The 57,671-nt window shown below is 42.2% G+C and carries 54 protein-coding genes and 1 other annotated feature (2 of these 55 cut by a window edge); of the genes, 41 read left to right on the forward strand and 13 right to left on the reverse strand.

Features of this window, described 5'->3' with window-relative positions:
* The 7 genes from mgtA to A5882_RS12145 all read left to right on the forward strand — a co-directional run.
* Positions 1 to 94: the final stretch of a magnesium-translocating P-type ATPase gene (gene mgtA, locus A5882_RS12110; protein ID WP_005236382.1), read on the forward strand. Its footprint begins 2,498 nt before the window's first position; only the last 94 of its 2,592 coding nucleotides appear in the window; its start codon lies off the left edge, out of view; it ends in the stop codon at positions 92 to 94.
* A 434-nt stretch (positions 95 to 528) separates the two neighbouring features.
* Complete coding sequence (gene pdhA, locus A5882_RS12120) at positions 529 to 1,638, forward strand: pyruvate dehydrogenase (acetyl-transferring) E1 component subunit alpha (protein WP_005231936.1); 1,110 nt, start codon at positions 529 to 531, stop codon at positions 1,636 to 1,638.
* 2 nt (positions 1,639 to 1,640) lie between these two features.
* Positions 1,641 to 2,618: an alpha-ketoacid dehydrogenase subunit beta gene (locus tag A5882_RS12125; RefSeq protein WP_005230047.1), complete on the forward strand. Its 978-nt coding sequence runs from the start codon at positions 1,641 to 1,643 to the stop codon at positions 2,616 to 2,618.
* A gap of 25 nt (positions 2,619 to 2,643) precedes the next feature.
* The gene (locus tag A5882_RS12130; RefSeq protein ID WP_005236379.1) at positions 2,644 to 4,290 is read left to right on the forward strand and encodes a dihydrolipoyllysine-residue acetyltransferase; all 1,647 of its coding nucleotides are present in this window, start codon (positions 2,644 to 2,646) and stop codon (positions 4,288 to 4,290) included.
* 7 nt (positions 4,291 to 4,297) lie between these two features.
* On the forward strand, positions 4,298 to 5,704 hold the full coding sequence (gene lpdA / locus A5882_RS12135) for a dihydrolipoyl dehydrogenase (protein ID WP_005230052.1): 1,407 nt from the start codon (positions 4,298 to 4,300) through the stop codon (positions 5,702 to 5,704).
* Positions 5,705 to 5,814: 110 nt separating this feature from the next.
* Positions 5,815 to 6,068 (forward strand) — a binding site (T-box leader).
* A 50-nt stretch (positions 6,069 to 6,118) separates the two neighbouring features.
* Complete coding sequence (locus A5882_RS12140; protein WP_086372834.1) at positions 6,119 to 7,390, forward strand: O-acetylhomoserine aminocarboxypropyltransferase/cysteine synthase family protein; 1,272 nt, start codon at positions 6,119 to 6,121, stop codon at positions 7,388 to 7,390.
* 162 nt (positions 7,391 to 7,552) lie between these two features.
* On the forward strand, positions 7,553 to 8,752 hold the full coding sequence (locus A5882_RS12145) for an MFS transporter (RefSeq protein ID WP_086372835.1): 1,200 nt from the start codon (positions 7,553 to 7,555) through the stop codon (positions 8,750 to 8,752).
* A 72-nt stretch (positions 8,753 to 8,824) separates the two neighbouring features.
* Here the strand turns inward: A5882_RS12145 and A5882_RS12150 are convergent, their stop codons facing one another.
* Complete coding sequence (locus A5882_RS12150; protein ID WP_086372836.1) at positions 8,825 to 9,349, reverse strand: type 1 glutamine amidotransferase domain-containing protein; 525 nt, start codon at positions 9,347 to 9,349, stop codon at positions 8,825 to 8,827.
* Positions 9,350 to 9,537: 188 nt separating this feature from the next.
* Between A5882_RS12150 and A5882_RS12155 the strand changes: the two genes are divergently transcribed.
* The 19 genes from A5882_RS12155 (at position 9,538) to A5882_RS12250 (ending at position 28,552) form a co-directional block, all read left to right on the forward strand.
* On the forward strand, positions 9,538 to 10,443 hold the full coding sequence (locus tag A5882_RS12155) for a hypothetical protein (RefSeq protein WP_086372837.1): 906 nt from the start codon (positions 9,538 to 9,540) through the stop codon (positions 10,441 to 10,443).
* Between the two features lie 207 nt (positions 10,444 to 10,650).
* Positions 10,651 to 10,923 carry a UPF0223 family protein gene (locus A5882_RS12160; RefSeq protein ID WP_008381425.1) on the forward strand — a complete coding sequence of 91 codons (273 nt, stop codon included), beginning with the start codon at positions 10,651 to 10,653 and terminating at the stop codon, positions 10,921 to 10,923.
* 8 nt (positions 10,924 to 10,931) lie between these two features.
* On the forward strand, positions 10,932 to 11,699 hold the full coding sequence (locus A5882_RS12165; RefSeq protein WP_086372838.1) for an inositol monophosphatase family protein: 768 nt from the start codon (positions 10,932 to 10,934) through the stop codon (positions 11,697 to 11,699).
* 130 nt (positions 11,700 to 11,829) lie between these two features.
* Positions 11,830 to 13,659 (forward strand): translational GTPase TypA, encoded by a 1,830-nt coding sequence (gene typA / locus A5882_RS12175; RefSeq protein ID WP_005236363.1) that lies wholly within the window; start codon positions 11,830 to 11,832, stop codon positions 13,657 to 13,659.
* Between the two features lie 244 nt (positions 13,660 to 13,903).
* A complete protein-coding gene (gene rlmD / locus A5882_RS12180; RefSeq protein ID WP_008381419.1) occupies positions 13,904 to 15,271 on the forward strand; it encodes a 23S rRNA (uracil(1939)-C(5))-methyltransferase RlmD in 1,368 nt (455 codons plus the stop codon).
* A 423-nt stretch (positions 15,272 to 15,694) separates the two neighbouring features.
* Positions 15,695 to 17,356 (forward strand): phosphoenolpyruvate carboxykinase (ATP), encoded by a 1,662-nt coding sequence (locus A5882_RS12185; RefSeq protein ID WP_086372839.1) that lies wholly within the window; start codon positions 15,695 to 15,697, stop codon positions 17,354 to 17,356.
* 74 nt (positions 17,357 to 17,430) lie between these two features.
* A complete protein-coding gene (locus A5882_RS12190; RefSeq protein ID WP_008381416.1) occupies positions 17,431 to 17,859 on the forward strand; it encodes a VOC family protein in 429 nt (142 codons plus the stop codon).
* Positions 17,860 to 18,190: 331 nt separating this feature from the next.
* The gene (locus A5882_RS12195) at positions 18,191 to 19,021 is read left to right on the forward strand and encodes a prenyltransferase (protein ID WP_086317325.1); all 831 of its coding nucleotides are present in this window, start codon (positions 18,191 to 18,193) and stop codon (positions 19,019 to 19,021) included.
* 107 nt (positions 19,022 to 19,128) lie between these two features.
* Positions 19,129 to 19,821 (forward strand): response regulator transcription factor, encoded by a 693-nt coding sequence (locus A5882_RS12200; protein WP_061054029.1) that lies wholly within the window; start codon positions 19,129 to 19,131, stop codon positions 19,819 to 19,821.
* The gene (locus tag A5882_RS12205; RefSeq protein ID WP_061054030.1) at positions 19,814 to 20,797 is read left to right on the forward strand and encodes a sensor histidine kinase; all 984 of its coding nucleotides are present in this window, start codon (positions 19,814 to 19,816) and stop codon (positions 20,795 to 20,797) included. The genes A5882_RS12200 and A5882_RS12205 overlap by 8 nt, the downstream gene beginning before the upstream one ends.
* Before the next feature lie 93 nt (positions 20,798 to 20,890).
* Positions 20,891 to 21,649 carry an ABC transporter ATP-binding protein gene (locus A5882_RS12210; protein ID WP_005236354.1) on the forward strand — a complete coding sequence of 253 codons (759 nt, stop codon included), beginning with the start codon at positions 20,891 to 20,893 and terminating at the stop codon, positions 21,647 to 21,649.
* A 3-nt stretch (positions 21,650 to 21,652) separates the two neighbouring features.
* The gene (locus A5882_RS12215) at positions 21,653 to 23,626 is read left to right on the forward strand and encodes an ABC transporter permease (protein WP_086317329.1); all 1,974 of its coding nucleotides are present in this window, start codon (positions 21,653 to 21,655) and stop codon (positions 23,624 to 23,626) included.
* A gap of 302 nt (positions 23,627 to 23,928) precedes the next feature.
* On the forward strand, positions 23,929 to 24,612 hold the full coding sequence (locus tag A5882_RS12220) for a M23 family metallopeptidase (protein WP_086372840.1): 684 nt from the start codon (positions 23,929 to 23,931) through the stop codon (positions 24,610 to 24,612).
* A 142-nt stretch (positions 24,613 to 24,754) separates the two neighbouring features.
* Entirely contained in the window at positions 24,755 to 25,291 is a 537-nt protein-coding gene (locus A5882_RS12225) for a CDP-alcohol phosphatidyltransferase family protein (protein ID WP_086372841.1), read from the forward strand.
* Between the two features lie 140 nt (positions 25,292 to 25,431).
* The gene (locus tag A5882_RS12230; RefSeq protein WP_086372842.1) at positions 25,432 to 26,415 is read left to right on the forward strand and encodes a serine hydrolase; all 984 of its coding nucleotides are present in this window, start codon (positions 25,432 to 25,434) and stop codon (positions 26,413 to 26,415) included.
* Positions 26,416 to 26,701: 286 nt separating this feature from the next.
* A complete protein-coding gene (locus A5882_RS12235) occupies positions 26,702 to 27,049 on the forward strand; it encodes a hypothetical protein (RefSeq protein ID WP_008381402.1) in 348 nt (115 codons plus the stop codon).
* Positions 27,050 to 27,220: 171 nt separating this feature from the next.
* Positions 27,221 to 27,352 carry a hypothetical protein gene (locus tag A5882_RS20115; protein ID WP_008381400.1) on the forward strand — a complete coding sequence of 44 codons (132 nt, stop codon included), beginning with the start codon at positions 27,221 to 27,223 and terminating at the stop codon, positions 27,350 to 27,352.
* A gap of 231 nt (positions 27,353 to 27,583) precedes the next feature.
* Complete coding sequence (locus A5882_RS12245) at positions 27,584 to 28,048, forward strand: hypothetical protein (RefSeq protein ID WP_086372843.1); 465 nt, start codon at positions 27,584 to 27,586, stop codon at positions 28,046 to 28,048.
* A 42-nt stretch (positions 28,049 to 28,090) separates the two neighbouring features.
* The gene (locus A5882_RS12250; RefSeq protein ID WP_086372844.1) at positions 28,091 to 28,552 is read left to right on the forward strand and encodes a DUF3788 family protein; all 462 of its coding nucleotides are present in this window, start codon (positions 28,091 to 28,093) and stop codon (positions 28,550 to 28,552) included.
* Between the two features lie 296 nt (positions 28,553 to 28,848).
* Here A5882_RS12250 and A5882_RS12255 read toward each other — a convergent pair whose 3' ends face one another.
* Positions 28,849 to 29,739 (reverse strand): LysR family transcriptional regulator, encoded by an 891-nt coding sequence (locus A5882_RS12255; RefSeq protein WP_005236329.1) that lies wholly within the window; start codon positions 29,737 to 29,739, stop codon positions 28,849 to 28,851.
* Between the two features lie 341 nt (positions 29,740 to 30,080).
* Between A5882_RS12255 and A5882_RS12260 the strand changes: the two genes are divergently transcribed.
* The 3 genes from A5882_RS12260 to A5882_RS12270 all read left to right on the forward strand — a co-directional run bounded on the left by A5882_RS12260 (position 30,081) and on the right by A5882_RS12270 (position 32,278).
* Positions 30,081 to 31,052: an alpha/beta hydrolase gene (locus A5882_RS12260; RefSeq protein WP_202801589.1), complete on the forward strand. Its 972-nt coding sequence runs from the start codon at positions 30,081 to 30,083 to the stop codon at positions 31,050 to 31,052.
* A 124-nt stretch (positions 31,053 to 31,176) separates the two neighbouring features.
* Positions 31,177 to 31,686 (forward strand): cyclophilin-like fold protein, encoded by a 510-nt coding sequence (locus tag A5882_RS12265; protein ID WP_008381393.1) that lies wholly within the window; start codon positions 31,177 to 31,179, stop codon positions 31,684 to 31,686.
* Positions 31,687 to 31,708: 22 nt separating this feature from the next.
* Positions 31,709 to 32,278 (forward strand): sugar O-acetyltransferase, encoded by a 570-nt coding sequence (locus tag A5882_RS12270; protein WP_005236324.1) that lies wholly within the window; start codon positions 31,709 to 31,711, stop codon positions 32,276 to 32,278.
* A 78-nt stretch (positions 32,279 to 32,356) separates the two neighbouring features.
* Here the strand turns inward: A5882_RS12270 and A5882_RS12275 are convergent, their stop codons facing one another.
* A complete protein-coding gene (locus tag A5882_RS12275; protein ID WP_086372845.1) occupies positions 32,357 to 33,811 on the reverse strand; it encodes a flotillin family protein in 1,455 nt (484 codons plus the stop codon).
* Between the two features lie 25 nt (positions 33,812 to 33,836).
* The gene (locus A5882_RS12280; protein ID WP_016620851.1) at positions 33,837 to 34,382 is read right to left on the reverse strand and encodes an NfeD family protein; all 546 of its coding nucleotides are present in this window, start codon (positions 34,380 to 34,382) and stop codon (positions 33,837 to 33,839) included.
* A gap of 411 nt (positions 34,383 to 34,793) precedes the next feature.
* Between A5882_RS12280 and A5882_RS20120 the strand changes: the two genes are divergently transcribed.
* Entirely contained in the window at positions 34,794 to 34,922 is a 129-nt protein-coding gene (locus tag A5882_RS20120) for a hypothetical protein (protein ID WP_005236316.1), read from the forward strand.
* Between the two features lie 77 nt (positions 34,923 to 34,999).
* Here A5882_RS20120 and spxB read toward each other — a convergent pair whose 3' ends face one another.
* The 3 genes from spxB to A5882_RS12300 form a co-directional block, all read right to left on the reverse strand.
* Positions 35,000 to 36,733 carry a pyruvate oxidase gene (spxB, locus tag A5882_RS12285; protein ID WP_008381382.1) on the reverse strand — a complete coding sequence of 578 codons (1,734 nt, stop codon included), beginning with the start codon at positions 36,731 to 36,733 and terminating at the stop codon, positions 35,000 to 35,002.
* 127 nt (positions 36,734 to 36,860) lie between these two features.
* Positions 36,861 to 37,553, reverse strand: coding sequence for an N-acetylmannosamine-6-phosphate 2-epimerase (locus A5882_RS12290; protein ID WP_008381380.1), 693 nt, complete (start codon positions 37,551 to 37,553; stop codon positions 36,861 to 36,863).
* 175 nt (positions 37,554 to 37,728) lie between these two features.
* Entirely contained in the window at positions 37,729 to 38,214 is a 486-nt protein-coding gene (locus A5882_RS12300; protein WP_008381378.1) for a MerR family transcriptional regulator, read from the reverse strand.
* Between the two features lie 137 nt (positions 38,215 to 38,351).
* On the opposite strand from A5882_RS12300, the gene A5882_RS12305 reads away from it, so the two are divergent.
* A complete protein-coding gene (locus A5882_RS12305) occupies positions 38,352 to 39,830 on the forward strand; it encodes an MDR family MFS transporter (protein WP_034872230.1) in 1,479 nt (492 codons plus the stop codon).
* On the forward strand, positions 39,827 to 40,534 hold the full coding sequence (locus A5882_RS12310) for a DUF4811 domain-containing protein (RefSeq protein ID WP_016613368.1): 708 nt from the start codon (positions 39,827 to 39,829) through the stop codon (positions 40,532 to 40,534). The genes A5882_RS12305 and A5882_RS12310 overlap by 4 nt, the downstream gene beginning before the upstream one ends.
* Positions 40,535 to 40,688: 154 nt before the next feature.
* Here the strand turns inward: A5882_RS12310 and A5882_RS12315 are convergent, their stop codons facing one another.
* The 3 genes from A5882_RS12315 to A5882_RS12325 are packed head-to-tail and all read right to left on the reverse strand — an operon-like array spanning position 40,689 to position 44,057.
* Positions 40,689 to 41,843 (reverse strand): pyridoxal phosphate-dependent aminotransferase, encoded by a 1,155-nt coding sequence (locus tag A5882_RS12315; protein ID WP_016613369.1) that lies wholly within the window; start codon positions 41,841 to 41,843, stop codon positions 40,689 to 40,691.
* Between the two features lie 17 nt (positions 41,844 to 41,860).
* Positions 41,861 to 42,583, reverse strand: coding sequence for an amino acid ABC transporter ATP-binding protein (locus A5882_RS12320; protein WP_016620845.1), 723 nt, complete (start codon positions 42,581 to 42,583; stop codon positions 41,861 to 41,863).
* Complete coding sequence (locus A5882_RS12325; protein WP_005236308.1) at positions 42,576 to 44,057, reverse strand: ABC transporter permease subunit; 1,482 nt, start codon at positions 44,055 to 44,057, stop codon at positions 42,576 to 42,578. The genes A5882_RS12320 and A5882_RS12325 overlap by 8 nt, the downstream gene beginning before the upstream one ends.
* Positions 44,058 to 44,450: 393 nt before the next feature.
* On the opposite strand from A5882_RS12325, the gene A5882_RS12330 reads away from it, so the two are divergent.
* The 5 genes from A5882_RS12330 (at position 44,451) to A5882_RS12350 (ending at position 49,409) form a co-directional block, all read left to right on the forward strand.
* Entirely contained in the window at positions 44,451 to 45,113 is a 663-nt protein-coding gene (locus tag A5882_RS12330) for a 2,3-diphosphoglycerate-dependent phosphoglycerate mutase (RefSeq protein WP_086372846.1), read from the forward strand.
* 103 nt (positions 45,114 to 45,216) lie between these two features.
* Positions 45,217 to 45,483, forward strand: coding sequence for an ACT domain-containing protein (locus A5882_RS12335; RefSeq protein ID WP_005236306.1), 267 nt, complete (start codon positions 45,217 to 45,219; stop codon positions 45,481 to 45,483).
* 8 nt (positions 45,484 to 45,491) lie between these two features.
* A complete protein-coding gene (locus A5882_RS12340; RefSeq protein ID WP_008381372.1) occupies positions 45,492 to 46,841 on the forward strand; it encodes a PFL family protein in 1,350 nt (449 codons plus the stop codon).
* Positions 46,842 to 46,981: 140 nt separating this feature from the next.
* Complete coding sequence (locus tag A5882_RS12345; RefSeq protein ID WP_005236304.1) at positions 46,982 to 48,574, forward strand: TPM domain-containing protein; 1,593 nt, start codon at positions 46,982 to 46,984, stop codon at positions 48,572 to 48,574.
* Positions 48,575 to 48,791: 217 nt separating this feature from the next.
* A complete protein-coding gene (locus A5882_RS12350; RefSeq protein ID WP_016613374.1) occupies positions 48,792 to 49,409 on the forward strand; it encodes an HAD-IA family hydrolase in 618 nt (205 codons plus the stop codon).
* Between the two features lie 72 nt (positions 49,410 to 49,481).
* Here A5882_RS12350 and A5882_RS12360 read toward each other — a convergent pair whose 3' ends face one another.
* Both A5882_RS12360 and A5882_RS12365 read right to left on the reverse strand, forming a co-directional pair.
* A complete protein-coding gene (locus A5882_RS12360) occupies positions 49,482 to 50,924 on the reverse strand; it encodes a HAMP domain-containing sensor histidine kinase (RefSeq protein WP_086372847.1) in 1,443 nt (480 codons plus the stop codon).
* Positions 50,914 to 51,582, reverse strand: a complete 669-nt coding sequence (locus tag A5882_RS12365; protein ID WP_086372848.1) for a response regulator transcription factor — start codon at positions 51,580 to 51,582, stop codon at positions 50,914 to 50,916. Before A5882_RS12365 ends, A5882_RS12360 begins: the two co-directional genes overlap by 11 nt.
* Before the next feature lie 170 nt (positions 51,583 to 51,752).
* Here A5882_RS12365 and A5882_RS12370 point away from each other — a divergent pair, with 170 nt between their 5' ends.
* On the forward strand, positions 51,753 to 53,552 hold the full coding sequence (locus A5882_RS12370) for a penicillin-binding transpeptidase domain-containing protein (RefSeq protein ID WP_086372849.1): 1,800 nt from the start codon (positions 51,753 to 51,755) through the stop codon (positions 53,550 to 53,552).
* A 196-nt stretch (positions 53,553 to 53,748) separates the two neighbouring features.
* Complete coding sequence (locus A5882_RS12375) at positions 53,749 to 54,789, forward strand: CAP-associated domain-containing protein (protein ID WP_008381363.1); 1,041 nt, start codon at positions 53,749 to 53,751, stop codon at positions 54,787 to 54,789.
* Positions 54,790 to 54,907: 118 nt separating this feature from the next.
* Here A5882_RS12375 and A5882_RS12380 read toward each other — a convergent pair whose 3' ends face one another.
* On the reverse strand, positions 54,908 to 55,933 hold the full coding sequence (locus tag A5882_RS12380) for an AraC family transcriptional regulator (protein ID WP_176462025.1): 1,026 nt from the start codon (positions 55,931 to 55,933) through the stop codon (positions 54,908 to 54,910).
* Positions 55,934 to 56,100: 167 nt separating this feature from the next.
* Here A5882_RS12380 and A5882_RS12385 point away from each other — a divergent pair, with 167 nt between their 5' ends.
* A complete protein-coding gene (locus tag A5882_RS12385) occupies positions 56,101 to 57,390 on the forward strand; it encodes a PTS sugar transporter subunit IIC (protein ID WP_086372851.1) in 1,290 nt (429 codons plus the stop codon).
* 19 nt (positions 57,391 to 57,409) lie between these two features.
* Positions 57,410 to 57,671, forward strand: partial view of a family 78 glycoside hydrolase catalytic domain gene (locus A5882_RS12390; protein ID WP_176462026.1) — the 5' portion only. Its footprint extends 2,330 nt past the window's final position; the window shows 262 of its 2,592 coding nt (coding positions 1-262); it begins with the start codon at positions 57,410 to 57,412; its stop codon lies beyond the right edge, outside the window.

Here is a 57,671-nt window from a genome sequence, read left to right on the forward strand (position 1 = left end):
CTGGCCATGGTATGTCGGTATCAATCTAGCTTATTTAGTAACAGTTGAGTTTGCGAAACGCATTTACATTCATGTCACGAGAGAATGGATTTAAAAAAACAGGTCGGCGTTCTTCCTAACAGGGGGAGAATCGCCGATCTGTTTCTTTTTATCCGTTCTCTGTATTATTTTTTTCTCATATTAAGAAATTTCTCTTTGATTCAAGTCGAATCCTTCACAAGTGATAAAAGGAGGTTAATGATAAATCTGTTTAGCGGAATGGTGGATGCTGTACTATTCTTAAATAAAAAAAAGAATCTGAAAAGAAAAAATTGAAGAAAGCGATTGCTTTAATGTGATTAATTTCACTAATGTTTTCTTAAGAGTTGCTACAGTGGGAATTCTTTTATTAAAAAAAATACCCTTTTCACTTGTCATTTTCGAAGTTAAATGATAATTTATAAGAGTAAATGAAATTTCGATAGTACAGATTTAAACCCTGTTACATACGAAAGTGAATTTTTATATCAGAGAGGAAAGTGTGTCAAGATGGCAAAAAAACAAAAAGCACTTGATTTCCAAGCGATTTTGGAGCAAGTCAATGCGGATTTTCCAACTTACCAAGCTTTGGACAAAGACGGGAAAATTGTAAATCAAGAGTTAGTACCAGATTTAAGTGACGACGAATTAGTTGAATTGATGACTCGTATGGTATGGTCTCGTGTATTAGACCAACGCTCAACTGCGTTAAACCGTCAAGGTCGTCTAGGTTTCTTCGCGCCAACTGCTGGACAAGAAGCAAGCCAATTAGCAAGTCAATTTGCTTTTGAAAAAGAAGACGTTTTATTACCTGGTTACCGTGATGTACCACAATTGATCCAACACGGTCTGCCATTGAAAGAAGCTTTCTTATGGTCACGTGGCCACGTTGCTGGGAACCTTTATCCAGAAGATTTAAAAGCATTGCCACCACAAATCATTATTGGTGCACAATACGTCCAAGCAGCCGGCGTTGCTTTAGGATTGAAAAAACGCAACAAGAAAAATGTTGTATTCACTTATACAGGTGATGGCGGTTCTTCACAAGGGGACTTCTATGAAGCAATCAACTTTGCAGGGGCTTACCATGCAAACGCTGTATTCTATATCCAAAACAATGGTTTTGCGATCTCTACACCTCGTGAAGTACAAAGTGCGGCACCAACATTGGCACAAAAAGCTGCAGCAGCTGGGATCCCTGGTATCCAAGTTGACGGTATGGATCCATTGGCAGTGTACTATGTTTCTAAAGCAGCTCGTGAATGGGCAGCAAACGGCAACGGTCCTGTATTGATTGAAACCTTGACTTACCGTTACGGTCCACATACATTGTCTGGTGATGATCCAACCCGTTACCGTTCAAAAGACATGGACAGCGAATGGCAACAAAAAGATCCATTGGTACGTTTCCGTACTTACCTAACTGAAAAAGGACTTTGGTCTGAAGAAAAAGAAGAACAAGTCATTGAACAAACAAAAGAAGAAATCAAAGCAGCGATCGCTGAAGCGGACCGCGTGCCAAAACAAAAAGTTTCAGATTTCTTGAAAAACATGTTTGAAGTACAACCACAAAACATTAAAGAACAAATTGCAACTTACGAAGCGAAGGAGTCGAAATAGTCATGGCACAAAAAACAATGATTCAAGCAATTACAGATGCCTTAGCTGTTGAAATGGAAAATGACAAAGAGATTTTAGTCTTTGGTGAAGATGTCGGTAAAAACGGCGGGGTTTTCCGTGCAACAGAAGGTTTACAAGAAAAATTCGGCGAAGATCGTGTCTTCGATACCCCTCTTGCTGAATCTGGTATCGGCGGCTTGGCTTTCGGTTTAGCATTAGAAGGTTTCCGTCCAGTTCCAGAAATCCAATTCTTTGGTTTCGTATTTGAAACATTTGACGAAATCGTTGGTCAAATGGCGCGTACTCGTTACCGTATGGGTGGTACACGTAATTTACCAATCACTATTCGTTCACCATTTGGTGGCGGTGTGCACACACCAGAATTGCACTCAGATAACTTGGAAGGATTGATCGCTCAATCACCTGGTATCCGTGTCGTTATTCCATCAAACCCATATGATGCAAAAGGATTATTGATTGCTTCTATCCGCAGCAATGACCCAGTTGTTTTCTTAGAGCACATGAAACTTTACCGTTCATTCCGTGAAGAAGTGCCAGAAGAAGCATACGAAGTTCCTTTAGACAAAGCAGCAGTAACTCGTGAAGGTTCTGATGTTTCAATCATCACTTATGGTGCAATGGTTCGTGAAGCAATCAAAGCTGCTGACAACTTAGCGAAAGAAAACATCAACGCTGAAATTATCGACTTGCGTACAGTTGCTCCTCTTGATGTTGAAACGATCATCAAATCAGTTGAAAAAACTGGTCGTGTGGTTGTCGTTCAAGAAGCACAAAAACAAGCAGGTGTTGGCGCTCAAGTCGTTTCTGAAATTTCTGAACGTGCGGTTCTATCACTAGAAGCTCCAATCGGACGCGTGTCTGCACCAGATACGATCTTCCCATTCGGTCAAGCTGAAAACATTTGGTTGCCAAATGCAAAAGACATCGAAGACAAAGTGAAAGAAATCGTGAACTTTTAATAGTTGAAGAAGGGAAGAATAGAAAATGGCATTTCAATTTAAATTACCGGATATCGGTGAAGGAATTGCAGAAGGCGAAATCGTAAAATGGTTCGTCAAAGCAGGGGATACCATCAATGAAGATGATACCTTACTAGAAGTTCAAAATGATAAATCAGTGGAAGAAATTCCATCTCCAGTAACAGGAACAGTGAAAAACATCGTTGTCCCTGAAGGTACAGTCGCAAACGTTGGAGATGTCCTTGTTGAGATCGATGCACCAGGACATGAAGACAACGAAGGCGATGCAGGTGTAGCAGCAGAGTCTCAAACACCAGCAAAACCAGCAGCAGAACCTACAACGGAAACGGCTGAAGCATCAGCTGGTTCTTCTGAAGGCGCAGGCGTTTTCCAATTCAAATTACCGGATATCGGTGAAGGAATTGCAGAAGGCGAAATCGTAAAATGGTTCGTTAAAGCAGGAGATACCATCAATGAAGACGATACGTTGCTTGAAGTTCAAAACGACAAATCAGTCGAAGAAATCCCATCTCCAGTAACAGGAACAGTGAAAAACATCGTTGTTGCTGAAGGAACAGTTGCAAATGTTGGTGATGTTTTAGTTGAAATCGACGCACCTGGTCACAACAGTGCGCCTGCTTCATCAAGCGCACCTGCAGAAGCACCAAAAGAAAAAGTGGAAACTTCTGGTTCAGCAAGTGTTGTTGAAGCAGCAGATCCTAACAAACGTGTCTTGGCTATGCCTTCTGTCCGTCAATTCGCTCGCGAAAAAGATGTGGATATTTCCCAAGTATCAGCAACAGGTAAAGGCGGACGTGTAACAAAAGAAGACATCGAAAACTTCCTATCAGGTGGCGGACAAGCTGCAAAAGCTGAAACTCAAGCTCCTGCGAAAGAAGAAACAAAAGCTGCAGCAACTGAAAGCAAACCAGCAGCTCCAGCAAAAGCCTTCAAATCAAACTTAGGTGATTTAGAAGAACGTGTTGCCTTAACACCTACACGTAAAGCAATCGCTAAAGCGATGGTAAACAGCAAACAAACAGCACCTCATGTAACCTTGCATGATGAAGTTGAAGTAACAAACCTTTGGGATAACCGTAAGAAATTCAAAGAAGTTGCTGCTGCAAACGGCACAAAACTTACTTTCTTACCATATGTTGTGAAAGCATTGACTGCAACAGTGAAAAAATTCCCTATCTTGAATGCGTCGATCGATGATGCAAAACAAGAGATTGTATACAAAAACTATTACAACATCGGTATCGCAACAGATACTGACCATGGGTTGTATGTACCAAACGTAAAAGATGCAGATCGTAAAGGCATGTTTGCTATCGCTGATGAAATCAACGAAAAAGCAAAACTTGCTCATGACGGCAAATTGGCTGCAGATGATATGCGTAATGGTACCATCACAATCAGTAACATCGGTTCAGTTGGTGGCGGCTGGTTCACTCCAGTAATCAACTACCCTGAAGTAGCTATTTTGGGTGTAGGTACAATCGCGCAACAACCAATCGTAAACGCTGAAGGCGAAATCGTTGTCGGACGTGTGATGAAACTTTCATTAAGCTTCGACCACCGTATCGTTGATGGCGCAACAGCGCAACAAGCAATGAATAATATCAAACGTCTATTAGCTGATCCAGAGCTATTAATGATGGAAGGATGATTAACAAATGGTAGTTGGAGATTTTGCTGTTGAATTAGATACAGTTGTAATCGGTGCGGGACCTGGCGGCTATGTAGCTGCCATCCGCGCTGCTGAAATGGGACAAAAAGTAGCAATCATTGAAAGAGAATACATCGGCGGCGTTTGTTTGAACGTTGGTTGTATCCCTTCAAAAGCCTTGATCGCTGCAGGTCATCATTATCAAGAATCTTTGGATTCAACAATGTTTGGTGTAACAAGTGAAAATGTTTCCCTTGATTTTACCAAAACACAAGAATGGAAAGACAACAAAGTCGTTAAAACGTTAACTTCAGGTGTTGGTTTCCTATTGAAAAAACACAAAGTAGAAACGATTGAAGGAGAAGCTTTCTTCGTTGATGATCACACATTGCGTGTCATCCACCCAGATTCAGCACAAACATACTCTTTCAACAATGCAATCATCGCAACAGGTTCTCGCCCAATTGAAATCCCTGGTTTCAAATTCGGCGGACGTGTTCTTGATTCAACTGGCGGATTGGCATTAAAAGAAGTTCCTAAAAAATTCGTTGTTATCGGTGGCGGTGTCATCGGTTCTGAACTAGGTGCAGCTTATGCAAACCTAGGGGCAGAAGTAACGATCCTTGAAGGCTCTCCTCAAATCTTGCCAACCTATGAAAAAGACATGGTCAAATTGGTTGAAGAAGACTTTGCGAAAAAAGGTGTAACAGTCGTTACGAACGCAATGGCGAAAGAAGCAATTGACAATGGCGATAGCGTAACTGTCAAATATGCCGTAGATGGTAAAGAAGAATCAGTTACTGCTGATTACGTGATGGTTACTGTTGGTCGTCGTCCAAATACTGATGACATGGGCTTAGAACAAGCAGGTGTTGAAGTAGGCGAACGCGGATTGATCACGGTTGACAAACAAGGCCGTACCAACGTATCAAACATCTACGCAATTGGTGATATTGTACCTGGTGCTGCATTAGCACATAAAGCCAGCTACGAAGCAAAAATCGCTGCTGAAGCAATCTCTGGTAAAAAAGTTGCCGTTGATTACAAAGCAATGCCAGCAGTTGCCTTTACTGATCCAGAATTGGCTTCTGTCGGTATGACGATCAAAGATGCCAAAGATGCTGGAATTGAAGCAAAAGCATTCAAATTCCCATTCTCAGGTAACGGTCGTGCGTTATCTCTAGGAAAAACTGAAGGATTCATCCGCTTAGTAACAACGGTTGAAGACAATGTGATCATCGGTGCGCAAATTGCTGGTCTAGGAGCAAGCGATATGGTTTCAGAACTTGCTCTTGCTATTGAATCTGGCATGAACGCAGAAGATATCGCGTTAACGATCCATCCACATCCATCTCTAGGTGAGATCACAATGGATGCTGCTGAGTTAGCTCTAGGATTACCAATCCACATTTAAGCTTTGTGAAACTCGTTCATCATTTGGTGAACGAGTTTTTTTATCACCAGAAATAAAGCGATCCTATGCTATTGACAGAATCTTCTGGAAATGATACGATGATCTTAATATTTCAACCGTTGATGAGGAAAGTAAATTGATTTGGCAAGCCTAGAGAGTCTTCGTAAGGTGCAAGAAGAACTTGTAGGATCAATCGAAAATGGCCTCTAAGGTGATCTTCTGAACTTGTACGAAAGATAAGGAGATCCGGGTGCGCCCGCTATCGCGTCAGAGTATAACGACGTTTATTTGTCGCGTACTTGCTGAGAAGCATGCTGGAAAGTCTGCTTGAATAAAGGTGGTAACACGTAAACACGTCCTTTGATATCTCGATATCAGAGGGCTTTTTTATTTGCATTATTAAGGAGGAATAGTATGACAGAAAGATTTGAGACGATTCAATTACACGGAGGACAAATACCAGATCCTACCACAGGAAGTCGCGCCGTACCCATTTATCAAACCACATCCTATGTGTTTGATGATGCTGACCAAGCGGCAGCGAGATTTAGTCTTAGTGAGAGCGGCAATATCTATACCCGTATTACCAATCCGACGACCGCGGTTCTAGAAGAGCGATTAGCCCTATTAGAAGGTGGTATCGGTGCGTTAGCTACGGCTTCTGGCTCAGCGGCGATCACCTATGCAATTTTAAATCTCGCGCAAGCAGGAGATCATATCGTTTCTGCTGCTTCAATTTATGGCGGTACCTATAATTTGTTCGCCCATACATTGCCAGATTTTGGCATCACCACAAGCTTTGTCGATAGTGAAGATCTACCAGCACTAAAAGCAGCCATCCAAGAAAATACCAAAGCAGTTTTTCTAGAGTCTTTAGGCAATCCAGATATTGATATTGCCGACTTTAAAAAGATTGCAGCGATTGCTCATGAAGCCGGGATTCCCCTCATCATTGACAACACCTTTGCGACTCCCTATCTGTTTCGAGGGTTTGAGCACGGGGCGGACATCATCGTTTATTCCACGACAAAATACCTCGGTGGTCACGGGGCTGCTTTAGGAGGGGCTATTATTGATAGTGGCAACTTTGATTGGACAAACGGCAAATTTCCCAAGCTGGTCGATCCCGATCATAGTTACCATGGAATCTCATGGGTAGAAGCCGCTGGTAACGCTGCCTATATCACTCGGGCCCGAACGATTCTTTTACGGGATACAGGTGCTGCGATTTCTCCCTTCAATTCATGGGTGTTGCTTTTAGGCATCGAGACCCTCTCGTTGCGGATGGAACGTCATGTAGAAAATGCGCAACAAGTTGCTGAATTTTTAGCCAAGCACCCGGAAGTTTCTTGGGTTCATTTCCCAACTCTGCCGGACAGTCCTTATTTTAAGCGGGCGCAGGAGTATTTCCCCAAAGGGACCAGTTCGGTCTTTTCCTTCGGATTAAAGGGTGGGGCAGAAGCAAGCAAAACCTTTTGTGGCGCAACTAAGCTCTTCTCGCTACTGGCGAACGTTGGCGATGCAAAGTCCTTGATCATCCATCCAGCTTCGACGACCCATTCTCAGCTTAGCGTAGAAGAACTTGCAGCAGCCAAAATTCGTCCAGAGACGATTCGCTTATCCATTGGATTGGAAAACATCGACGATCTATTGGAAGATCTCACGCAAGCCTTCCAACAGCTCTAAATAGTTGAAGCAGTAGGAAAAGCGCAGGATACTATGCTGCGCTTTTTTATTGTGGGTTAGTGTTTCAAATAAAACTGCGGTTTCTGTTGATAGAAGGATAGTAAATCCATCGGTTCTATGCTATATTTAGTTGCTAAGGAATATGGATAAGGTGGGGGATGTATGCGTAATCATGCAAGTGACAAGAGGATTCGGTTTTACTACACAAGTTTGCAATTTCTTTATTGGATGATGTTTTGCTCAATCTATGGCTTTGCGACACTCTTTTTGATTTATTTCAAGGTCGATCCAGCAAAAATTGGCGGTATTTTAGCCCTAGTCAATATTGCGTCTACGATTTTGCAGCCCTTCATCAGTCAAGTCATTATCAAAAAAAGCAAAGTACCACTGATCGTTGTCTTGAAAACGATGACAATCGGCGTGGTCGCGGTGCTCTTAGCAGGTGTGATGGTCCCTGGATTATCAATACTGACCTATGTTTTAGGAGGGATTTTGCTCGTTTCCATGCAGTCCTTTCTCAACGCCTTGGCGTTTGAATACACGAATAGCGGCAACAAAATCAATTTTGGCTTTTCGCGTGCCGGTGGGTCACTAGGATTTGCGGGTACCTCCTTTTTACTGGGGCAGCTCTTAGAGGAGTTTTCGGCAGCCCTTTTGCCAATGATCGCTATCGGGCAAGCCGTTTTGTTTCTCATTATTTTGCTTTTGCTGCCAGCGATCAAGAAGCCAGAAATGCCCGTGATGCATACAGAACAAAGTCATTCAGGTGCCTTTTTGAAAAAATATCCTTTTTTACTCTTTCTCTTTGTCGGGTTTAGCTTTCTCTTCAGCTTCCACACGATGATCAACAGTTTTTTGGCACAAATTTTTGCCGATATTGGCGGTGGCAGTAAGGAAGTTGGCATCGCCCTGATGATTGCGGCGTTATGCGAATTGCCAGGCATGATTTTCTTTGAACAGTTAGTGAGGATACGGTCTAGCCGTTTTTGGCTGTTGCTGTCCAGTGTTGCCTTTGCCATTCGTGGGGTGCTGATGCTGTTGATCAGCTCCATCATTCTGATGGAAATGAGCCATTTGATGCAAGGGGGTAGTTTTGCCTTGTTTATTCCTGCTTCTGCTTATTTGTTCAACCATAGTTTGGCAGATGAAGACCGAGTTTTTGGACAAACGATCATCATTATCGCTACCACGATCGGTGGCGTGATCGGCAACCTTTTAGGGGGGATGCTAATCCAAGGCTTCGGTGTCTGGGAAATGCTTTTGATTGGGACTGGGTTTGCCGTTTTGGGTGCTGCATTGACCTTTATCGGTGTGAAAAAAATCCCTAAAAGCAACAAAAAATTAGCGATCATAAGCGAATGATCGATAGGTAGAAAAAAGAGTTGCGGCCGTATTTCCTTCGGTCGCAACTCTTTTGAATCTAATCAATGGGTACTATTTCTTTTCTAAAACAGCAATAAATTCCCGCATATAGTCTGGTAGATCTGGGGGACGGCGGCTGGAAACGATATGTCCATCCGTAACCACAGGTGTATCGACCCATGTGGCTCCAGCATTTGTCATATCATCTTTGATGCCTGGCGTACTGGTGACTGTCTTGCCTTGCAGGATATTCGCAGAAATCAAGACCCAGCCTGCATGACAGATTTGACCAATGATTTTTTGGTCTTTGTCCATCGTTTGCACGAAAGAGATGACCTCTGGGAAACGCCGTAATTTATCAGGCGCCCAACCACCCGGAACTAAGATCGCATCGTAGTCATCGGCGTGAATATCAGAAAAAGCATAGGCTGATTCCGCGGGTACACCGTATTTGCCAATATACGTTTTATGCGCTTCTTCACCGACTAAATTGACTTGTGCGCCTTCTTCCCGTAACCGATGGACCGGATACCAAAGTTCTAAATCTTCGAAATCATTGTCGACTAAGGCAATGATTTTTTTGTTTTCTAAACGCAAGAGAATTCCTCCTTTTTCTTGTTATTCTTACTGTAACATCATGCCAAGGGAAACACCAAAAGTATGCTTCCTGAAAAATGCCAAGAAGCTATTCTGAGAATGGTCGTTCAGAGAAATGATATTGATGTAAGCGTTGTATTCATTAGGGGAGTAAGCGATAATAAAAGAAAGCCAAAGGAGGCGAAGATATGGAAGCATTCGAAAAAGCACGAAAATTTATTTACAAAAACGCGCGCCCTTTAGACCTTGCTCGTTGGCAGTACCATTTTGAAAATGGATCTCGCGAGGCTGTATTACAGGCGTTACAAGTCTACCAAAATGAAGATGGTGGTTATGGGCATGGTTTGGAACCTGATTATTGGAATCCCAATAGTACACCGATTGCAGTGTGGGAGGCATGTCGAATTTTACGAGAGCTTGAATGCCTTCATTCGTCAAATCCACAAGTCCAAGGGATTCTAAGGTATTTAGCTAGTGGAAAAGAATTTTCTGAAGGGAAATGGCTCAACCAAGTGCCGTCAACGGTATCCTATCCGCATGCGATTTGGTGGGAGAGTCCTGTGGGCGTGCCAGCAGACAACCCAACGATCAGTCTAGCTGGTACGATCTTAAGAACAGGGGAAACGACCCTCTATCAAAAAGCACAAGAAATCGCCGAAACAGCAGTTGCAAGTTTTCTTAAGGAGCCAACCAGTGAAATGCACACATTAGTCGTCTATCTAGAATTATTACAAGACTGTGAAGAAATCCAGTATCAGCCTGTTTTAGCAAATGAACGCTTTCGCGAGATCTTATTCTGGCAAATTCGCCATGCAGTCTCAAACGAGCCAGAAGAGTGGTTCACATCTTATGTCAGCAAACCTTCAAATTTTTTCTTTACAAGAGAGCAGCTGCTTGGGATTTTTAGTGAAGAAATATGTAAAAAAGAAGCCGAAGAAATTTTAGAACACCAACAAGCAGACGGATCATTTGTCATTCCATGGCAATGGGGAACAGATTACCCAGAGTTTTTCATTAGTAAACAGTGGTGGAAATCAATTGCTATCATTAAAAATTTTTTGTTTTTGCGGGCTTTTCTAGACGAACCTTTTTGAAATCGGTCATCTTTTAATCAGCGATCTCGTTGAAAGAACAAAGGAATTTCCTTCTTATTTGAGATTCATGGAGTTCAGCTTCTAGAAATCCAAATAGTTTGTAAACCAGAGGTACATTCATTGCCAGAATGTACCTTTTTTGCAGCGGAGGCTCTGACCTATTTTCAATTTTGTGGTACACTGAATAAGATGAATAGGAGTGGTAATATGCGGGATTATCAATATCCTCTGGACTTAGATTGGTCGACGGATGAAATGGTCGTCGTCATGAAGATGTGGGAACGGTTAGAACAAGCCTATGAAAAAGGCCTTCCTAGCAGCACGTTTCTTGAGGCGTATCAAGCCTTTAAGAAAGTCGTTCCCAGCATTGGCGAGGAACGCCGTTTAGGTAGAGAATTTGAAGAACTATCAGGCTATTCGTTATACCATGCCGTGCAGGCAGCGAAAAAGACTGAGGGAAAACTAAAAATGAAAGGGTAGATCAACGAATGCATGAAATCGTTAATGAAGTTCGCCAGTGGATGATCGCTGCAGGCGAAAGGATCAAAGGCAATTTAAATAAAGAAGACTTGGTGGTCGAGACAAAATCAGGACGGAAAGACTTAGTGACAGAATTGGATAAAGCCACGCAAGATTTTCTGATTGGTAAGATCCAATCCTATGATCCGGATGCCAAAATTTTAGGTGAAGAAAACGGACTGGACACACTTGCCGACATGAGTGGACGGGTCTTCATCATTGATCCGATCGATGGAACCATGAATTTCGTGTTGGAAAAAGAAAACTTTTGTATCATGATCGCGATCTACGAAGAGGGCAAAGGGCGCTTTGGTTTTGTCTATAATGTCATGAAAGATGAATTCTTATGGGGGGGTCCAGAGATTGGTGTTTATAACAATGGCAAGAAGATCGAACCGCCGAAAGATATTGCCTTATTCGAGGGTCTCGTTGGCTTGAATTCACCCATGTTGATCCATAACCGCCACCACGAAACTGAAGTCAGTGACAAAGCATTAGGCATTCGTATGACTGGATGTGCTGGGGTAGAGTTGATCGCCCTCGCTAAAGGACAAAGAGCAGGCTATCTTTCTCATCTTGCGCCATGGGATTATGCGCCAGGGGGCGTTTTGTTAGAAACCCTTGGATTAAAAATGGCAAACATCAAAGGAGAGCCACTATCCCTGAATGGACGGGAATTGTTTGTCGGCGGTACACCGAAAGCTTTCGAAGAATTATTGGCGATCGTTAATCAATAAGAAAAAAACCAGATATTTTATTAATATCTGGTTTTTTCTGTAAAAATGAAAACTTTGCACTATATTTCAGAAAGAAATTCTGGTATAATGGCTTGTCGAGTGCAATGTCACCAAAAAAGGAGTTTATAAATTGAATATTAGAAATGATATCCGCAACGTCGCTATTATTGCCCACGTTGACCACGGAAAAACTACATTAGTTGATGAATTATTGAAACAATCCCAAACGTTAGATAGCCATACCCAATTACAAGAACGGGCGATGGATTCAAATGCGATCGAAAAAGAACGTGGCATCACGATCTTAGCGAAAAATACAGCGGTTGAATACAACGGTACAAAAATCAATATCATGGATACCCCAGGACACGCGGACTTTGGTGGTGAAGTAGAGCGGATCATGAAAATGGTCGATGGTGTTGTTTTGGTTGTTGATGCTTATGAAGGAACGATGCCTCAAACACGTTTCGTATTGAAAAAAGCGTTGGAACAACACTTAGTGCCAATCGTAGTTGTCAACAAAATCGACAAACCATCTGCTCGTCCTGAGCATGTTGTCGATGAAGTCTTAGAACTATTTATCGAATTAGGTGCCGACGATGACCAATTGGACTTCCCAGTGATCTACGCTTCTGCGATCAACGGAACTTCAAGTGAATCAGATGATCCTGCTGATCAACAAAAAACGATGGCACCATTGTTTGATACGATCATCGAACATATTCCAGCGCCAATCGACAACAGCGATGAACCATTGCAATTCCAAGTATCATTGCTTGATTACAATGACTACGTTGGACGTATCGGTATTGGCCGTGTCTTCCGCGGATCAATCAAAGTCGGCGACCAAGTTGCATTGATGAAATTAAACGGAGAAGTTAAAAAGTTCCGTGTGACGAAACTTTTCGGTTTCTTCGGTTTGAAACGTTTAGAAATCCAAGAAGCCAAAGCCGGTGATTTGATTGCCGTTTCTGGGATGGAAGATATCTTCGTTGGTGAAACTGTTACACCAATCGATCATCAAGATTCATTACCTGTTTTACACATTGATGAACCAACTTTGCAAATGACCTTTATCGTGAACAATTCACCATTTGCGGGTCGCGAAGGGAAATTCGTAACCGCTCGTAAAATTGAAGAACGCTTAATGGCGCAATTGCAAACAGACGTTTCATTGCGTGTGGATCCAATCGGACCTGACTCATGGATCGTTTCTGGACGTGGCGAACTTCATTTGTCAATTTTGATCGAAAATATGCGTCGTGAAGGCTTTGAATTGCAAGTTTCTCGTCCAGAAGTTATCGAACGCGAAATCGATGGCGTGAAATGCGAACCATTTGAACGGGTGCAAATCGATACCCCAGAAGAATACATGGGATCAGTAATCGAATCATTGGGAATGCGTAAAGCAGAAATGCAAGATATGATCAATACAGGGAATGGACAAGTACGGATCATTTTCTTGGCACCAGCTCGTGGCTTGATCGGTTACACGACAGAATTCCTATCAATGACTCGCGGCTACGGCATCATGCACCACACTTTCGATCAATATTTACCAATGATCCAAGGACAAATTGGTGGCCGTCATCAAGGTGCACTTGTATCGATCGATACAGGAAAAGCAACAACATACTCGATCATGAGTATTGAAGAACGTGGAACGGTCTTCGTTGAACCAGGTACCGAAGTGTACGAAGGGATGATCATTGGTGAAAACTCTCGTGACAAAGACTTAACAGTCAATATCACGAAAGCAAAACAAATGACCAACGTCCGTTCTGCAAACAAAGACCAAACCTCAGTTATCAAGAAACCTCGTATTCTTTCTTTGGAAGAATCATTGGAATTCTTGAATGATGATGAATACTGTGAAGTGACGCCAGAAAGCATTCGTTTAAGAAAACAAATCTTGAACAAGAGCGAACGGGAAAAATCACAGAAAAAGAAAAATAACTGATAACTAAAACAGTGATCGAAAGTTTTAAACACTTCTGATCTGTTCGATTTTCCGAAGGATGGAAAAGGGATTGCTCCTGTGTTGCAGCGGCTCTTCGCCGCAGGACCCAGAAAAAGCAATCAGCCGATTTCCCTCCTTCGGTTCTTTTTTGCTCGAAGTCAAGTTGAACCGTTAGAATAAGCACCGCTTGCAATTTCGGCCATTCCTTTTTAAAATGAAGAAAGCAAGCACAAAGGAGAAATCTATGAAAAATTATCCTGTTAAAAAGAATCAGGAACTTGAAGTTGATATTTTGGATCTTTCCCATGAAGGAAATGGGATCGCCAAAGTCGATGGGTACTTATTATTTATTGAAAACACCCTGCCAAATGAACGTGCCTTAGTCAAAGTGTTGAAAGTCGGCAACAAATTTGGTTTTGCCAAAGTGATGAAATTGTTGCAAGCAAGTCCTGATCGGCAAGAATTGCCGAATGAAGCATTGTTGCGCACCGGTATCGCTCCATTGAGTCATTTGAGCTATGACAAACAATTAGCCTTCAAACAGCAGCAAGTAGAGAATGTTTTGGCTAAAATCGCCAAATTGCCTGAAATCACAGTCAATGCGCCAATCGGAATGGAAAAACCATTTGGTTACCGCAACAAAGCGCAAATCCCTGTGCAAAAAATCCATGGGGAATTAACGACTGGATTTTACCGCAAAAACAGCCATACTCTGGTACCGATCGAAGACTTTTATATTCAAGATCCAAACATCGATCAAGCAATCATCAAAGTCAGAGATATTTTGCAGCGGTTCAATGTCAAAGCCTACAATGAAGAAGCCCATGAAGGGTTCTTACGCCACATTGTCGTTCGTCGTGGGCATCACTCAGGTGAAATGATGGTCGTATTAGTGACACGTAAACCGAAATTCTTCAAAGGAGAAGAAATCGCGGAAGTGATCCACGAAGAGATTCCAGAAGTTGTTTCTGTCATTCAAAACATCAATGAAGAAAAAACCAATGTGATCATGGGGGAATTCGAGCGTGTGTTGTATGGCAAGTCATCGATCGATGATCAATTATTAGGTAAAACCTTCCAAATCTCAGCGAAATCTTTCTACCAAGTCAACACAGCGCAAACAGAAGTCTTGTATCAAACCGCCTTCGAGATGGCGCAACTGTCTGAAAATGATGTCGTTGTGGATGCTTATGCAGGAATCGGAACGATCGGGATTAGTTTGGCTGATCGCGTGAAAGAAGTGTTAGGGATGGAAGTCATTCCTGAAGCAGTGAACGATGCCAAAGCCAATGCCAAAAGAAATGGTGTCGAAAACGTGCATTACTTTATCGGTAAAGCCGAAAAAATCATGCCGCAATGGCTACGCGAAGGCATTCAACCGACAGTCGTCTTCGTTGATCCACCTCGCAAAGGTTTAGATGCTAGCTTTATCGAAACGACTGCTGCGGTTAAACCAGAGCGCATCGTTTACATTTCCTGCAATCCAGCAACCTTGGCTCGTGATCTCGCGTTGTTTGCGGAAGAAGGGTATGTGACAAAAGAAGTCCAACCTGTTGATTTGTTCCCACAAACGACCCATGTGGAGTGTGTCGTGTTGTTAGAACGTCGTTAAGAAACAGCAAGTTTTTTTCAGCAATTTTGATCTTGAATTCTTTTTATGGTAATTGTCATAAAATCTTACGATAGCAAAGTTATTAGAGAAAGCAAGTCAATTGAGAAATAAGCAACTAAAACCCATCTGTCTATCTAATTACGTCGATTGTGACGTTTAGAATGGATGAAATATAAAACCAGAAACTGGAACTGAAAGATACTCTTTCTGTGCCAGTTTTTTTGTTCTTTCTCACTATTGATGAGCGGGGAAAAAATCAATGCAAAAAGCAGTGAAGCTTCAAATATGCAGACATCCCAATCCTTTAACAAAATGGTTTATCGGCAATTTATAGTTAATGTGTATAAAAATATGGCGTGTGGTGATTAGAAAGTATTATAATAAACGTAGTGAATAGAAAATTTTTGTTAGGAGGGATTACACATGGCAACGATTCGTGCATTTTCACACAAAGAGATTACACCGCAGAATACGCATTTGTCGAGTTTTAAAGTGTTGATAGAGTCAGCTTTTTATGGGAACAATGTCACTTGGATTCATGATCTAGCCACGGCCTATCGCTTAGCAAAAGAATCTTCTGGCGCTATTCTTACGGATATGCCGGTCACACACACCAAGGAGTTAGGACTACCGGAGGATGCTAAAGTCATCGTGTTTAATGACGGAAAAGTTGTTGGACGGACAGCGGCAGCTCGACGCATCATCGGACATCCCGGGATTGATCGAAAATTGTATGAAGGGATTTTAAGAGATGCTTTATTTCAAGGGACACGTAAAAAATTCTATGGCGGTGAAGTTGTTGTAGGGTTAGACGAAGCGTTTATGGTCAAAGCACACCTGTTGCTACCAGAGTACTATGAAACCAATTTTTATTCTTATTTGTTGAATTTTCAAATGCTGACGAAATCATGGCAGGAAAGGTATCAACATTCCAAGAACTATCCAGAGACAGATATTTTCTTGTACGCTGATCCGGACTGGACACATCCTGATTTTCCTTATGGGCTGTCTCTCTTTGATCCTGAACACAATGTTGCGGCAGTCTTAGGCTTAAACTATTTTGGTGAATTGAAAAAAGCGACATTAACTTTGGCTTGGGCTACCGCGCATCGCAATGGCTTTGTGGCGTGTCATGGAGGAATGAAGCAATATCAGCTACCGAATCGAACATTTACGATAGCTGCTTTTGGTCTTTCAGGATCAGGAAAATCGACCATTACATTGGCAGAACATGATGGCAAATATGATATCAAGGTTCTGCATGACGATGCGTTTGTGATCAATCAAACAAATGGTGCGTCCACTGCTCTGGAGCCTTCTTATTTTGATAAAACGCAAGACTATCCATTAACCAACCCAAATGTCCGCTACTTTATCACCTGTCAAAATGTTGGGGTCACTTTAGACGAGGAAGGAAAAAAGGTCATCGTCACCCAAGATATTCGTAACGGGAATGGTCGAACCGTCAAATCACGGTATGTCACACCTAACCGGGTGGATCATTTAGATTCGCCGATCGATGCAGTATTTTGGATCATGAAAGATGACACGCTACCTCCTGTAGTAAAAATTGACGATCCGATTTTAGCCGCTGTTTTTGGTTTGACCTTAGCTACGAAGCGCACGACAGCTGAACATGTTGTCGAGACCACGGATATAGATAAACTGGTCATCGAGCCTTATGCCAATCCATTTAGAGTCTATCCTTTAAAAGAAGATTTTGCCCATTTCATGAACTTATTCAAAGAAAACCAAACGGCTTGTTATATTCTAAATACAGGCTTTTATAAAGACAAGAAGGTCACACCTGAAGTCACGCTGACATCGATTGAAAAAATTGTGGAAGGCGAGGCCAATTTTAAAAGGTTTGGTGAAATCACAGAAATGAGTTACCTGCCAGTAACAGGGTTCGAAGTCGATTTTCAAGATGCCTCCTATGTTGCTCATTTAAGAGAGCGGATGCAAGGACGGCTGGACTTTATTTTGGCTCAAGAAACAGAAAATGATGGCTATAATAAGTTGCCTAAAGAGGTAGCAAAGGCAATGGGAAATGTGATTTCTACATTAAATGAGCTTCCTGGCTAATCCCATTGAATCAAACTTCCGCAAGCGGCTTTTCTTCCTGAAACACTTATTTTGTTAGCCAGTAAGGAGCGATTATGAACATTCAGTTTCACCATATCCAAATCACAGTCAATGATGTAAAAAAAGCAGAAGGTTTTTATGATCAATTATTTGCACTATTAGGTTTCGACCTTCAGAAGAAATATTCTGGGTATTTAGAACATGCCGATATGGAAGTAGTAGAATATATAGGGGATTCATTTGATTTCGGTATTTGTTCCCCACGAAAAGAATGGAAGAAGGAGAAAATCGATTCAAGAAAACCTGGCTCGGTTCAGCACATGGCGTTTAAGGCGGAAAGCCGCGAAGTAGTAGATGCGATCTTTCCCAAAATAAAAGCCTTAGGGGTAAAGATCCTTCACGATCGACCAATGGAGTACAAAGAGCGCATCGCTCCTAACTACTATGCCTTATTCTTTGAAAGCCCAGAAGGCATTCGTTTTGAACTATTTCATTATGCCTGATTCCTTTAACTAGAAGAGTGTGGCATTAAATTATTGCGTGAGCGCGTTCTTATTAAGGTGATCTTTCATTAAGGGGCTAGCATAATCAGGCGAGTTTAGAGAGAAACTTTTTTAGAACCTGTCATCAGGAAAATCTGAACACTCTTGTTTTAAGTACGTCCATCCTGAAAAACTCGTTGGTTCCTAAAATTTATTTGGACAATTCGAATACAAAAATCTAACTCATGTGTTGAAAAACGTCGATTTTATCATTCTAGAAGCTGTTGCATTGTGGGTCAATAAGGGTTGTTGCGTTGATTGCAGGGCACTTAAGAAATGGAGGAGGAACAATATGGATCAGACGGTTCAGCAAGATATCGAAGCGATCATTTCCCGTCAATATGATCATGGCGCCGATTTATGGTCGACGCCAGACCATAAATTACTGAAAGGAGCACCCTTTACAACCTTAGAGTGTCCTCATTATTTGCTTGAACTTGGTATGTCGCCTGAGGAGAACTTATTAAAAGAGACCGCTGCATTGATCTTTCAAGGATGGAGAGAAGATGGCAGATTTAAAATTTCGCCATCAGGGGGGATTTATCCCTGTCATACAGCGCTGGCATTGCGAACGCTGTGTGCTCTTGGTTACGCAAGGGACCCGCGGCTGCAACAGACCTTTCACTATTTTCTTGCTACTCAGGAAACAGATGGCGGCTGGAAGTGCAATAAATACAGTTTTGGTCGCGGCCCGGAGACCCGCTATTCAACCCCGATGACGACGTTAACGGTCCTTGATGCCTTTCGATATACTCATGATCGTGAACAGATGGAAACACTTAATCAAGCAATCGAATGCTTGCTTGCTCATTGGGAGATTCGTCAGCCAATCAGTCCCTGTCATTACGGAATGGGCACATTGTTTATGCAGACAGAATACCCCTTTAGAGGGTACAATCTTTTTTATTATCTGTATGTCTTGTCTTTTTATCCTTCTGCCAGAAAAGACGCACGGTTTCTGGAGGCTTTGCAGCAGTTTGAATCGAAAGTTAAAAATGGCAATGTTATTGTAGAACGGGTTGTACCAAAACTGGGGAAACTGAATTTTTGTAAAAAAGGACAAATTAGTTCCTTCGCCACCCGACGGTACCAAGAAATCCTTGCTCACTTGGCAGAAGATTAAGGAAAAAACAGTCCTTTGGAATGTTCCTCCATCTAGACGATTCTTTTTCTTTTCTGGTACACTGTCTCTAAAGAACCGACCGAATAATCAACAGAGGGGAGAAAGACATGCAAAAAATCTATCTGGTTGAAGATGATGCGACGATCGTCTCTGTTTTAGCCGATTATTTGCAGCAGTGGGGATACGAATGCCATTCGGCCAAGAATTTTGCTGAACTCTTGCAAGAGTTTCACGACATCAAACCTGATCTCGTTCTTTTAGATATCTCCTTGCCTTATTACAATGGGTATCATTGGTGCCAAGAAATTCGCAAGGCGTCAGAAGTACCGATCATTTTTCTTTCGTCGATGGATCAGCAGATGAATCAAATCATGGCGATGAACATGGGGGCGGATGATTATTTAACAAAACCCTTTGATTTAGCCTTCGTTTTGGCAAAAATCCAAGCGTTGCTGCGGCGCAGCTATCAGTATAGCCACCAACAAGCGCTGACCTTTAACATAGGGCAAGTAACCTTTTATCCAACAGAAAATGTATTAAAAAATCAGGGGGAACAGTTGCCGCTTTCTCCAAATGAAGCTCGGATTCTTTCCTTGCTTTTGCAGCATCGAGGGAAGATCGTAGCCAAAGAGACCATCATTGAAATGCTCTGGAATAGTGAAGAGTTCATCGATAACAATACATTAGCCGTCAATATGACTCGTTTGCGAAAAAAATTGAGCCAGATCGAACTATCCGATTTGATCCAAACGGTAAAGAATAAAGGCTATTTGATAGAAAAGGAACACGCCTATGACTAATGTGAAAGAATATTTCGTGTTGTATGGAAAGTTTTATCTCGTTTACCTGCTATTTAGTGCGGGTCTACTAGGGTTATTCTTTCTTCACAGCCTTCCATTAGAACCCTTCATTGACTATGCGGTTTTTTCAGGGGTGATTTTAGGAGGTCTTTCCCTTTTTCATTATTTTCGTTACGCACAAAAAAGAAAGCAGCTACAGCATTTATTAAGAAAAGAACGTATGACGGAAGCGGCGTTGGCGTTCTTGCCGACCACTCGAAATCGGCTAGAAGACGAGTATCAAACGCTTCTTAGGCAGATGGCAAAAGAAAAAACTCTGTCTGAATACAAAGCGACCGTGAAAAATGAAGAAATTTATGAAGATTTCGGCTTGTGGCTTCATCAAATCAAAACGCCTCTAGCGGCGTTGGATCTTTTGGTTCAAAGCGATACCCTGTCACCGACGGAGGTCAAAGCGGAATTATTTAAGGTGAACGATTACTTGCAAATGATGTTGAATTATTTGCGACAAAATTTAGCGAATGATGATTTTGTCTTTGAGTCGATTGCTTTAGAGCCCCTTGTTCGTCAAACAATCAAAAAGTATGCCTTGTTTTTCTCGAAAAAGAATCTGCAACTGGATATGGCAGTGGATTTGACGGTGACATCTGATCGAAAGTGGCTCATTTTTATTTTTGAACAGGTTCTTTTCAACAGCTTGAAGTATACTGAAACCGGTGGCATTAATGTTTTCACTAAAGACAATGCCTTGGTGATTCAAGATAGCGGCCTTGGTATTCGTAAGGAAGACTTGCCGCGGGTTTTTGAGAAAGGATATACGGGACACAATGGTCGGTTTCAGCAACGAGCGAGCGGGCTAGGCTTATATATGAGTCAACAAGCGGCTGAAAAAATCGGCTGCCGTTTATCGATTGATTCTGAAGTAGGACAGGGAACTACCGTCACGCTTCATTTTCCCACCACAAATAGCGAGTAACCGCAAACTTTCAACACTGTAAGTTTGCGGTTTTTATTGTAAGTCGCTTTTTTCTGCTCGTCAGCTTATTCTAAATAGGAGGGAGGGAACAAGATGACACTTTTAAACATTCAACAAGTTAAAAAAATCTATCAAAGCCAACTGAATGGGCAACCCGTCGAAGCGTTGAAGAATATCACCTTTAAGGTAGAAGAAGGGGAATATGTAGCCATCATGGGGGAATCAGGTTCGGGGAAGAGTACGCTACTGAACTTGATGGCGACGTTAGACCAACCGACAGCGGGTGAGATGCAGCTGAATGGCATCGATTTGACCACCATCAAAGAAAAAGATGCAGCAAGTTTTCGACGGGATCACTTAGGCTTTGTCTTTCAAGACTTTAATTTATTGGACACTTTTACGGTAAAGGACAATATTTTATTGCCATTAGTTTTATCGAAAGTTTCCGTCAAACAAATGGAATTGCAGCTTCAGCCTATTGTACAAACTTTAGGGATCGCCGATTTATTGCAGCATTACCCGTATGAATTGTCTGGCGGACAAAAGCAACGAGTTGCCGTCGCACGAGCGATCATCACAAAACCAGAACTGCTATTAGCAGATGAGCCAACCGGAGCGCTGGATTCGAAAACCTCTGATCAACTACTGACATTATTTCAGCAGATCAATCAAAACGGACAGACGATCGTGATGGTCACCCACAGTTCGATCGCAGCCAGTCGCGCACAACGCGTCTTGTTTATCAAAGACGGGTATGTATTTCACCAGTTGTATCGAGGAGAACGGAGTGATACCGCTTTTCTAGAAGCAATCGCCGAAACAATGACTGCTGTTTTTGCGAAGGAGGAGTAACGAATGTTCTTTCAAAAAATCGCCTTCTCCAATTTACGTAAAAATGCCAAAGCCTACACACCCTTTTTAGTATCCATGAGTTTCTTGGTAGCTGTTTTGATGATGACGCAAATCATCGTGAACAATCCGGGGATGAAGGAACTTCCTAGTAGTCAAAGCGCCATTTTCATGTTTCATTTAGGAAATATCATCCTGATGATCTTTGCGGCGATCTTTTCCTTTTACACCAATAACTTTTTGATCAAGCAGCGAAAAAAAGAATTTGGTCTCTACAATGTTTTGGGACTAGGAAAACGCGAGATAGCCTTCGTGGTCTTTTGGGAACTCTTTTACAGTTTTCTTATTAGTCTTGCGGCCGGACTGATCAGTGGCTTATTGTTTGCACGATTAGGATTTTTGATTCTGAAGAAAATCTTAGCCGTAGGTGAATTCTTTGTTTTTAAACTTTCATTTGAGAGCATTGGATTTGTGATCCTCTATTTTATGTGCGTGTTTGGTTGTCTATTTTTATTTGACCTGTTGCAAGTACGCAAAACCAATCCACTTCAATTACTACAGGGAAGCAAGCGTAATGAAAAAGAGCCTCGCGCGAAAGGCATTTTAGCACTATTAGGTGTCCTTTGTTTAGTGGCGGGCTATACGATCTCTGTGACGATCAAGTCTCCCATCAGTGCCTTAGGCCTGTTCTTTGTCGCCGTCATCCTCGTAATCTTGGCTACCTATCTGTTGTTTATTGCTGGTAGTATCAAAGCATTGCAGTTTTTAAGAAAACGAACGACCTATTATTATCAAACGACCCATTTTATCAATATCTCTACCATGCTGTATCGGATGAAGCAAAATGCTGCTGGTTTAGCAAGTATTTGTATTTTATCAACGATGGTGTTAGTGACAGTTGCTACGACCGCCAGTCTTTACTTTGGACAAAAGAATGTGATCGAAACTCGTTTTCCATACGATGTTCAAATTGAGTCAGCGGCTGATTCCCAGCAAATCAACACAGTGATTGATGGACTTGAAGAGAAGCTAACGATCAAAGAGCGCCAGCAAGTCACTACAACAAGACCATTGCTTTTTACCTTTGAGGGCCTAAACTTTGTTCCTTCAACCACTTTTGAAGAAAATAGTGATAGTTTAGATAAAGCCGTGTACCTTACTTTTCTTACCAGGTCTGAATACCATGAAATCAGCGGGAAAACAGGACCTGCTGAAGATGAATTATTTGTTTTTCCCGCAACTTGGACCCAACAAGCATTACCAGAAAAGACCACGATCGATGATCGTCAATTTCGTTTGCGGGAATTGAAGGAACTGCCAACATTCACGAAAACAGAAAACCCGGTTCAGCATCTTGTTCTTGTGGCGGATGATCAGTGGCTTACTGAAAAGCTAAGCTCTTGGTATCAAAAAGAAGATTTTCAACTTTACCAGCAACCAATGACAACAACAGTCTTTAATTTTCAAGCAGCAGAAGCAAGCGATCGCGAAGCGATCGCAAAAGAGATTCGCAGCGAACTTCTGGCAGCAGATGCTCATGCGAGCGTTCAGTCAAAAGATCTTTTTGAAGGTGAGACCAAAACCTTTACCGGCGGCTTCTTCTTCTTAGGCTTGATTTTTGGTGTGGTCTTTATTTTAGCTGCCGCATTGATCATTTATTATAAACAAGTTTCCGAAGGGATGGAGGACAAAGAACGCTTCGAGATCTTGCAAAAAGTTGGGTTAAGCCATAAGGAAGTCAAACAAGTGATCCAGCAGCAAGTCTTGATGATTTTCTCATTTCCATTGGCGGCAGCGATCATCCATCTCGCATTTGCTTTGCCGATGATTCGGAAGTTGTTGCTTCTTTTTGGTCTGACAGATCGCAACTTATTGATCACGGTATCGATTATCTCTGTTCTGCTGTTTACAATGATCTATTTAATGGTGTATTTCATCACTGCAAGAGTCTACTACCGACTTGTGGAGCGAAAACAATAGCCGTTAAAAAAAGTTAGTCGAACGAGTCGTCACCTACAGGACCTACAGTAAAATAGAATGTGAGAACGCCTCATCCATGAAGCGACTTCTAGAAGTTAGAATTTTTGATCTAACTTTTTGGAATCACTATATGATTGAGGTGTTTTTTTTTAGCTACTCCTATTAGCCCACTTTTTTAGAGTTGAAAAAAAGGCTTAGGTGACCTATAGTGAAAAGGAGTAAAGCACAGGTATAGATTGCCGCGAGGCTGATAGTCATTTCCAAATAAAAGAGATCATGTGATCCAAAAAGGAGAAAGTCCTATGAAAGAGCAGCCGATAACCATTGAATTTCCCTTAAGAGGTGAGTGGCTTGCGCCGACTACACCAGCCAAGAAGATTCCTAGTCATGGCACCGATCGAATGGGGTTACGTTATGCGTTTGATTTTTTACAAGTCGATTTTGAGGGGAAAACAAAAGCTTTTCACGACCGAAGCTTTCTGCGCTATTTCTTCTTAGGAGTTCCCCTTGAGAACTGTTATTGTTGGGGCAAAGAAATCTATTCGCCCTGTGATGGTGAAGTGATTGTTGTAAGAGAGGGCTATCGGGAACGCAAAGTCGTTCATTGGGTTGTAGATTTTTCGATTGCTTTAAAAAATGGCTTGTTTTTTAATGAACAAAAAGATGAGTATCAACAAATAGCTGGCAACTACATTGTGATAAAAGCTTCTGAGGGCGTAAATATGGCATTCGTCCATTTGCAAAAAGGATCCATCAAAGTTTCCGTAGGACAAAAAATCACCAAAGGGATGGTGATTGGCAATGTCGGTCATTCCGGCAATTCGACTTCGCCTCATCTGCATTTTCAAGTGATGGACAGTAACGATATCGCCCATGCAAAAGGGCTGCCTTGCCGCTTTGAAGAATACGAGGTTTACCGAGCAGGACGATGGATAAAGGTTCGGAATCAGATACCAGATAGTACAGAACGGATACGATTTTTATAGGAGCATTAGGGACTAGCTGTGAGACTTTGATAGGGGGCATCGCCGAAATGCTTAGAAGAAAGAACATTTTAACGTTTCTGAGCTTCTTTAAAAAACTTGCAACAATCTTAGGTATTCAGAAAATGTATCTCAGGGGGAACAAATGAAGCAATTACCCAATATCATTACTACTTCTCGACTGATTCTAGCACCACTTTTACTATTCCTTCAGCCAATGTCTGGCTGGTTTTGGCTGCTTTATTCCTATTGTTTTTTAAGTGACCTTGTCGATGGGCTACTAGCAAGAAGGATGAACCTCACGAGTGAGGTCGGTGCCTTACTAGATAGTTTCGCAGATGTAAGCTTTTTTCTCGCTGTCTTTCTTTCTTTTCTACCGCAGCTTTTGGAAACCCAAACGATCATGGTTTGGATCTTGGTGATCGCTATCATCCGCTTCGTCAGTTATCTGATTGGCTATGTAAAATTTCAGTCTTTTAGCAGTCTGCATACATGGCTCAACAAAGCAGTCGGATTTCTTTTATGTATTTTTCCATTGCTGCTCATCGTATTCCATGAAAGAATTGTTGTCTTGATTTTGGGGACCATCGCCACTATTTCGGCATTAGAAGAATTGTTGATAACGATCCTCGCAAAAAAACTGGATAGAAATCAAAAATCGATATTCGAAAGTTTTAAGTAAGGTACCTCTGTCACTGAGGCCTTTTTTTGTTTATCCATCGCTAGTAGTCTTTTAAAAGTCCTTTCAAAAACAATTTTAAAAATAACATTGAAAACAATTTTTAATGGTATTATGCTTATCTTTGAAAGGAGACTTCACAAATGAACAGACAAGAACTGCATGCATGTATCAGTAAAAACCAGCCCAATATTTGCCAAATTTCTGCCTACCAAAATGGAAAGGAAGTTTACTCGGATGAATGGCATGAGTATAAGCCAGACGATACTTGCCACCTTATGTCCGCTACGAAAAGTATCGTTTCTCTACTAGTCGGAATAGCGATAGATCAAGGCCTCATCAGGAGTGTCAATGACAAAGTACTCGATTATTTTCCAGACTATCCCGTAAAACGGGGCGAAAAAACGATTCACGATATTACCATCAAACACCTATTAACGATGCGAGCCCCGTATAAATGCAAAGGTGATCCATGGACAAAGGTTTGTTCGAGCGACGACTGGACCAGCGCCTCCCTTGATTTATTGGGAGGAAGAAAAGGAGTGACAAATGAATTCAATTATCAAACCGTTTGTCTGCAGATCCTCACTGGTTTGTTAGCGAAAGCTTCTGGAATGACGACCGTTGATTATGCGAACCATTATTTATTTCGCCCTCTTGGTGTAGCCGAAATAACCAATTATTATGCGGAAACGGCACAAGAACATAAGCACTTTACAATGAGCAAGGCACCAAAAAAACCAGTTTGGTTTTGCGATCCTTTAAATATTGGGGCAGCAGGTTACGGGCTATGCCTTTCAGCAAAAGATTTAGCCAAAATCGGTGAGCTATGCTTGAACCAAGGCATCCATCAAGGGAAACAAGTGATTTCCTCACAATGGCTCACTGAAATGGTCAATCCGCTAGAGACAAACACAGAGAAATTTCAAAACATGAGTTATGGATATTTGTGGTGGATTTTGGATACTGAGAAAAGCACCTATGCCGCCATCGGTAATAGCGGAAATGTCCTTTATATTGATCCCGAATCAGATTGCGTCATTGCTATTACGGCTTATTTTAAGCCAACTGTCTTTGATCGAATCGACTTTATCGAGACAGAGCTAAAACCGTTCCTTTTGCAATAATGAGCGTTAAGAAAAAGCAGTCTACTGTCAAAAGTTGATTGCTTTTTTTGTAGGCGAAAGCTTTATGATCCTTTTAATGACTATGGCAAGCAGGTGACTACGGATAAAGCTTGGCTGCTAGTCTTTTATGAATTTAAAATCTAGCAATTTGATCCCGCATATAGGAGGCCAAATCAATAATAAACGGAAGATAAATGAGAAATGAATAAAATGACCAAACTATCAACGGCGTAAACTTGGTATACTATAATTGAGAAGAAAATCACAAGTGAAAGGAGCGGTCGGAGTGTTTTCAGAAATCAGTATTTATCAAGTAAAACCAAGTGAAGTCGATACCTTTGAAGCAATCATGCAGGAAGCAACAGAGGCAATGAAGGCCATGGAGGGGGCTTTGTTCTTTCGATTAATGAAACGAACCCATTACATTAAAGAAATGAGCACCATCAAGGAAGGACGCCTGCCTGATCCATTGACAAGAGTCATAAAATGTGTGAAATATGCCCACTATTGGGAGTTTGATACCGAAGAAAACTATGGCAAAGCCCAAAAAAGGCTGTATGAAAGCTATTGGAAAGCAATCGAGAAATGTTTGATCGTTCCCCACGACAAGCTTTTAGGGGAAGTGATTGAGTGATCGTTTTAGTATCGGATGCTCTTCAGATGAACGGACTTTTTGTTGCAACTGTTTAGAAATTATAGGGAAAAATACAACGGGATGTTAAAAAGTCATTCGAATGTTGAATCGACGACTATTAGTTGTTTAAATGCTCTGTTTCTTGAGGGAATCGGAAAGGAGGAACACACGATGGGACAGGTTGCATTTCATAACTTATACAAATTAATAAAAGGTGCTTCAACAGCAGAATTTGTTCCAGTCGTTGAACAATTCAACCGTGAATACATTTTCAAACAAAGAGGATACCTTTCTTTTGAATGATTAGTAGATTGAGAAATTTGGGCTGACATCACCAAGTTCGAAACGAAAGAAGATGCGGAAACATTTGACCAATGCGGTATCCCAGATGCCTTTGCACAAATGTTTTTATTCATTCATCAATCGAAACAGTTGCAGCTCTCACCTATACACGATTGAAAAAATGTTCCAATAACCATTCAGTATGGAATGGACAACGCTAAAAAACAATTCATATGAAAAGAGGAACTTCTTATGACAAAAACAGCAGAATGGTATCAAGGAAAAGCTGGGCGGGCAGAACATTTGGTCTATTTAAATAAGGAAGCCAAAGAGCTTGAGAAACTGATTCATGGCGACAAAACAATGATCATTCGGGGGGCAGCTGGCAGAAAATCACCCTTAGGAGGAAGAGCCAAAATCAACGATCTTGTTTATTTTGTGGAGACCAGCGGCGATTTGACCATCACTCATCGGGGCATCATTGCCAATGTGACTGAATCTGAAAAGATGACGAAAGAAGAATCCATAGATTTTGTAGAACGCTATGAAAAAGAGTTGAATCTATCGAAAAAGCAAGTCGATCGTTGGGCAGGGAAAAAGTATCTAGCGGTCTATGAAATCGCTGAATTAGAAGAAATAACGCCATTTCAGTACAATCGTGAAAAAAATATGGACGATTGGGTCATCACTGATGATATCAACAAAATTAAATTGTAACGTAGCAAAAACCTAAAAAAGCGCAAGGAGTTGAGTGAAAGGATGGAAGGCAAAGAGCAATTGTTTCGAGACAAAAACGTGAAACCAACAGAGCAGCTGATTGCGGAATCACTGGGTGAGGGATATGCCATTTATCAACGTTTTGTCGAAACGCTTGAGAACGAGGGAATCTCTCTTATGGATTGGCGCTATTACCAAGATGGGAAAGCGTGGTTGTCCAAAGGCGAATACAAATGGACAACGACTCGTGGAACGAATAAAGTGAAACCAATTTTTTGGCTCTCGATGTGGGAGGGCTTCTTCAAAGTCTCCTTTCACTTTAGCGAGAAAGTCCGAACACAGTTATTTTCTCTACCAATCAGTGATGACACAAAAGAAAGGATTCATAAGGCGCCGACCAATGGCACGAAAATGACGTTTTTTTCTATGATTTTTGATGTAGCGAGTGACGTTCCTTTGAGTGATATTTACCAAATCGCTGAGTTTCGAAAGCATTCTATTTAAGCAATTTTCTTTCGAAAAAATAAAATTCTTATATTTGTCGTTCTTAAAAGCTAAGGAAATTTGTATATTTTTACCCATAGCTATCGGAATGCGCAATGGCTTTTTAGGAAGTCTCGTAATAAAGAGTCGTGATTTAAAGGAGATAGGCTATTTTTTCATCTATTTCAGTGGATGGAAAAAGACGTCCAAGTTAAAGAACGGGAATGCCTTAACTGATTTTAGCCAATAAATCATCTCATTTAATAAAAAAAAGGAGGTGTTTCATGTGAAAGATGAAACACCTCGTTTTTTGTTTTTCAATACCTATCCTCCGAAAACTGTTCCTTCATCCGCTCCAAGAAAAGTCCAGAAGCTTTTGAAAAAACTTGGGTGTTTTTCCAGATAACGTCAAGGTTTGATTCCAGTGCAGGACTCAATTCTCTAAAACACAATTGGCTATCGGGGGCGAAGTTGACTAATTTATCTAGAGTCAAGCCGTAGCCGACACCTTCTTCTACCAGTTTTGATGCATTGTAAACAAGGTTATATGTGGCGACGACCGTCAATTTTTTCAGGTCTTTTTTCAACCATTTAGAAAGTTCACTGCTGACCAAACTTTGTCGCGAAGTAATCAGGGGAACGTCCCAGAGATCTTTTGGGGTAATGACTTCTTTGAGAGCTAGAGGACTGTCTTTTCGCATCAACACGCCCCAGGTATCTTTGGCAGGCAAGCGTAAGGAATGGTATTTTTTGACGTCTGCTGGACTGATTACGACACCAAAATCCAACAATCCTTTATCCAATCGTTCTTTGACCTCATCGGCGTTGCCGCTATAAAAGTGAAATTTGATGTTGGGGTATTCAGCTTGGATTTCTTTGATGATTGCTCCTAGCAACTGAATCACATAAGTTTCTCCAGCTCCGATCGATACATTGCCGGCGATCGTATCTCGAGGCGACAAAAATTCTGAGCGGGTCTTTTCTAATAATTCTACGATTTCTTCCGCCCGTTTACGAAACAACAGTCCGTCTTCTGTTAGTGTGATTTTGCGATTGCCTCGGGTGAACAACGTCACGCCTAATTCTTTTTCTAGCTCCATCAATTGTCGGGACAAGGAAGGTTGAGAAAGATGCAGATGTTTTGCGGCAGCCGAAATTGTCTCTTTTTCTGCAACTGCTAAAAAGGTGGTCAGATTTTTTAATTCCATTTAAAATGCTCCTCTTGTTATTCGTATAATGAATAGTTAGGTATTTGATATTGATATTTTACATGGAAAAGACCGCGAAGTACAATAGATTTAATCCGAGAATCACTCTTTTGATCTATGAGTTGCTGGTAACAAACAAAAGATCAAAAGAGAAAAGGAGTTGTATATGTCGCCCTAAGGTACAGGATGATTGACCATGAAAGAAGGCGAATGAAATGAAAAATTGGCAAAAAAAGGCACTTGTATCACTATTGATGCTAGCACCACTTATTTTAGGTGCTTGCAGCAGCAATAACGAGGCGGCAAACGAAGCAACACAAGCCAGTTCAGGAGGAGAAACGATGACAGAAAATGTTTCATTTACAGATGAATGGGACAAAGTTTTCCCAGAAAGTGACACGGTGAATCACCGAAAAGTAACTTTTGAAAATCGCTACGGCATCACTTTAGTTGCTGATCTTTATGAACCAATTGATGCGCAAGGACCACTTCCAGCAATCGCGGTTAGCGGACCCTTTGGGGCAGTCAAAGAACAGACATCTGGTCTATATGCCCAAACGATGGCTGAACGAGGTTTTGTTACGATCGCTTTTGATCCTTCATACACAGGCGAAAGCGGTGGGGAACCACGCTATGTGGCATCACCAGATATCAATACAGAAGACTTTCAGGCAGCAGTCGATTTTTTGTCAGTCCAAGAAAATGTAGATGAAGAAAGAATCGGCTTGATCGGAATTTGCGGTTGGGGCGGGATGGCATTGAATGCCGCAGCCATTGATACCCGTGTGAGAGCGACGGTTTCCGCCACGATGTATGACATGTCGAGAGTCAATGCTCAGGGGTATTTTGATGAGATGGGGGCTGAAGGACGTCATGAATTGCGCCAACAGCTGAACGCCCAGCGGACAGTCGATTTTGCTAACGGTAGCTACGAAAGAGCAGGTGGAGTGCCAGATACACTACCGGAGGATGCACCGGTCTTTATGCAAGATTATTTCGATTACTACAAAACGGAACGCGGCTATCATGAACGTTCGTTAAATTCTAATGACGGTTGGAACGTGACATCATCGCTGTCGTTCTTAAATATGCCGCTCTTGTCGTATATCGATGAGATCCAAAGCGCCGTTTTATTACTACATGGGGAAGAAGCCCACTCTCTTTACTTCAGTCAAGACGCCTTTGAACAATTACAAGGCGATAACAAAGAGTTGACGGTCATTCCTAATGCTTCGCACGTTGATCTATATGATCAAACAGACGTAATTCCTTTTGATCAAATGACCCAATTCTTCCAAGAACATTTGAACTAAATAGCCACAACGATCTTCACGACTGTTCGGTCACTCTGCCTCTGCTGAGCAGTCGTGTTTTTTTGAAAATACGCATTCAGTTGCCCGCTTCTACATAGAATCATCACCAGAAAGGAGCGAAGAGATGCTTATAAAATTGATATCCGCTATTTTGCTGTTCTTATTAAGTGCCTGTGGGACAAGCGAAACAGAGAGAACCAATATGCAATCCGCTAACGAAACTTCATCGGAAGCTAGCCAAGAGAATGTCCAGCAGTTTTCAGCAGCAACAGCTGTCGTCATTACGGTTGGTCAACAGGATTTTCTAGCGAAGTTTTATGAAAATGAGGTGTCTGAGCACCTAATGAATCAAATGCCCTTTACGGTGACAATGAGTGATTTGAACAACAACGAGAAATATTATCGTTTTTCTGAGAATTTGCCAGAAATGACTACAGAACGGCCGGAGATCATTCACGAAGGAGAAATCATGAGCTGGAATAGTCATACGTTGGTGCTGTTTTATCAGACCTTTACCAATTCTTATGGTGGTTATAATCGTATCGGTGTCATTGAAGATCCGACGGGGTTAAAAGAAGTACTTGGGGCGGAAGACGTAGAGGTTATTTTTTCGTTAAGAAATCCTCGTGAATAACAAATGAATAGGAGAAAAACACATGACGATCGATCAATTAAACAAACTCATGGCAAGTGGCGAACCCTTACTTGCCGGTTCGCAAGCTTCCAAACAAATGGTAGCTCTGAGTGCTAAGGCGAGAAAAATCACGATGAAAATCAATACAGTCTACCATGAGTCTGATGAGTTACAAGAACTTTTTGCCCAATTAACAGGAAAACCAGTTGAGCCGACTTTTTCGCTGTTTCCACCCTTTTATACAGATTATGGCAAGAATATCAGCATTGGCAAAGATGTCTTTATCAATGCGGGTTGTCATTTTCAAGACCAAGGAGGGATCACGATCGGTGATGATACCCTAATTGGGCATAACGTTGTTCTAGCTACCTTGAATCATGGCCTTCACCCTGAAGATCGTAGCACGCTTTATCCAGCCCCCATTACGATTGGGAAGAATGTCTGGATTGGCTCAAATGCAACGATCGTTGCCGGTGTGACCATCGGTGACCATGCGATCATTGCTGCTGGGTCGGTGGTGACCAAAGATGTCGCTGAGCGCACGATCGTGGCTGGTGTACCTGCAAAATATGTCAAAGAGGTTACTGAGTAAGCATAATAGCAATGAGTAAGAAAAAAACTGCTGTTCGCCTTGTCGCTTGTAAAGCGATGAAGACTAACAGCAGTTTTCTTATTCTTGAGGCGGCTCGCTCGTAGTGGAACCGGCGAAGTTTTCAATCAACGATTTCACATCAAGACCGAGGGTTTCTTTCAACGTTTCTTGTGTGGTCGATAAGAGATTGGTGGCGTAATTGGTGACACGATTGGCACCGCCACCTTCACCTGATCCTGTATCAACGACTGAAATTTTATCGATATTGCCTAATGGTGCGGCTGCTTCTTTGACTAATTGTGGCAGGATCTCGACGATCATGCTCAGAATGGCTGCTTCATCGTATTTCTTGAAGGCTTCAGCGACTTTTTCTTTCGTTTCGGCTTCTGCCGTTCCTTTCGCCAAAGTGGTTTCGGCTTCTGCCAAACCGATCAAACGAATCTTATCGGCTTCGGCTTTTGCCAAGGACTCTGTTCGAAATTGCTCGGCTTCAGTGGTAGCTAAGGCAGATGCTTTTTTGGCTAGCGCTTCTTGTTCAAGCGCATAACGATCCGCATCGGCTTTTTTCTTGATCTCTGAATCAAATTGCTTCTCACGACGCAAGATTTCTTTTTCTTCCAATTCGATTTGTTTTTGTCGTTCAACGACTTCGACTTCAATCTCTTGTTCTCGGACTTTTTGTTTCATGATGGCACTTTGTAGATGATAGGCTTGATCGGCATCGGCTTTGGCGATGTCTTGTTCTTTCTTATAAAGCGCCAGCTTCAATTCTTTTTCCTTCAATGCTTCAGCGATTTCGGTCATGCGTTTTGATTCCGCTGTTTGCGATTCTTGTTCCGATTGGGCTTTTTTGATGCGGGTTTCTTTCAGTGCTTCAGCTTCCGCAATTTCAGCATCCCGTTTGACTTGGGCGATTCTAGGCTTTCCAAGAGAATCCAAATAGCCGTTTTTGTCTCGTACTTCTTTGATCGTAAAGGAGACAATGATCAAGCCCATTTTCGCTAGATCGACAGAGGCTACTTCTTGCACACTTTGGCTGAATTTGTCGCGATTTTGATAAATTTCTTCCACAGTCATCGAACCAAGGATCGAACGCAAATGGCCTTCTAACACTTCCCGCGCTTCATTTTCTAATTCTTCACGGGTTTTTCCTAGAAATTGTTCCGCTGCCGTTGCAATTTCTTCCACGGATGAGCCGATCTTAATAATGGAAGTTCCGTCACACATCACGGGAACCCCTTGTTCAGTGTAGACTTCCGGCGTTGAGACATCCAGCTTGCTGGAGAGCAAACTGATTCGATTCGATCGTTGAAACACTGGCAAAACAAAGGCTCCGCCACCACGCACGATTTTGATTTTGTTGTTGCTTTCATCGGCGTGTACATTTTTGCTACCTAGATAGCTTCCGCTGATGATCAATGCTTCATCGGGCTTGGCTGTTTGATATTTCGTGACAAAGACGATCAAAAGCATTAATAAAATGAATGCCACGATGGCGATCGCGAAAACGATTGGTGATAATAGAATATCCATAGATACACCTCTTTAGTGATTTAGTTTAGTTATCCAAAAATTTTTTTGTGTAAGGAACGACGTAGCAAACTCGTTCTTTGACTTCAATAATCAAAACCTTCGATCCAGCTGCTAATGGTTCATCGATTGGTTGGAAAGCCGTAGCTGGTCGATTGCTTGAACCAGTGACACTTGTGAGTTGAATTTCGCCCATTCCTTCACAAGGAATCGGCGTCAGCACCGTTGCGATGCGACCTTCAAAATCTTTCTCAGAACTTGACAGTGTCGCTTCCGCATTTCGCATGGGAATCAGCACGTAAAAATTCAAGAGAAAAACGAGCCCTGTAGCAAGGCAGCCGCTAATGACGAAAAGTAGGAGCGAATAGCCAGACAGAAAAGTTTCTCCTAAGTAACCGAAGAGACTTGTAAAGGCAAACCATGGAATAATTAACATCGGATCGACTGGTCCGTCGAAATCGAAGATATCCCCAAACAGAAGCAGCAAAAAGGCTAAAACAGCACAGCCAATCAAAACATACAAATAAATTTGCTCAGGTGCATAAGTGTGCAGCACATATCCACCTCCTTTCAAATAGCGTGATTTGTGAGAACGACGAAAGTTAGGAGACAATCGGAAGAAGAACGAAGGAAGCAAAAGAAAGGAACAGAGATTCTGTTATAATTATACCAATAAATAATAAAAATATTCGATTTAACTAGATAAAATGATAAAATAATATAATAAATGGTGGTTTGTTATTTGGGAGAAGGCAACAAAAGCACATGATTTTTTCAAGAGCCATTGACAAACAATCAAAATCAAAGTAGATTAAATCAGGGTAGTAAAAATGTCAAAAGGAACTGCTGACTCTAGACACGTCAATAGGCAGCGTTTGTTTTCTAACCCAATCGAAATAAAGTAGTTGTTCGCAAACATAAAAGAAGTCAGGAACACTTCTTTTCAACCGACAGATCGTATTGCTAAGAAATAGAGGTGGAATCGATGGATCAAAAAGAAAAAATGTTAGAACTAATCAAGAAAAAACAAGGCGGCGGCCGTTCAAAAAAGATGGAATCCCCAAAAAATGATCGGAAAAACATGCGTAAAGGCCCGAAAATTTATAATAAGTAAGGCGATGGATTATTAATACGAAATGAGCGATTAAAAAAAGAGAGAAGGACAGGGTTGCTGTCTTTCTCTCTTTTTTTTTATTCCTCAGAATTCACGTACAACTCACTCAAAGCTGGCAGATCATGGACTTGGTATTTTGCTTTAAACGCTGCGATTTCTTCAGCGCTGAAGCGGTTCGGATCAAGTTTCAGTTCTTCGACAGGAAGAGGTCGTTCGTTAGCGATCTTGACATCGATCACCACAGGTCCGTTGATTTCTTTAGCTTGTGTAAAGACGGATGCTAATTCTTCTTCCTTCGTTACCGTGAAGCCTTTCGCACCTAATGCTTCCCCAACTTTACCAAAATCAGCACCGGCTAGTTGGACACCGAACTTGGTTTGCTCGGTATCTTCTTGCTCCGCTTCGATGAAGCCGAATGAGTCATTGGAAAAGACCACGTTGATGATTGGTAAATCATATTTCACTTGGGTGATGATGTCTTGCATTTGCATCGCAAAACCGCCATCCCCACTAAAGGTAAATACTTGGCGATTCGGATAGCTCAATTGAGCGGCGATCCCACCAGGTACACCATTGCCCATTGTCGCAAACCAGCCAGACGTTGTGAAACGCTGTTCACCCGTCATTTCTAAATGACGGATACTGTGGATCGTCACATTACCAACATCTGTGACAAACAGGGCATCAGGAGCTGCGATACGGTTGATTTCTCGATAGACAGGTTCAGGACGCAAGGGCTCTTGCGCATCATGGTCAAAACTATGGCGCCATGCATGCCAATTCCGAGCGTTTTCTTGATTGGCTTTTATCCAGGCATCTGCAGGACGAGGGGCTGCCATCTCTGTCCATTTTCTAAGAGCGGTCGCACCATCTCCTAAAACGGAGACATCCGTCTGATGACGACGACCAAATTTCGAGGCGTCGATATCAACTTGGACAAAGTTGGCATTAGGATTGAAAAAGCGGCGTCCAAAAGGGAAGTCACTGCCGACAAAAACGATGAGATCAGCTTCTGCCAAAGCTTCATTGGCTGGTTTTGTCGCAACCCGTCCGGCAAATCCAAGAAAGTTTTCATAAAGATCAGGCACGATGCCTTTGGCTAAGACAGAAGCCGCTACAGGCATTGAGAAATGCTTCGAGAAAGCATCGATGGCATCAAAATGACCAAAGAGACCTTGTCCGATATAAAGGACAGGTTTTTTTGCTTGTTCAAAATAAGAAAGGGCAGCTCGTAAATCGTCTTCATCCGGCTGGAGAACACCCGTCTTATGATTTTTGGCGGTTGCAATCTCCTGTTCGTCGATTTCTGCAAACCCGTAATCGACCGGGATCGTTACTACAGCAACGCCTTTAAATTTATAGGCGGCTTTAATGGCTTCATCCACCACGTGGGGCAAACTTTCAGGGGACATGACCGTGCGATTGTAGATACTGACATCAGCGAACATCGGATTTTCATTCATTTCTTGAAAATCATTGTAGTTCATCGAGCTCGAAGCTACTTGTCCTAACAAGGCAACGACGGGCACATTATCCATTTGAGCATCGTATAAGCCATTGATCAAATGGGTGGCACCCGGACCAGCAGAACCAAAAACCGCACCGACTTTTCCCGTTAGCTTGGCATCAGCCGCCGCTGCCAGCGCACCCGCTTCTTCATGACGTACTTGAACATATTTGACCGATTGCCGTTCATGGTACAAAGCATCCATCGTTGAGTTGAAAGATCCACCGGGGATTCCATAGATATGGTCGATGCCCCACGCTTCAAAAATCTTGATCATTGCTGTACCAGCATTGATTTTTGTCATTTTCTTCACTCGCTTTCTCTGTTGTCATTCGTTCTCTTTTAAGTATAAACGTTTCTCAAAAAGACAACAAAGAATGCGCCTTCTGTCACAAGGCGCATAGAAAGACTTATTTTAGGAAATGAACGACTCAGTTGCGAAGCTCTTGCACGAATCGACTGGCGATCTCTTTTGGTCGGGTGATGGCACCACCAACCACGATACCGGTCACACCCATATCCTGAATTTTTTTTGCTTGTTCCGGTGTGTGGATCTTGCCTTCGGCTATTACCGGAACCTTCGCCGCAACCAATTGCTGGATCAACTGATAGTCCGGTTCGTCATTGGTAGGACTGTTCGCCGTGTAGCCTGACAAAGTTGTACCAACAAAATCGACGCCCGCTTCAAAGGCATTGATGCCTTCCTCATAGGTGGCGATATCTGCCATGAGTAGTTGATGGGGATAAAGAGTTTTGATTTGCTTGATAAAGGCATTGACCGTCAAGCCATCATGACGTTTGCGCAAGGTGCAGTCCAAGGCGATCACCGCAATATGTAAAGCTGCTAATTCGTGTACCTCTTTGATGGTTGCTGTGATAAATGGTTCTTCCGGTGGATAGTCTTTTTTGATGATTCCGATGATCGGCAAATCAACAGCTGCTTGGATCTCGCGAATATCGCGAACGGAATTGGCACGGATGCCAACAGCACCAGCTTCTTGAGCTGCTTTTGCCAATAGGGGCATGACACCGCCGTTTTCGGTATATAGGGGTTCTCCAGGCAATGCTTGACAAGAAACGATCACTCCGTCCTTGATTTGTTGGATAAAAACTTCTTTTTCCATGTATTTGACACTTCCCATTCTTGTAAAGGTTCGTTTCTCCCTTCGACTATATCATGAGGCTTTTTCCTTGTAAATGAAACGACACCTTCTTTAAAAGGAAAGCGAACACCAAAAAAGAAGCAAGCACCGTCATCAAGGGTGCTTGCTTCATTAGGAGGTGAGGATAGGGAATCATTTATTCCGCTTGTTTTGACGTGCATTGCTTGAACTTCTCAAAATCGATCGTTTGATTAGCAGACAGCACTTCGTATTGCAATCGGTCTGTTTCTTCATCGTGAATGATATGGAGGATTTTTCCGTCTTCGTCTACTGGTCCCAGACTGATGATCGTAAACCGTTCATTGATGACTTCTAAATTCTGTAAAACCCCAGAAAACACTTTGCGAATATGATGGGCGGTCTTGATTTTTTTGTCTGCTTTTTCAACAGCCTTGGCTAACGTAAAGCCTTCATCTAAAAACGTTTTGATCATTTCCACTTTGACGACCGTGGGCAGTCGGTATTTTCGTGGGGCATTTTCTTCTTGTGGGACCGATTGAATAAATCCTTTTTGTTCCCAATAACGCAATTGGCGAGGGGAGATATCACACATTTGGCTAAGTTCGCTGATGCCGACCAACAAGTTTTCATTATCAACGAGTTTTCGAAAAAGATGAGACATACGGACTCCATTCTTGTAAAGGTATTTGTTAACATTGTAACTTGTTTTACTTTTATGTCAAGTAGGTTGACAAATGTTAGGGGAAGATTTAAAGTAAAGAAGGTTTTATGAAAAATATACTGAAAAGAGTGTGAAATATGTCAACGAGTCGTCCTTTAGATATCTACGGCAAACCTTACAATCGTTCCTTACTGGTTATGGTTTTGCTGATAGGTACGTTTTGTACTGTTTTGAACCAAACATTGTTAACAACGGCTTTTCCAACCTTGATGGATGCCTTTGACATCTCTGCATCTGATGTCCAATGGCTAACCACCGGTTTCTTGCTGGTCAATGGGATCATGATCCCGATCACCGCATGGCTGATCAACAAGTTCAGCTCAAGAAATCTTTACTTAACGGCAATGAGCATCTTCCTGGCTGGAACGATCGCTTGTTTTGCAGCACCGAACTTTTCTACATTATTGATTGGCCGCTTAGTGCAAGCTGCTGGTGTAGGGATCTCCATGCCGCTTTTGCAAAATATCATGTTGTCGATCTTCCCACCAGAAAAACGCGGTTCAGCTATGGGCATGTCCGGAATCGTTATTGGGTTGGCACCAGCCTTAGGCCCAACGTTATCTGGTTGGATCATTGATCATTATGACTGGCGTTATTTATTCGGAATGGTCATTCCGATCGTCGTTTTAGTCTTAGTCTTAGCGCTCTTTCTAATGAAGAGTGTGATTGAATTGTCGCATCCGAAAATCGATCTGTTCTCAGCGATTTTATCAACGCTTGGTTTTGGTACATTGCTCTATGGCTTTTCAAGCGTCGGTGACAAAGGGTGGGGCAGTATTGAAGTAATCGGTTTTCTTGCAGCCGGTGTCTTTTTCATTGCTTTCTTTGCATGGCGTCAATTGCACATTGAGCATCCGTTCTTAGAGTTGCGCGTGTTCAAATCAACGACCTTTACCTTGGCGTCGATCCTTTCAGGGGTCACGAATATGGCGATGATCGGTGCTGAAATGGTACTCCCATTGTATATCCAAAACATTCGTGGTGAATCAGCGTTCCATTCAGGATTGATGTTATTACCAGGTGCGTTGATCATGGGGATCATGATGCCAATCACTGGTGCGATCTTTGATAAGTATGGTGCAAAACGTTTAGCTATCACCGGGATGTTTATCTTGACCGCCGCAACCTTACCATTTGCTTTCTTAACAAAAGATACACCGATTTTGCATATCATCATTCTTTATGGGATTCGGATGTTCGGGATCTCAATGGTGATGATGCCAGTAACGACTTCAGGAATGAATGCCTTGCCTGGTAATCTGATCAGTCACGGTACCGCAGTAAACAATACCTTCCGTCAAGTAGCCAGCTCAATTGGTACGGCTATCTTGATCAGTGTCTTGACAAACGTCACCAAAGGCAACTTGCCAAGTGATTCTTTGCTGGATAAAACGCCTTTGGCCTACAAAGACCAAGCAATCGAAGCGACTTTATCCGGCTACCATGCCGCCTTTTATGTGGCAGCGGTCTTTAGTTTCTTAGGTTTCTTGATCGCCTTCTCCTTAAAGAAAAAAGAACCACGATTGACGGTTCTTGAAGGAGGTGCGGACAAATGATCTTGCTTTTGATCGTTCTTAGCGTGTTAGGGTTTGCGGTACTGAATGTTTTTGCCAAAAACAAGCGGCAAACAGGTTTATCATTGGTCTTAGGTCTAGTCTTCGTAGCAAGTGTCGTCGCATTGATGGCCAATTTGACTTACCATTTTGGAATGGAAAAAGAAACGACTGCTAAAACAACAGCACTGGTTTCTAGTGCCGATAATGAGAATTTTGATTTACTATTGTATCAGCCATTAGGAGATGGTACGGAAAAAATCTACCTGTATAAAACGGATACTGATCAAGAGGAACCAAAACAAACCGGTACTGATAAAGTGACCAATGTCGTGGAAACAGGGGCTGAGTCAGCTCAATTAGAAACAAAAACGACGCGCTGGGTTTATAAAAGTGACCTATCACGCTTCTTGTTCGGAATCGCTGATAACGATGGCCAATATGTCAGCCGTACCAATACGTTCTCATTACCAGATTCATGGGAAGTCTTGAGTGTGGATCAAGCAAAAAAACTGGCTTCTTTAGCGAAAGAACAAGCGGACACCATGAAAACACAAGGACAAGCGTATGTCCAAGAAAAAATGCAAGCTGCATTAATGGCTGATCCAACTATGGACGAGGCAGCCCAAAAAGCAAAAATCGCTGAATTGACAGAAGCTTATCAAAAAGAAGCGATGGCAAAACTGCTTGAAGAAGCAAAAAAGTAAAAACGAGTAGATAGTCATGGGATGGAAGAATCAAATCGGATTCTTCTGTCCCTTTTTCTACATGAAACTTGTGATTTAGCGAAACAGCTGCTAAATGTTGGTCGTGTCCATCAACAATAAAAATCCCACTCACTACTAGTGTGTGGGATTTTCTTTATTCAAATGAGCACGCGGCAATCCGGTCGAAAGCTTCTTTTAACAAGTCCAACGATTGGGTGGCAGCTAAGCGAACATAGCCATCGCCGGTCGTTTCTCCAAAGGCTTTCCCAGGGATCATCAGCACACTGGTTTCCTTTAATAATTTCTCTACAAAGCTGACAGAGTCCAACCCTGTTTGTTCAATGTTGATGAAGGCATACATGCTTCCTTTGACAGGGGATAAGGAAAGGAATGGGATCTCAGCAACCCGTTGTTCAATGTAAGTCAGTCGTTCCTTAAAGACAGCAACCACTTGCGGCACGAGGGTATCATAGTGATTCAATGCGTAAATACCTGCCCGTTGTGAAGGGGTTGGTGCCGAATAGGCGATCGCCTCATTGATCAGTTTTGCCGTAAGATTGATCGATTCAGGTGCGATCATGTAGCCGATCCGCCAGCCAGTCATGGCAAAGGCTTTTGAGAAACTGCTGAATGTGATGGTGTTCTCAGGTGCGAAGGCTGCCATCGGTACAAAGGTATCATCAAAGCAAAAGGCTTCATAGACTTCATCCGAGAGGATCAGCAAGTCATGTTCAATGGCAACTGCTGCGATTTTTTCAAAAGTTTCTGGAGAAAAAACAGCACCAGTAGGATTGTTTGGTGAATTGATGATGATCGCCCGAGTTTTTTCAGTGATGGCGGATTTTAAGACCTCGACATCGATTTGAAAGCCATCTTTTTCAAAGGTCGGGATAAAGACCGGCACACCACCGACTAGTTCGACTTGTTGTTTATAAGGTGAAAAGTATGGTTCATGAATAATCACTTCATCACCAGGATCAATGATGGCAGCCAAAGCTAAGTACATGCCATGCAATGCACCGACAGTTCCTCGTACTTGGCTAGGAGAAAAAGTAAGCTGGTATTGCTTTTGATAAAAATCAACGACAGTTTGGATAAAATCAGCACTGCCGTCTGAAGCGGTGTATTTTGTATGACCCGCTTTGACGTCAGCAAAAGCTGCTTCAATGATCGTCGCATCTGTAATCAAATCAGGATCACCAATCGACAAATCAATCAAATTTGGGGTTTTCTTCGCAAGAGTGGCGATCTCCATTAAAAGATTTTCCTCTGGTTGTAAAAAACGTTCTGCAATCAACGGACGGTTCATTTTGTCATCTCCAATTTCTATAAAACTTTGCTTAAAAAATCCTGTGTCCGCGCATTTTGCGGATGCTCAAAGATTTGTTCTGGTGTTCCTTGTTCTTGAATGATACCGTCAGCCATAAAGATGACACGATCGGCAACTTCTTTAGCGAAGCCCATTTCGTGGGTAACGACCACCATCGTCATGCCTTTTTCTGCTAAAGCTTGCATGACCGTCAACACTTCTCCGACCATTTCTGGGTCCAAAGCCGATGTTGGTTCGTCAAAGAGCATTACATCAGGATCCATTGCCAACGCTCTAGCAATAGCGACCCGTTGCTGCTGCCCGCCAGAAAGGCTAGAGGGGTAACTATCCGCTTTTTCAGCTAAGCCAACTTGCTCCAGCAATCCTTTCGCTGTCTCTTCGGCAGCGGCTTGCCCTTGCTGTTTGACTTTGATCGGGCTGATAGTCAGATTTTCTAACACCGTTTTATGAGGGAATAGATTGAAGCTTTGAAAAACCATTCCCATTTTTTGACGAATCTGATCGATTTTCACACCTTTTGCCAATAAATCATTGCCTTCGAAGGTGATTTTCCCACCGGTCGGCTGTTCAAGAAGGTTCAAGCAGCGTAAGAAAGTACTTTTTCCACTTCCTGATGGTCCGATGATCACAACGACTTCACCAGGTGTCACTTCAAGATCGATTTCTTTTAAGACGGTATTCTCGCCAAATATTTTCACTAATTTTTCAACTTTAATCACTAGTTTTCATTCTCCTTTCAGCAACACCCAAGAGACGTGAGAGGGCGAAGGTCAATACAAAGTAGATCAATGATACGATAACGTATGGTAAAAACGGTTTGAAGCTGGCCCCTTGAACGACGCCTGTTTGGAAAATCAGTTCAGACACACCGATCACCGATACGACCGAAGACTCTTTAATGACCGTGACAAATTCATTTCCTAGAGCAGGCAAGATGTTTTTGATGGCTTGCGGGAAAATGATGAAGCGCATCGCTTGGATCTGATTCATTCCTAATGAACGAGCGGCTTCCAGCTGTCCTTTGTTGACGGCATTGATCCCGGCACGAATGATTTCTGCCACATAGGCGGCACTGTTTAGTGCTAAGGCAATACAGCCGGCAGCTAATTTCGAAAGCTCTAAGCCTAACACGCCTGTTCCAAAGTATACAATAAATATTTGTACTAACAAAGGTGTTCCTCGAACATATTCAATATAGACAGCGGCAATGACTTTCAGTGCTTTTGATTTAGAAAGCTTCATAAAGGCTAACAAACTGCCACCGATAGAGCCGAATAATACCCCAACCAAGGCTAGGAAGATGGTATAGCCAGTTCCGGTGATATAAAAAGGCAGATATTTTTCCCAAAAGCTTTGCTCTTCATCGATCGTGCCATCTTCGGTAAACATCAATCGATAGGCATCTTCTTTGTATTGGCTTAAAAGATCATTACTAATGATGGTTTCAATGGAGGAGTTGAGTTTTTCCAGTAAAACTGGCGCTTCTTTCGAGATGGCGATGGCGGTCTCCTTCACACCGTTTTCAAACGTGACATTTTCGGCTAATGCCAATGTATCATTCGCCGTCACATATGCTTCGGCAACGGGACCTTCCATCACGATCGCATCGATCTTGCGTGATTTTAGATTGGTGATCAAATCAGGCACCCTTTGCAAAGAGGTGACAGTCGCGCCAGTCAATTCTGTATTTGCCAGCTCTTCTTGGGTGGTTTGTCGTTGTGCACCGACAGCCACACCATCAAAATCAGCCGTCGATTGGAAACGATCCGCGTCTTCCGCTCGAACCAGAACAGTTTGTTGGACTTCCATATAGGTGTCAGTGAAATTGACTTCTTTGCGGCGCTCATCCGTAGCAGCCATCCCAGAGATGACGACATCAATTTTGCCTGTTTTTAACGCCCCTAACAACGCATCAAATCCAAGTTCCTCGATTTTCAGATCGACCCCTAAGTCATCTGCAATCTTTTGGGCAATGGAAATATCGATTCCCACGATTTCATTTTTTCCGTCAACATTGGCACGGAATTCATAAGGTGCATAATCGGCAGATAAACCCACGACTAATACACCATTTTCTTTGACTTTTTCATAGATTGGATCAGTTTCTTCTGCATGTGCTTGTCCGACAAAGAAAAACGGCAGCAATGCTGTGATGATCCCTAATAAAACAGTACCCTTACTAAACCTTTTCATGTAAACGCCCCTTTAACTTTTTCTGCGCATCTATTAAAAATGCAAATAATAACTAATAAATGTATAAAAATACATATAAGTGATAGAAACTATCATAGCATAACATCAGTTGAAGTCAATAAGTCAGAGAAAAAAAGTCAAAAAATGTTGTAGAGCGTAAAACCATTTATTCAATTTTTTTGCAATCCAACCAAGAGCAATGTGAAGAAGGCACAGCGTCTTTTTTCTAAACATATATATTCGATCTTTCACTTTGAAAAAAACCGATAATAAAGAAATGTGACCACACTGAATGAACAAATGGAAAATGGTCTCAGAAGAAGCCAAAAAAAACGAAACATAAGACATTTTTTTGATTTCTTGCGATAATAAAAGTGAAGAGGAGGCGGTAGGATGGAGGTCGTATTGATTCGACACGGAGAAAGTGAAGCAAATTTCGAAAATTATTGGACAGGATGGCTGGATGTTTCGCTGACCGAGAAAGGCCGGCAACAAGCATGGGTAGCAGGGGAACAGATCAAAGCAATGGGGATTACTTTTGATTTTGCCTTTGCATCTGTGCTTCAACGAACGATCATCACGTGTGATGCCGTTTTGGAAGCTAGCAATCAGCTTTGGGTCCCTGTACACAAAACATGGCGCTTAAACGAGCGTCATTATGGGCAACTGGTTGGGGTCAATAAAGATGTGATGGTGGCACAATATGGAAAAGAACAGGTGCAAAAATGGCGTCGAGGATATGATGAACCGCCTTTTTATGTGGGGGAAAATGATTTCGATCGACGCTACGATTCTTTGGATCCTCGCTTGATTCCTAAGGGAGAAAATCTGGGAATGGTCGTGGCCCGAGTGGTTCCATTTTGGCAAGATCAGGTGGTTCCGTTACTTAAAGATCATAAGAGTATTCTCATTACTGGTCATGGGAACAGTTTGCGGGCGTTAGTCAAATACTTGGAGGACGTGCCCAAAGATGACATGGATACGATCGATATTCCTAACGCACAGCCGATCATTTATGAGTTTGATAGCCAAGCAAACTTGATTGAACGGGCGTAATAACGAACAATTAAAGAATAAACCACATTTTCGTTTGATGTTACATCGAAAATGTGGTTTTGTTGTGCTATAATAAGAAAAATTTAATGAAAGGCGGGAGAATATGAAAGCCGTATTAACCGTTATTGGAAAAGACAAGGTTGGGATCATCGCCGGTGTCAGCCAGAAATTAGCAGAATTAGAAATCAATATTTTAGATGTGTCCCAAACGATCATGGAAGATTACTTCACGATGATGATGCTTTTAAACATGGATGCCAATCAGGATTTTGACGGTGTTCGTGAGGAGCTTCACCAAATAGGTCAGGCATTAGGTGTGAAAATCAGCATTCAAAATCAAGAGATTTTTGATACCATGCATAAATTATAGGAGGCACTATGGAGACAAATCAAATACTTGAAACCATTCGCATGGTGGAAGAAGAAAACTTAGATATTCGTACGATCACGATGGGGATTTCATTATTGGATTGTATCGACGCCGATATTGATCGTACCTGTGAGAAAATTTTTCAAAAAATTACAACAAAAGCGAAAGATCTTGTCAAAGTCGGCGAAGAGATCGAAAGTGAATATGGCATTCCGATTATTAACAAGCGGATTTCGGTTACCCCTGTAGCGATCGTAGTGGCAGCTTGCCAGCCGACACCCGCAGACTGTATCAAAGTTGCGAAGACCTTGGATCGAGCGGCGCAAGAAGTCGGAGTAAATTTCATCGGCGGCTATAGCGCACTAGTAGAAAAAGGCTATCAAGGCGGCGACCTTGCATTGATCGAATCGATTCCAGAAGCCTTGGCTCAAACCAATTTTGTCTGTTCGTCGGTCAATATTGGATCAACGAAAGCTGGGATCAACATGGATGCAGTACGTCTGATGGGAGAAACAGTCAAGAAGACGGCTGAGGCATCAGATATGGGCTGTGCGAAGCTCGTCGTCTTTGCGAATGCAGTGGAAGACAATCCCTTTATGGCGGGGGCTTTTCATGGGGTCGGTGAAGCTGATGTGGAAATCAACGTCGGTGTCAGCGGACCTGGTGTCGTCAAACGTGCCTTGGAAAAAGTCAAAGGCGAGTCCTTTGATGTCGTGGCGGAAACAGTCAAAAAAACAGCTTTCAAGATCACGCGGATGGGGCAATTGGTCGGGCGCGTGGCTTCAGAGCGCTTGGGCGTTCCATTCGGGATCGTCGATCTTTCGCTGGCGCCAACTCCTGCAGTCGGTGATAGTGTGGCATTGATTTTAGAAGAAATGGGCTTAGAATCTGTCGGTACCCACGGAACGACAGCTGCTTTGGCATTGTTAAATGATGCAGTCAAAAAAGGCGGCGTAATGGCCTGCAACCATGTTGGTGGTCTGTCGGGTGCTTTTATCCCCGTTTCTGAAGATGCAGGAATGATCAAAGCAGTAGAAGCTGGTTTATTGAATTTAGAAAAACTTGAAGCCATGACGGCGATCTGCTCTGTCGGCTTAGATATGATTGCGATTCCGGGAGATACTTCGGCTGAGACGATCGCCGCAATGATCGCGGATGAAGCAGCGATCGGTGTCATCAACCACAAGACGACAGCTGTCCGAATCATTCCAGCGAAAGGCAAAGAAATCGGCGATCGCATCGAGTTTGGTGGGTTATTAGGGACAGCGCCAGTGATGAAAACCAATCCTGCGAAGTCTACTGATTTCATTTTGCGTGGCGGCCGTATTCCCGCACCGATCCATTCATTTAAAAACTAGCTCGTGTTCATTTTGTAAGAAAATATGATAAAGTGACCTTTAAAAGACTAATCAGAATGCTGTCTTTTAAAGGTTTTTTGGTCCTGTTACTATTTTTTTCATTCCTAAGGCGGATGTTTTTTTGTTTGGAATCGAATACAATGAAAGATAACACGATAAAAAGGGGTGGTAAAATGAAGAAAATCTTCCAACTTGGGATGTTGGTTTTTGTTGGTTTGATGGGATTTTTTGTCCTTCAACCATCAATTGCCTTTGGACAGACATTTGTTCGCGATGATGCCGGGGTCCTTTCACAAGAGACGATCGAACAGATCGATGCCTTGAATAAAGAGGGGTTCCAATCATTGACTGGCGCGCCAGAATATGCTGTGATCACGATCCCTTCCTTAGATGGGCAATCGATTGAAGAGCGTAATTTGGAACTGTTCAATGAATATGGTTTAGGAAATCCAGAGGACAATAATGGACTATTGTTTCTCTTTGCCATTGATGATCGTGAATTTCGTCTGGGTTATGGCGATGGACTATCCTATGTCTTCAGTGAGCTATCGGAAGATGATTTAGTGGATGAAGATGCCAAAGACGCATTACGAGATGAAGATTATGATACAGCGATATTGGCAGCTTCTAATGAAGTCTATCAGCGAATGAAAGAAGCGGATGAAACGATTGGATTAGGGACGATTTATCAAGATGGCAATCAAATGTTAGCAGAAAAACAGGCACAAGAAGCAGAAGCCACTAAGCAAATGTGGTTCACTATTGGAAAAATCGTCAGTGGTGTCGTAGCGGCAGCAGCTGCAGGCCTTGTCGGGTTCATCAGTTTTCGCCATCTTAAAACCAAACGGCGATTTGAAGAGCACCTGCCGTTGCCGAAACATCTGTTAGAAGATAGTCACTTCCAACAGAAAGATTTCTTGAAATGGGCTAGCAATAGAAAGAACTATCAGCGTTACCATCAGTATCAGACAGCAAAAGATTGTCAACAAGCATTTACGCAGTATGTGACGAGTACTTACGTGCCAGCGAAATTGAGTTCGATCACCGGATTGTCGACTGCGGATAAACGAGTTATCCAACATGCCTTGACGAATCCAGCAATTGGCTCTTATTTTTCAAACTTGCTGATGAAGAAAAAAACCACGGTCAAACATTTCGGTCAGGTGATCCTTACACAACATGACACCTTAAAAACCTATGAAGCCCAATTAGGCAGGGAAGTGTCTGAACGGATGGCAGACTATGATTTATCTGATGCGGTGTTACCTGAGAATTTGCCTTTAGCAGATGCGTATCGAGCAGAAATAGCTAAGCAAGCCAAAGAAGAGATCAGAAGACGCAATGAGCAGGGGCGTTATTTAGCGCAACTTGTGACGGAAAAAGCGACCTATGCTGAGATGGTACAAGCCATTCCGAAAGAAGTTTCTAATGTTCTAGCGGAAGTGAAAACAGATGCCTTGTTCCAAGTTGACTTGAAACAGGTTTATCAAAATCACCCAGATTTAGCAAACAAATTATCCTCATTTGATGCTTCTGATCGAGCAGCAGTTTTAAATAATGCTCGCCAAGAGTATGACCCGCATGGGATGAATATGGCGTTGTTCTTTGTGATGATGAATAATCACGTGTCCCATCAAGAACAAGTCATTGCCGATACACAAAGTTCTTCGAATGATTTTGGCGGTTTTAGCGGAGGAAGTAGCAGCGGTGGCGGTGTTTCTGGTAGCTGGTAATTTTTTCGTAAGGAGGAACGTTCATTGTTCTGCAATACATTCGCTTGCATGTAGGTTTGTGCAAGCGGAAGGATTGTATAGTCAATGGCGTTTTTTCTTGTGGAGGAAATCCCTTGATAAATAAGACAAACCAAACAAAGTGTGGTAAACTTTTTAGAGTTACAGAAAATGAATGGAACTTTCATTCATTTGAAAAAGGGAGAAAACGAGGGATATCATGTACCAATCTTACATATGGGATTTTGACGGAACACTTTACGACAGCTACCCAATCATGTTAAAAGCTTTTATTAAGACATTGAAGGAGTATGGCTTCGATCCAGATCCAGCGGAGATTTATTATATATTGAAAGATTCATCTTCCAAAAAAGTTGCTGAAAAATACAACTTAGATTTTCAAGAGTTCACTAAAGCATTCAAAGCAAATGAAGCGCTGGATGATCGTTTGCCGCTTTCCTTTGTAGGAACCAAAGAAACATTAGAAGCCGTGGTTGCTGCTGGTGGCAAGAACTACATTTTGACCCACCGCGATGTCGTTTCAACAAAAGAGCTGTTAGAAAAAGAACAGATGGCAGACCTGATCGTTGAGATCGTAGGACCGGAAAACAACTTTCCCCGTAAACCTGATCCAACTTCATTGATTTATCTTGTCGAAAAATATCATTTAGACAAAGATCAGACCGTCATGATCGGCGATCGTACGATGGATGTTTTTGCAGGACAAGGAGCAGGTGTCAAGACGATATTTTATGATATAGAAGGTCTCTTAAAAGATGTATCCGCCGACCATACCGTCCAATCCATGGCTGAAATACAAGAAATCATTAAGTCTTGAGAAATCAAGGCTTTTTTTGTGCAAAGAAAGTAAGACATTCATTACTTATGATGAACGGTATAAACGTGGTTCTCATTGGTCTTCTAGTCTCGGCACAACAAACCAAAAAGAAGTCACGCCATTTTTCGACTCAGCGCCATAATCGAAGGCGTGAGAAGTCAAAATGGTTTTCACGATCGCTAAGCCGATGCCGGTTCCTTCTTTATGTCCTGCTTGATGTTGGACGCGTTGGTATCTTTCCCAAATGAGTTCGAGTTGTTCTGGAGGGATATCTTTTCCGGGATTGATGACAGCAACTTTTGTTCTTGTAGATGTATTCGTTAATTTGATCAAAAGACGCTCGTTTTTAGGTGTATGGTTGATGCCATTGTTTATTAAATTACGCAAAACCTGTTCCATTTTGATGCGATCAAAAAGAGCACTTCCATTCTTACGATCTGCTTCAAAATCGACAGTGATGTCATATTGATTGGCGATCCCTCTTGCGTAGGCAACGACGGAGGAAACCACCTCGTATGTATTCCAGATTTCATTTTTAAGTTGTGTGTAGCCTGCTTGCATGATAGAGAAATCCATGATGTCATCAACCATGGCACTCATACGGTGGGCTTCGCTGATAATTAGTTCCATATGTTCTTTTCGAAGGCGTTCGTCACTTCCAGAAACATCACGTACCATCTCCCCATAACCCGTGATCAACGCGAGGGGGGATCGTAGTTCATGAGAAACATTGGCAATCACTTCTTTTCGCAACACGTCTACTCGCTGAAGTTCTGTGCTTAAGTCCGCAACAGATTCAGAAAGTGTACCTAATTCATCGCCACGGTTTAGTTTGGGTACGGAATAAAGCTCTCCGTTGGTTAAGCGGATGATGGCTTCTTTGATGGTTTTGATCGGGCGAATAAAATGCTGTGCTAAAAAAAAGGAGATCGTTGATGCAAAAATTGTTAATATGATGGTGAATAGAAAGAGTTGCTGTCGATTCATGCTTTGAAGCGCTTCGATTTGAGTGATCGTATTGGAGAGCAAAAGGGCAGCTGGGCGTTGGAAAAGAGTCGTAGGAACGCCAATAAGAATGGCAGAAGACTTTTCAAAGTCTTCTACAGCACTAAGGCTCTCACCGTTAAGGACAGTGGGTGCATGAGATAACAACCAGCTGTATTCGTTGCTCAACCCATCTATGTTTAATTGTTGTCCATTGTTAAATGCCGCCAGAATTTCGCCATACTCGTCGACTAAAAAAAGAGTCCCAACGATCGTTTTACTGAGGAAAAGCAATGGATCTTCTGGTAAATCATCTGGATCTACTGCCATTTCTTCAACAGCGGCAGCTGTTTCTTGAACTGTTTCTAAAAGTGATTCTTTTGTTACATTGATATAATTTGGTTCAAAGAGCAAAATTTGAACAGTCCATAAAAAAGCAATGCCAATGATGACCAGCAGCATATTGGCGGACCAAAGCCGCACGAGTAATTTACTTTTGATGTAAGTAAAACCTAACCGACTAGTCTTCATAATCAAATTTATACCCAACGCCCCAAACCGTTTGGATCAACTCTCGGTAATCCCCTAGACGCTCTCGCAAGGACTTGATGTGTGTATCCACTGTTCTGGTATCACCGAAATAATCGAAGCCCCAGACACCTTCTAAAATTGATTCTCGGCTCAAAGCAATATGATTATTTTTTGTCAAATAGACCAGCAGATCGAATTCTTTTGGCGTAAGCGGCAGAGGATTCCCTTTGATCGTTACAGTATGAGAAAAAACATTGACTTCGAGATCGCCATAAACGATCTTTTCGAACTGAAATTGACTACTTCGTTTCAACACAGCTTTGATGCGAGCCATCAGCTCTTTAGGGCTAAATGGCTTGGCGATGTAATCATCGGCACCAAGATTGAAGCCAAAGAGTTTGTCATACTCTTCCTTTCGAGCGGTAATCATGATGACTGGCGTGTTACAGCTACCTCTGATTTCCGAAAGCGTCTGAAAGCCATCTTTTCCCGGCATCATGACATCTAGGAGAATCAAATCGAATGAATGATTGGTTAATTTTTCCAAAGTTTCTTTTCCATCTGATGCTTCAAAACATAGATACCCTTCGATCTCCGCATAAGTTTTCACTAGGGCACGCATATGAGTGTCATCATCGACAATCAATATTTTTCGCAATTTTATTCACATCCTTAAAAATAATTTATATTTTTTAAAGTATATCACAGCATAATCGCTGAATTAATAGGAAATTGACTCTTTGAAAAATAATTGTTCTTTCCCTCACAAGATCATCACAAATACCCAATACTATAGAGGTATATTCGATCGAAAGGGGCGCTTTGGCGATGTATGACTATCATATAGTCAAAAAGAAAAAAGCGAAGAAAAATCGTAAGCTAGTCGGTCATTGGTTATACATAATCAGTCTTGCGCTTTTTATGGGGTTTTCTGCACGTTTGATTTACATTGTTCAAGTCGGTGTGATTGCTGGCGTCTCTTTGTCTGAAAGAATAGAAAATTTGTATTATAGTTCACGATCCATCGAAACAAGTCGAGGGGCAATTTTTGATCGGCAGGGGACAGTGATCGCACAGGATATTCTTTCCTATACTGTTCGAGCGGTTCTTTCTGAAGATTACATTGATAATGGCCGACCCATGTATTTAGACAGAGAGCGCTTTGAGGAGACCGCAACGATTCTTTCGGAGTATTTACCTATTTCTAACGAGCAAGTTTTGTCTATCTTGACAGACGGTGCGAATCAAATAGACACGCCTGTCTTTCAAGTGGAATTTGGCAATGTTGGCAGTGGTCTAAGTGTGACCACTCGAAATCAAATCGAAGCGGCGTTTGATGCAGCTGGAATCAATGGTATCTATTTCGATGCTCGTTCAAGTCGCAGCTATCCGAATGGCATCTTTTCTTCACATTTGATAGGGACAACGTCAGATGATGATGAAATTCGAGTCGGAGTTTCTGGATTAGAATATGTACTGAACGACTTTTTGAAGAATCAAAATGGGCGAGAGTCTTTTCAAGTCAATGCTTCAGGGAATCCTGTTCCTGCAACCAATCAAATGGTAGAAGAAGGCGTAGATGGGAACGATGTTTGGACGACATTAGATGCTCATCTGCAGTTATTCACTGAATCAGTGATGGATGAGGTTATGGAACAAACACGACCAGAGAATCTGACGGCTTTATTAATGGATGCGAAAACTGGAGAGATTTTAACGATGGCTCAAAGACCTAGTTTTCATCCAGAGACCCAAGAAGGAATTGCGGATGAGCACTTTATTTGGCGTAATCTTTTTACGGAAGAGATGTATGAACCAGGTTCGACCTTGAAGCTGGCAACCGTTGCGGCAGCGATTGATGAAGGTGTTTTTGATCCGACGGAACGCTACAATCCTGTGAGTATGCAGATTGAAGATCGAGTCATCAACGACCACGACTCAGGAGCAAATGGTGAGTTGACGATGCGGCAAGCGTTAGCTTGGTCAAGCAACACTGGGATGGTTCGACTTCAGCAACGGATCGGTTTTGATGCATGGGCGCAGTATTTAACTGATTTTGGACTAGGGAAAGTTACAGGAAGTGAGCTTCCCGGTGAGGTGCCTGGTATCTTACCTTCAAGAAATCGGGTGGATTATGCCATGAGTTCTTATGGCCATGCGATTGGGGTCAATCAGATGCAGATGATGCAGTTATTTAGCGCATTTGCCAATGGTGGCGAGATGATTCGTCCGCAATTGATTCGGCAAGTGGGAGAAGAGACCCAAGTTTTTCCAGAAGTCGTTTCTCAGCCTATTGCACAAACAGCGGCTGATGCTGTATTGGAATACATGACCGATGTAGTGACGGATGAACGCTATGGCACCGCTTATGATGTATACCAACTGACGAACCATGAGATTTCTGTCAAAACTGGGACTGCTCAGATCGCCAATGAGAATGGTCAAGGTTACATGACAGGAGAGTTTGATTATATTTATTCGGCGGTCTCGATCTATCCAACGGATGATCCACAGTTTATTCTTTACCTCACTATCAAGCGACCAGAAGAATACGATCGTCATACCTTAGCTAAAATTGCCAATCCATTGATGGAGCGTTCGATGGCGCTGCAAAGTTTTCGTGAGTAAAAAAGTTTCTTAACAGGAGCTTAAAAAGACATAGACCATCTAAGAAGTTTCATGCTGCAGCTGGTCAATTTTCCACAGGAATGATAGTCTTTAGAAAAGGCAGGACGGTTTATCAGCGATCCAATCTAGGGATGAATGAGTGGATAAACGATCGCGCTACAGCTAACACATAATGATTCATTGACGGAGGTGTCATATGAAAAAAATAAAATTCTTAATCAAAAGCATTTTTCTCATCGGACTTCTTTATTTTGTGAGCCAGATGATTACATGGCAAGACGGGCGCTTGGCATTTCGGGATGCTCGACTCAACGAGATCACTCAATCTCTCTCGTCCCAATTTTCTCCTTCACAAGACACTTCAGCCAGGCCATCGGCAGAAACACCTGCCCAGACATATTTATATAATGAATCACGACAAGTGATCGAAGAAACCTTTGGAGAAGCGATCAATGAATCAGCGAATAGGTATGGACTGAACTGGACTTCCTATCACGATGATTTTCGTAACTTCATGATGGTGATGTACGATGAACATGATATTGCGCAAGGGATCTATACGAATCAAGACACGATTCTTATCGATGACACGCTAGGTATCGGGTCTTCAAAAGCAAGCGTTCGTAATCAGATGGGTACGCGCCAAGAAAGTCTACAACGAGGATCAAGACGGTATCGCATCGATTCTGATGCCGACTATGATCTGTTCTTACAAGACGACCAATTGATTACTTTTTTCTATGATGTTCATGCCGAAGATACAGTGACTGCGATTCAAATCATCAATCGCTCGCTAGAAACACGCCATGCGAATGATTTTCGCCAAAATCAAGCCGCCATTTTAAGCGGCTTACGAACACAGTTATTTGAATTAACGAATGCCACCCGAGTGAAATTTGGTTTGTCGCCCCTTGGATTCAGTGAAGCAACCAGTGAGACTGCCGTCAAGCATAGCCAAGACATGGCAGAACATCGATATTTTGACCATATTGGGTTAGATGGATCGACTCCATTTGATCGGATGCAAGAAGACGGGATCAGCTTCACTGCTGCAGGGGAGAATTTGGCATTTGGCCAAGCCAGCAGTATTTACGCCCATCAAGGTTTAATGAATTCAGAGGGACATCGGGCAACGATTCTAAACGATGAGTATCAATTTCTCGGGATCGGTATTGCGATCGATACCAGCGAACAGCCATATTATACAACGTTGTATCACCGAGGATCGGCGTCGTGAATTCCTGAATTGCTTGAAATTGATTAGTTAAAAAACACTGCTCATTTGAGATTGCTGCGTTAGCAGCATCAAGTGAGCAGTGTTTTTTTGTCGATAAAATGGTGTGCAGCAGTATTGTTTAGTTTTGACGGTAGGCATGAGGAGAGCACTGATACTTCTTTTGAAACAGCTTATAGAAGAATGAGACATTTTTATAGCCGACTTGGTGTGCGATTTGTTCCACAGGCAGAGAAGAGCTTCTCAACAATAAACTGGCTTGATTGAGTTTTAATTCTTGAAGGATCGTCACAAAGGATCGACCAAGCTGCTGACTGATACGGCGACTCAAATAGCTCGGGTTGTATCCAAATGCCTCCGCAACCGAAGCTAGTGTGCAAGTAGCGAAATGTTTCTCCAGATAGTCCAACACTTCTCCGAGGTACAGTTGGTCACTTTTTTGCGACTCGATCCGTTGTTTTTCCTGGAAGTTACGAACGAGTTCGGAAAAAATAATGATCATATAGGAATGGATGACCTCATGAGAACCGAAGGAGGGATTGAAGAACTGGGCCAAGACCCCAAAAATCGCATCAATCAAATAGTCGTTGTTACTCGTTTCAAACACTAGGTATTGATTGTGCTTTTGGCTTTCAGATAACGCATTGATGGCAAAATCGGCGATCATGCTATTGGATGCCAACCGACTGAGCATCTGGGTGGAAAAGTACTCTTTGCTGATCAAAAAGTTAATAACAATGTCGTCTTGATTTGTTTCGATAATTTGGTGGATCACCCCAGTATCTAGTAAGCAAAAGTCACCTGCCTTTAGGATCACTTTTTTCTCATTGATCATGATCGTGACTGTTCCAGAAAAAACATAATTCATTTCGATAAAATCATGCTGATGTAGTGGTGTAGAAGAAAAGCGTGCATGTTTTAAAATCAAGAGCTGGCTTGTCTTAAGAAATCCGCTATCCTGCGGTCGTTTTCGTATGAGACGAGAAAGGTGTTTTTCGAAGGTATATTGGTAAATTGGCTCATTTTTCTCAGTGTAGACTTTCTTGAAATCCTCATAATTGTATGGAAGGGTTTGCGTCTTTTTAAGGGCTATTTCTTCAGTAGTCGTCAATTGTTGTAACTGCTGCAGAATGTTTTCTTTATCCATCGCTTTCTCCTTAGGTAAAAAATAGTCAATGAAATAGTAGAGTATCGTCATTGAAGACAGGTAGAGATAGTATATAATACTTGTATGGTAGCGTTATCAATTATCATAATCCGGATGATAATAATAGTCAATAGTACCAGCAAATTCGAAAGAAATGGGGAATCACCATGAACCACGACAAACTATCATTAGGGGATAAGATCCAAAGTACCCTTGGTCCATTTGCAAGTAAAGTTAATGGGAATATTTATATTACTTCAGTTAGGGATGCAATGTTAGCTTACATGCCATTCACCTTTATTGCGTCGATCTTTTTAATTATTGCTTTTTTTCCGATCCAACAAGTGACCGATTTTATTACTATGGTGTTGCGAACAGAAGATGCTAGTGTCTGGCAAGAGAAATTGCTCTATGTCAACAATGCCACACTCGCAATCGGTGGTTTGCTAGTTGTCATTTCCCTCGCAAAATCACTCGCAGAAAAACTTGAAACAAACGTTTTGCAATGTGTCTTAACTGCTTTTGTTTCCTTTTTACTATTAACACCGTTGGATGCAATGGAAGCAGGGTCTTTTTTAGATATCACCCGCGTTAGCGCGCAATCGATGTTTTTAGCGATTATTGTCGGTATTTTTAGTACAGTTCTTTATAAAAAAATTGAGGGTAAAGGAATCAAAATCAAAATGCCAGCAGCGGTACCACCAGCTGTTTCTGGTCCATTCGAATCGGTGATTCCATCTTTTCTTGTCATCACGACGATTTGGGTCATCCGACTCATCATCGAAGCCTTATTTAACAGTGATGCCATGACGTTGATCAATGGGACCCTTGGGATTCCATTAACTATGTTAGGTGGCTCCCTAGTTGGAATGGTCGTTGTGAAAATTTTCGAGCAATTCCTATGGTTTTTTGGCCTTCATGGAACCTCGATCATTCAAGCAGTGATGGACCCAATCCATCAAGTCCTTGAAGACCAAAATCGTGTGGCATCAGTGGCGGGAGAGATTCCAACGAATATTATCAGTATGAGTTTTCGGAATCATTTTGCTTCGATTGGCGTCGTTGGTGCGATCATTGCTATTTTGATCGTAGCAAAAAGTAAACAGTACAAAGAGGTTGGAAAAATTGCTAGTGTTCCTTATATTTTCAATATCGGTGAACCAGCGTTGTTCGGGATACCGTTGATGTTGAATTTCAGTTTTATCATTCCTTTTGTTTTTGCAAATGCCGTCACAACGATCGTCGCTTACTTTGCTTTTTATTTCGGGCTAGTCCCGATCCCAACTGGGCTTGCGCAAATTCCGTGGACGACTCCGCCGATCATTAGCGGCTATTTTGTCACTGGTAGTATCATGGGCGCATTGTTACAAATCGTCTTGATCGTGATCGCAACGATGATTTGGTTGCCATTTATCAAAGTTGCTGATAAGCAGATCTGTGTTGAAGAAGCACAATAACCCACGAAAGGAGCAGCTTATGAAAGAAACGATAACCATCAACGGAATGACAAAGCCATTAACAGTGGATTTAAATGATCCGATCCTTATTGAATGGTCGATGACCAATCACCAAGGCTACCGATTGCAAATTTTCAATGAACAGCAGCAAGCAGTGTATGACGTTTCCAACATAGCCGCTTCTGAGAATAAAATGGCGGTCCACTTGCCACAGCATCTGCAGCGAAAAAAATATCAAGTCAAATTGACCGCCGGAGCAGGAAACGATGTCACCAGTTACA

It is taken from the genome of Enterococcus sp. 4E1_DIV0656, from assembly GCF_002140695.1.
GTDB lineage: Bacteria > Bacillota > Bacilli > Lactobacillales > Enterococcaceae > Enterococcus_D > Enterococcus_D entomosocium.

Bases quoted from the DNA above. Each gene is read 5' to 3' on its own strand.
- A5882_RS12345 (WP_005236304.1), top strand. From the start codon at position 46,982: ATGAAAGATAACACGATAAAAAGGGGTGGTAAAATGAAGAAAATCTTC.
- A5882_RS12215 (WP_086317329.1), top strand. From the start codon at position 21,653: ATGTTCTTTCAAAAAATCGCCTTCTCCAATTTACGTAAAAATGCCAAA.
- A5882_RS12160 (WP_008381425.1), top strand. From the start codon at position 10,651: ATGCGGGATTATCAATATCCTCTGGACTTAGATTGGTCGACGGATGAA.
- rlmD (WP_008381419.1), top strand. From the start codon at position 13,904: ATGAAAAATTATCCTGTTAAAAAGAATCAGGAACTTGAAGTTGATATT.
- A5882_RS12200 (WP_061054029.1), top strand. From the start codon at position 19,129: ATGCAAAAAATCTATCTGGTTGAAGATGATGCGACGATCGTCTCTGTT.
- A5882_RS12275 (WP_086372845.1), bottom strand. From the start codon at position 33,811: ATGGATATTCTATTATCACCAATCGTTTTCGCGATCGCCATCGTGGCA.
- A5882_RS12205 (WP_061054030.1), top strand. From the start codon at position 19,814: ATGACTAATGTGAAAGAATATTTCGTGTTGTATGGAAAGTTTTATCTC.
- A5882_RS12290 (WP_008381380.1), bottom strand. From the start codon at position 37,553: ATGGAAAAAGAAGTTTTTATCCAACAAATCAAGGACGGAGTGATCGTT.
- A5882_RS12140 (WP_086372834.1), top strand. From the start codon at position 6,119: ATGACAGAAAGATTTGAGACGATTCAATTACACGGAGGACAAATACCA.
- A5882_RS20115 (WP_008381400.1), top strand. From the start codon at position 27,221: ATGGGACAGGTTGCATTTCATAACTTATACAAATTAATAAAAGGTGCT.
- A5882_RS12130 (WP_005236379.1), top strand. From the start codon at position 2,644: ATGGCATTTCAATTTAAATTACCGGATATCGGTGAAGGAATTGCAGAA.
- A5882_RS12270 (WP_005236324.1), top strand. From the start codon at position 31,709: ATGACGATCGATCAATTAAACAAACTCATGGCAAGTGGCGAACCCTTA.
- A5882_RS12190 (WP_008381416.1), top strand. From the start codon at position 17,431: ATGAACATTCAGTTTCACCATATCCAAATCACAGTCAATGATGTAAAA.
- spxB (WP_008381382.1), bottom strand. From the start codon at position 36,733: ATGACAAAAATCAATGCTGGTACAGCAATGATCAAGATTTTTGAAGCG.
- A5882_RS12315 (WP_016613369.1), bottom strand. From the start codon at position 41,843: ATGAACCGTCCGTTGATTGCAGAACGTTTTTTACAACCAGAGGAAAAT.
- A5882_RS12370 (WP_086372849.1), top strand. From the start codon at position 51,753: ATGTATGACTATCATATAGTCAAAAAGAAAAAAGCGAAGAAAAATCGT.
- A5882_RS12380 (WP_176462025.1), bottom strand. From the start codon at position 55,933: ATGGATAAAGAAAACATTCTGCAGCAGTTACAACAATTGACGACTACT.
- A5882_RS12360 (WP_086372847.1), bottom strand. From the start codon at position 50,924: ATGAAGACTAGTCGGTTAGGTTTTACTTACATCAAAAGTAAATTACTC.
- A5882_RS12305 (WP_034872230.1), top strand. From the start codon at position 38,352: ATGTCAACGAGTCGTCCTTTAGATATCTACGGCAAACCTTACAATCGT.
- A5882_RS12145 (WP_086372835.1), top strand. From the start codon at position 7,553: ATGCGTAATCATGCAAGTGACAAGAGGATTCGGTTTTACTACACAAGT.
- A5882_RS12155 (WP_086372837.1), top strand. From the start codon at position 9,538: ATGGAAGCATTCGAAAAAGCACGAAAATTTATTTACAAAAACGCGCGC.
- A5882_RS20120 (WP_005236316.1), top strand. From the start codon at position 34,794: ATGGATCAAAAAGAAAAAATGTTAGAACTAATCAAGAAAAAACAAGGC.
- A5882_RS12265 (WP_008381393.1), top strand. From the start codon at position 31,177: ATGCTTATAAAATTGATATCCGCTATTTTGCTGTTCTTATTAAGTGCC.
- A5882_RS12340 (WP_008381372.1), top strand. From the start codon at position 45,492: ATGGAGACAAATCAAATACTTGAAACCATTCGCATGGTGGAAGAAGAA.
- A5882_RS12325 (WP_005236308.1), bottom strand. From the start codon at position 44,057: ATGAAAAGGTTTAGTAAGGGTACTGTTTTATTAGGGATCATCACAGCA.
- A5882_RS12125 (WP_005230047.1), top strand. From the start codon at position 1,641: ATGGCACAAAAAACAATGATTCAAGCAATTACAGATGCCTTAGCTGTT.
- A5882_RS12250 (WP_086372844.1), top strand. From the start codon at position 28,091: ATGGAAGGCAAAGAGCAATTGTTTCGAGACAAAAACGTGAAACCAACA.
- A5882_RS12230 (WP_086372842.1), top strand. From the start codon at position 25,432: ATGAACAGACAAGAACTGCATGCATGTATCAGTAAAAACCAGCCCAAT.
- A5882_RS12245 (WP_086372843.1), top strand. From the start codon at position 27,584: ATGACAAAAACAGCAGAATGGTATCAAGGAAAAGCTGGGCGGGCAGAA.
- A5882_RS12260 (WP_202801589.1), top strand. From the start codon at position 30,081: ATGACAGAAAATGTTTCATTTACAGATGAATGGGACAAAGTTTTCCCA.
- A5882_RS12310 (WP_016613368.1), top strand. From the start codon at position 39,827: ATGATCTTGCTTTTGATCGTTCTTAGCGTGTTAGGGTTTGCGGTACTG.
- lpdA (WP_005230052.1), top strand. From the start codon at position 4,298: ATGGTAGTTGGAGATTTTGCTGTTGAATTAGATACAGTTGTAATCGGT.
- A5882_RS12220 (WP_086372840.1), top strand. From the start codon at position 23,929: ATGAAAGAGCAGCCGATAACCATTGAATTTCCCTTAAGAGGTGAGTGG.
- A5882_RS12225 (WP_086372841.1), top strand. From the start codon at position 24,755: ATGAAGCAATTACCCAATATCATTACTACTTCTCGACTGATTCTAGCA.
- A5882_RS12350 (WP_016613374.1), top strand. From the start codon at position 48,792: ATGTACCAATCTTACATATGGGATTTTGACGGAACACTTTACGACAGC.
- A5882_RS12300 (WP_008381378.1), bottom strand. From the start codon at position 38,214: ATGTCTCATCTTTTTCGAAAACTCGTTGATAATGAAAACTTGTTGGTC.
- A5882_RS12165 (WP_086372838.1), top strand. From the start codon at position 10,932: ATGCATGAAATCGTTAATGAAGTTCGCCAGTGGATGATCGCTGCAGGC.
- A5882_RS12375 (WP_008381363.1), top strand. From the start codon at position 53,749: ATGAAAAAAATAAAATTCTTAATCAAAAGCATTTTTCTCATCGGACTT.
- A5882_RS12210 (WP_005236354.1), top strand. From the start codon at position 20,891: ATGACACTTTTAAACATTCAACAAGTTAAAAAAATCTATCAAAGCCAA.
- A5882_RS12385 (WP_086372851.1), top strand. From the start codon at position 56,101: ATGAACCACGACAAACTATCATTAGGGGATAAGATCCAAAGTACCCTT.
- A5882_RS12330 (WP_086372846.1), top strand. From the start codon at position 44,451: ATGGAGGTCGTATTGATTCGACACGGAGAAAGTGAAGCAAATTTCGAA.
- pdhA (WP_005231936.1), top strand. From the start codon at position 529: ATGGCAAAAAAACAAAAAGCACTTGATTTCCAAGCGATTTTGGAGCAA.
- A5882_RS12255 (WP_005236329.1), bottom strand. From the start codon at position 29,739: ATGGAATTAAAAAATCTGACCACCTTTTTAGCAGTTGCAGAAAAAGAG.
- A5882_RS12335 (WP_005236306.1), top strand. From the start codon at position 45,217: ATGAAAGCCGTATTAACCGTTATTGGAAAAGACAAGGTTGGGATCATC.
- A5882_RS12185 (WP_086372839.1), top strand. From the start codon at position 15,695: ATGGCAACGATTCGTGCATTTTCACACAAAGAGATTACACCGCAGAAT.
- A5882_RS12195 (WP_086317325.1), top strand. From the start codon at position 18,191: ATGGATCAGACGGTTCAGCAAGATATCGAAGCGATCATTTCCCGTCAA.